The following is a 55,942-nucleotide window of genomic DNA, read 5'->3' as shown; positions in this document are numbered from 1 at the left end:
GTGCTTCAGCGCGGCGTAGGCGACCTGGTGGGCCCGCCGGCCCTCGCCGTAGCTGTCGATGGCCGAGTCGTGCGCCTTCACCCACGTGCGCTGCGCCTTCTTGGGGGAGCGGCGCAGCGTGTCCGGGAGGCTGTCCCAGCCAGGCATGGTCTCTCACCTCCATCTGGTCGGTCGGACCGTTCCCGGTCGTCGCCCGAGGACGACCGCTTCTCCGCCGGGCGTACCCGGGCGGCGAGCACCGAAACGTCCGAGATCACTCACCGGGAGGACAGACCGTCGACGACCCCGGCCGTGTCGACCGCGATCCCCAGCTCCTCGCGCGGTTCGACCACGAGGACCGGCACCGAGGCGTCCCCCGCCGAGACGAGCCCGTCCTCGGCGCGGTCGCCGACCACCGGCTCCTCCACACCCAGCACGTTCAGCCGCCGGCACACCGCCGCGCGCACCTCGGGCTGGTCCCAGCCGATCTCCCCGGTGAACACGAGGGCGTCCACCCGATCCAGGCTGGTGGCGGCGGCCGCCAGCTCCCGGCTCACCCCACGGGCGAACACGTCCAACGCCAGCGCCGCGGTGGCGTCACCCGCCCCCGCGGCGCGCACCAGGTCCCGGGTGTCCGCCGACAGCCCGTCCGAGAGGCCCAGCAGGCCCGAACGCCGGCGCAGCGCCTCGTCGAGGTCCTCCCATGACAACCCGGCGCCGTCCCGGCTGGTGAGCCAGAGCAGCAACCCCGGGTCGACGCTGCCGGACCGGGTGGTCATCGGCATTCCCTCCAGGGGTGTCATCCCCATCGAGGTGTCCACGCTCCGCCCGTCCCGGACCGCGCTCACCGAACACCCACCACCGAGGTGGGTGAGCAGCAGCTGGTCGGCGGGCCGGCCGAGGTCACCGAGCAGGGCGGTCGCCCGCCGCAGCGCCCAGCCGTAGGACAGCCCGTGGAACCCGTACCGCCGCAACCCGTACCGCCGGGTCCACTCGGCTGGCAGCGGGTAGGTGGTCGCGACCTCGGGCAGCTCGGCGTGGAACGCGGTGTCGGGGCACCACACGTGCGGGTGGTCGGGCAGCCTGCTCAGCAGGGTGTCCACCAGGCGCATCGCGGCCGGCACGTGGGACGGCGCCAGCCCGGCCGCGGCCCGCACCGACGCCACCGAGGAGCGGTCGACCAGCGTGGGCGCCCGCACCTCCCGACCACCGTGCACCAGGCGGTGTCCGACCCCGGCGACCCCCGACGGGTCGGTGCGGGAGAGGAAGTCGTCCAGCTCCCGCTCCGCCTCGGCGCTGCCCGGCGGGCGTTCCACCGCCGCCGAGTCCACCACGCGCGGTTCCGGGAGCTCCACGAGGTGCAGCTGGAGGCTGGACGAACCGGCGTTCACCGTCAGCACCCTCGTCACGCCGACCACCGCCACTCGGTGAACTCCGGCGCGTCGGCTCCCTCCCGATAGGCGTACCGGCGCAGCCGGTCCCGGTCACCGGCGAGGGACTCGGCGAGCTCCCCGCCCGCCGAGGACCAGCCGGTCGCCCTGGTCACCGCGTCGGCGGCCAGGTCGTAGCGGCTCATCCGGTTGCTGACGAGCAGGTCGAAGGGGGTCGTGGTCGTACCCTCCTCCAGGTAGCCGTGGACGTGCACCCTGTCGCTGACCCCGCGCCCGTGCAGCACGTCATGCACGGCGGAGGGGTAGCCGTGGAAGCCGAACACGACAGGCACGTCCGTGCCGAAGCAGCGCGTGAAGTCGGTGTCCGACATCCCGTGCGGATGCCGGTCACGCGGTGACAGCGAGAGCAGGTCGACGACGTTGACCACCCGAACCCGCAGGTCCGGGGCCTGGCGGCGCAGCAGCCACGCGGCCGCCAGGACCTCGGTCGTGGGGATGTTCCCGGCGCACGCCAGCACCACGTCCGGCTCGGCCGGGTTCGCCGCGCCGTTCCCGTCGTGGCAGGCCCACTCCCACACGCCGGCCCCCGCCCGGCAGTGCCGTTCGGCTGCCGGGAGGTCCAACCACTGCGGACCGGGCTGCTTGCCGGCCACGACCAGGTTGATCCGGTCACGCGTCTCCAGGCACCGCCGCATGGTGACCAGCAGGGTGTTGGCGTCGGGTGGGAGGTGGACCCGGCTGACCGAGGCCTTCTTGGTGAGCAGGTTGTTGATGAAGCCCGGCCCCTGGTGGCTGTAGCCGTTGTGCTCCTGGCGCCACCCCTCGCTGGTCAACAGGTAGTTCAGGCTCGCCACCGGTTCCCGCCACGGCACCTCCGCCGACATCTTGAGGAACTTGGCGTACTGGTTGACCATGCTGTCCACGATCGAGGCGAACGCCTCGTAGCAGGGGAAGAGCCCGTGCCGGCCGGTGAGCAGGTACCCCTCCAACCAGCCCTGGCACAGGTGTTCGGAGAGGACCTCCAGCACCCGCCCGCCCCGGCCCAGGTGTTCGGCGTACTCGTCGACCGGCCAGGTGTAGGCCCGGTCGGTGACGTCCAGGATCGCCCCGAGCTTGTTGGAGACCAGTTCGTCCGGGCAGACGACGCGGAAGTCCCTGCTCGCCTCGGTGCGGCGCACCAGGTCCGCCAGCCAGGAACCGAGCACCGGGGTGGCGCCGACGGTGGCCCCACCCGGCTCGGGGACGTCGACGGCGTGCTCCTCGACCGGGGGCAGCGGGAGCGGCCGGAGCAGCCGGCCCCCGTTGGCCTCGGGGACGCTGCCCAGGCGCAGCTCCCCGCTCGGCGGCACCGAGACGACGTCGGAGCGGGGGCGGCCGGCCTCGTCGAACAGCTCCTCCGGGCGGTAGGAACGCAGCCAACGTTCCAGCAGCCGCAGCTGCGCCGGATCGTCGTGGACGTCGTCCAACGGGACCTGGTGGGCGTGGAAGGTCCCCGCCAGCGGCGTGCCGTCCACGTCGTGCTCCGGCGCGCCCCAACCCTTGGGGCTGCGGAGGACGATCATCGGCCACACCGGTCGGGACGGGGTCGCCGAGCCCTGTCGGTAGCTCGTCTGGACGGCGGTGATCTCCTCGTGGGCGCGGTCGAGGGTGGCCGACAGCAGGGCGTCCGGGTCGTCGGTGCTCTCGACGTCCACCAACAACGGGGACCAGCCGGCGCCGGCGAGGTAGGCGATGACCTCCTCGTCGTCCATCGTCCCGAACACGGTGGGCGAGGAGATCTTGTAGCCGTTGCGGTGCAGGACGGGCAGCACGACGCCCCCGGTGACCGGGTCCAGGTACTTCGATCCGTGCCAGGAGGCCGCCGTCGGCCCTGTCTCGGCCTCACCGTCGCCGACCAGGCAGGCCACCAGCAGGTCCGGGTTGTCCATGGCGGCGCCGAACGCGGTGGACAACGCGTAGCCGAGTTCGCCGCCCTCGTGGATCACCCCGGGGACCTCGGGGGAGAGGTGGCTGGGGAAGCCACCCGGCCAGGAGAACCCGTCCACGAGCCTGGCCAGCCCGCGCCCGTCCCGGGACAGCGCCGGATCGTGGTCCTGGTGGGTGCCCTCCAACCAGAGGTTCGCGTGGACCGCCGGCGCGCCGTGGCCAGGGCCGGTCACGAGCAGGGTCCGTTGCCCGGTGCGCCGGACCAGCCGGTTCAGGCCGCTGTAGAGGTAGGTGATCCCGGGGCAGGTCCCCCAGTGGCCGAGCAGCCTCGGTTTCAGGTGTTCCCGCCGGAGCGGTTCCCGCAGCAGGTGGTTGCCCCGCAGGTAGATCATCGCGGCGGCGAGGTAGTCGGCGGTGCGGCGGTACCGCCGCAGGGTCGCGCTGTCGGGCAGCGCGGCGTCGTCGGGGGTGCGGGTCGTGGGCACCGCGTGGGTGGTGGCCGTCATCGTCGCGGTCTCCTCCCGGTCTGGCCAGGCCTGGTCGTCGTCGACACCCGTTCGGGTTTCCCCGCTCGGTCCCGGCTATGTGCCGGACCCCGCATCCGGGTGCGAACGGAGTAGTGGCGGCCCTCGTTCGGCGCGGCACCGCACGGGACGTGGCAAGGGGGGTCGGGGCCAGCGGAGCCCCACCCGCTCGGGTCGGCTTCGTGTCGAGCTGGGCGGTTTCCGCGCCGCCGGCCCGGGGTAGGTCGACACCATGAGCGACGCCGTGATGATCTTCGCGCCGTCGCCGCAGTTGACGGTGACCATCGAGGACCGGGGCGGCCGACCGGACATCCACCTCCACCCGGGTGGGCAGGGTGTCTGGCAGGCCAGAATGCTCCGCTCCCTCGACGTGCCGGTCCGGCTGGTGGCCGGGCTGGGCGGGGAGATCGGCCAGGTACTGGCCAGCCTGATCAGCGGCGAGGGAATCGAACTCACCGGGGAACGGATCTCCAGCCAGAACGGGGGATACGTGCACGACCGCCGGGGCGGTGGACGGGTGGAGATCGTGGAGTCACCCTGCGACGCCCTCGGACGGCACGAGGTCGACCGGTTGTACGAGTCGGCGTTCACCGAGGGGCTGCGCAGCCGGGTGGCGATCCTCTCCGGCCCGGCGGGTGAGCACGTCCTGCCCACCCACGTCTACCGCAGGCTGGCCGCGAACCTCTCGGCCACCGGCTGCCAGGTGCTGGTGGACCTGGCCGGCCCCCGGCTCGACGCCAGCCTGGAGGGCGGCGTCGACCTGCTCAAGATCAGCGATCAGGAACTCGTCGCCGACGGCCGCGCCACCAGCCTCGAACTCGGCGACATCCGACGCGGCATGGAAGGCCTCCGCCGGGCTGGCGCGGACACGGTGCTCGTGTCGCGGGTCGGCCATCCCTCGCTCGCGCGGGTCGGCCAGAGCTGGTACGAGGTCGCGGTGCCCGAGCTGGATGCCGCCGACCCCCGGGGCGCGGGCGACTCGATGACGGCGGGCCTGGCTGCCGGGATCGCCAGGGGAGGCTCGGTGATGGACGCCATCGCCCTCGGTGCCGCCGCCGGAGCGGTGAACGTGACCCGCAGGGGGCTGGGCACCGGGAGCGACGAGGCGATCCTGGCGGTGTCGGACCTGGTCAGGATTCGCCCTGTCGAGGAGGCCGTGACCTGAGACTCCCGGGTGCTGATGAGGTCGCCGCCCGCCGGACTGCGGAGCGGGCGGACAGCGGTACGAACCGGAGCGGAAAGGCCGGGTCCGGACGGTGCGCGCCGTCGGGCGTGGCGGACGGAAGCAGCCATAGGCGCGGAGCGGGACGGTGATGAGGGTGCGGGTACTGGTCACCAACGACGACGGAATTGACTCTCCGGGGTTGCACGCGTTGGCCGCGGTGGCGGTCCGGGAGGGCGCGGAGGTCACCGTCGCGGCCCCGGCCCACGACGCCAGCGGCAGCAGCGCCGCCCTGACCGCGCACGTGCGCGACGGGGCGGTCTCCTCGGAACGCGTCGACCTCCCCGACCTCCCCGGTGTGCCCGCGTACTCCGTCGGAGCCCAACCGGCGTTCATCGTCTTCAGCGCCCTCCAGGGGGCGTTCGGCGATCCGCCCGAGCTCGTGCTCTCCGGCATCAACCGGGGACCGAACGTCGGGCGGGCCGTCCTGCACTCGGGAACGGTCGGCGCCGCCCTGACCGCCGGTCTCGGTGGGGTCAGCGGTATCGCCGTCTCGCTCGACTCCAGCGTGGAGGACGAGTCGGCCGGTGTCGACGAGCCGCACTGGGAGACGGCCGCCGACGTGGTGCCCATCGCGCTCCGGCACCTCCTCGCCGAGTGCGCCGCCGGCACGGTGTTCAACCTGAACGTGCCCAACGACGTCGGTCCCTGCGACACACTGCACCGAGCCCGCCTCGGCCACTTCGGCGCCGTGCAGACACGGGTGGAACGCGCCGGCGACAGCGACCTGCGGATGACCACCATGGTCGGGGAACCCGACTTCGCGCCCGGGACGGACGCCGCGCACCTCGCCGCCGGCCGGGCCACCATCACCGCGCTGCGCGGCATCACGGAGTCCGGGGAGGTGGGCCTGCCGGCCAGCATCGCCCTGCCCGCGCGCTGAACCCCGTTCGTTCCATGCGTTCCCGCTGATCCTGGCCCGATTGCTGGCGTGGCGCTTCCGGCTCGGCCCCGTGTGTGCGTGCCGCCGGCTGGGGGACGGCATTACCGGCACCTCTCGTCCTGGCGGCCTGGTCACCACCGCGCTCGGTGCCACACCCTGAATCCGCTTCCACCGTTGTGATGTGGTGGTCACCGCCGGCACCGGGGAAGGGTGTGTTCAGGGCAGCGGGGAGCTGCGGTGGTCGGCTGGTGCGTGGCCGGGGAGCGCGCCGGCAGCCCCCGGGGTGGGTGAGCGGGTGCCGCCCTCGAGGAACCGCGGTGGCTGGCGCAGCCGGTCGGCGCCCCCGACCCCCACAACCTCGTCCACGGTGACCTGCACCTGTCCAACCTGCTGTGGTCAGAGGCGGATGAGGTCACGCTGCTCGACTTCTAGTGGGTCCGCTTCGGGCCACCGCTGTTGGACCTCCAACGGCTCTGCGAGAACGCTGACAGCGACGTGCTCAACGGGAGGACACGTACCCACCGTGCTGCGCCTGCTCGAGGCGGACTACCCGGAGCCTTTCCACATCCCGGCCGCGCCTGATCGGATGCGGCTCTACTCGCTGGCCTACGCGATCAGGCCACAGCTGGTGGACCTGCCACCAGGCCACTCGCTGCACCGGGTGCGGCGCCTGGTGACGGGAACCTGGCCCGCACCGAACGCGCTGCCCAGCTCGTTGACACCCTGACATGGCCCGGGCGACTTTCTCAACCCGCACAGCCGCACCATGATGTCCAGCACGTCCAAGAGTGCGCCGTCGGCCGTGACCCGCCCGGGCCGAGTGGGCAAGCTCCTGGATAGGAGGAACCACGGTCGCCTGGTGCGGTTGGGTCTGACGGGGGGTCGCCTGCGATTCAGTCCACGTGGAGGCGATACCCAAGTTGGTCACCCAGCCTCTTCAGAAGACACGATGGCCAGGCCACCGCAGCACTACCTGGGCAGCAACGGTTCCACCGCCGTCGCCACCCGCTCGGCCGTCGCGCATGCCTCCTCCGTTGACCCACCACGGTGAATCATGATCGAGACGTTCGCCTGCCCGTCCAGGTCCATAGCGAACTGGCAGAACTCGGCGTCGCGGGAATCCGTGATGCGCAGGGCGCGCAGCGATCCCACCTGCGTCTCCTCCGGCTGAAAGTTGGTGAGATCCAACGTGTCCACACCGTCGTAGGTATCAAGGTTGAGGATCAACCCAGCCTCGTTGCCAGGCTTCGAACGGTACTGGCAGAGGTTGTAAATACCCGCGCCGTCGAAGTTCGCGGTCGCGGGATCGAACCCGAGATCGTCCAACTGCTCGTCGGACAGCACGTCGCAGGGATGCATCGCCGTCAACTTCTCGCTGACCGTGTACTCAGGGGTATCACTGGCGTCTGGATGCGCTGAGGACGTGTCGACAGCTGTTGGGTCCTCCACCGGAAGTGACCTCCCGGCTTCCGCGGTCGTGCACCCGGCGATCGCTCCAACGAGAACCAACGCAGTAGGCATTGCCGCCCACCGCCGGCCGGACACGGACGTCATCACAACTGCTCTCCTGCCTGTTCGAGCTGGGCCGCAGTGGCGGAGTCGATCCCGGCCGTGGTTCTGGCGCTCGCCCGGACGGCCGCCGCGAGTTCTCGTAGGGCGTCGATGTAGAGGAGGAGGTTCTCCTTGGCCGAGGTCGGCGTGCCCGAGGCCGACAACCTGGTCTGCTCCGCCATCTCCAGGGCCACCGGGCTCGACCCCAGTCGGGCACCCTGCTCAAGAATCCCGAACTTGTCCAGACGATCAGTCGCGCGTTCGGCCATGGCTTCCAGCTTCGAGGCCATGCGTTCCGCGCTGTCGGCGTCCACCGTCACTGTGCCAGCAGCGGCCGCCGCCCGAAATCGGTGGATGCTTCCCGTCATCTTCGCCGTCGCGGCGGCGTACCCCGCCTGATCCTCACCGCTTGACTCAACGTGCACGTGGGCCTCCCACCACTGCGGCTCGCGTCGCCTCAATGAAAGATCAAACTAGCAGTGTGGCATTGTCCCTGGAGCCGTTTGGTCGCATTGCGTGATCAGCGCGAAGCCTGGGCTGGCCCGCCCGGTCCATGCCGGCGCACGTTGGCCCGGTGGACGTGCCGGCACCGGGGACGTCCACCCCCGAGCGCGCGAGGGACGAGCTGGGCGTCGCGGACGCTGTCTCAGCCGGCCGTACTGGCGGGGACGGGCCGCGCAGCCCAGCCGTGGACACTGAACGAGGTGCCGGCGCGGTAGGCGTGGATACCCGCCGCCGGGTAGGCGATGATCTTCTCGGGAAGAGCGTCGAGCGGGAACCAGGACACCGCGGAGCACTTGTCGGGTTCGCGGTTGGTGGGTTCACCAACCCACCGGCGGGTCTCGAAGAACAGCCCGAGGCGGGAGTCGGGGCCGGAGCCGTTGACGTGCAGGGTGTGCACGTGCCACAGATCGTTCGGATCGATGAGGACCCCCACCTCCTCGTGGGCTTCCCGGGCTGCGGCGTCCAGGACGGACTCACGCGCGTCGAGTTTCCCTGAGGGCAGGTGCCACAGCCCGTCGAAGCTCGGGTTGGTGTCGCGCCGCCGACTGAGCAGGAGCTGGTCGTCGCGCACGAGGAGCAGGTGGACGTCGATCAGGTGACGGTCGGCCATCATCAAGTCCCTTGCGGCGCGGTCAGTAGGGGGCAGCGCTCAAGTGCAGGGCTCCCCCGTGGTCTGGACCAAACGGAGCTTAGGGGGTGGCCGGATCGGCGTGCGGGAGGCCCGCCAGGTGGGCGATTCGCTTGGCGATCAGGCTTGTGACGTGAGCGATGGGGGTGCGGGTGGTGTCCACCGTCAGCAGCGGCCAGCGGCCTGCACCCAGGCGCCGGCTCGTGTCCTGGTAGAGCTCGGCTTCGGCGCGGCTGGTGGCCAGGCCGCTCTCGAAGCGGCTGTGCGAGCCTCGCCTCTCGATCCGGCCAGCGGTGACGGTCGCGTCGGCAATCAGGATGACCGCTAGGTCCGGGATGTCGGCGGCGGCATTGAGCGCTTCGACGAACTCGATGGGCACACGGTCCATGCGTTGCAACACGAAGGAGGAGGCGACGTAGCGGTCGCAGAGGACGATGCGTCCAGCCGCCAGATTGGGGCGGATCTCGGTGGCCAGGTGGTGGTAGCGGTCGGCGGCCACCAGACAGGCCAGGGCGTGCCGGCTGTAGGTGTCGGTGCCGTGACGAGCGATTGCGCCCAACTCGGCATGAGAGGGCTCGGTGGTGACATGCACCGTGTACCCCTGTGCGGCGAGGTGCTCATTCAGATGCCGGGTGGTGGTGGACTTGCCAGCGCCACCCATCCCGTCGAGGGTGACGAACACCCCGCGATGCCCGGTGACCGAGTCGGTGGCGGTCATGCGGCGGTGGCCTTGCGGGTGTACTGCTCGCGGGAGAGCGCGACCAGTCGCGTGCGGACGTAGTCGATCGGTGCCTCGGCCAAGGGCAGGTTGACGGAGAAGTTGAATTCGTCGCGCTCTCGCATGGATTCGTCCAGGCCGGCACCGGTGAGGTCGACGGCGCTGTAATCGAGCAGTTGGGCCGTGCTGTAGCGACCGGTCGCGAGGAGCCGGTGCCAATCCGGGGTCCCCGGATAGGGCCGATACTCGAAAGCTGAGGCCCGGAATCGTCCGGGTAGCGCTTCGGTGAGGTTCCAGAGTTCGTGGACCAGACGTACGGTGGAGTCGATCTCGGCCACCGTCTCAGTGGGGAATCCGAGGATGAAGTAGCCCTTGACACTGATCCCGCGTTCGGTCAGCCTCCGCACGACACGCTGGGTCATACCGGGATCGATGCGTTTGTCGATCAGCTCCAGGATCCGTTGACTTCCGGATTCGATCCCGAGTGCGACTTCGCGTAACCCGTTACGTGCCAACCTGTCCAGGGTGGTGTCACTGGCGCGGTCCAGTACGTTGATGCGGCCGGTAGCGTCCCACACCGCCCAGTCGCCGACCCTGTCGGCTGCGAAGGCGTTCATCGTCCGCTCGATGACCCGCCGAGCGCCGAGGAACAGGTCGTCGACGAAGCGGAACGCGGTGACGCCTTGCTCGCGGAGCTGGTGCATCTCGGCGAGGATGTTGTACGGGTCACGGGTGCGGATGGTGATGTCCGGGTTGGCTGAGACAGCGGCGCCGCAGAAGGAACAGTCGTAGGGGCAACCTCGTGCCCCGACCATGTTGGCTTCCCACCGCCCGTTCTCGTGGTGTGGGTCCTGGGCCAGGAAACGGCGGTCAATGAAGGGCAGAGCGTTGATATCTGGCGCCAGGTGGTGCGCCGTCCCGGGCTTCCCGCCGGTAACCGGAGACTTCAGAATCGGGTCCAGCCACATCACTCCGGGCAGGTCGGCGCGGGCTCCCTGATCAGCCAACAGGGCCGCCACGCGGGTCTCTCCCTCACCCAGCACCAGAGCTTCGCACCCAGCCATACGCGGGTCGTTCAGGATTTCGGTGGGCATCGCCTTGGCTTGGTGCCCGCCGAGCATGACCTTGATCGAGGGATCGAGTTGGGCGGCGATGCGAGCGCTGATCTCATAGGTCGGAGCGAGCAGATTGAACCCGACCCACCGAGGCCCCCGCCTGTTGATCAGGTCGACGGTTGCGGCGATGCCTTGGCCGTGCGCTTCGGCATCCAGGACACCGACGTTGAACCCCTGGGCCGTGGCGTAGGTCGCGAGGTAGCCCATGCCGAGGACCGGCAGGGTGAAGTCGTTGACCCGTGGCCGTTGGGTGTAGTCGCGTAGGGGCGCGTTGACGAAGATGGCATCGAGCGGGCGGGTGTGCTCGGCACCGGCGATCAGGTTAGAGAGCGACGACTCCGGTTGTGCGGGCATGGCGTACTCCCCAGGCGAGAGTGAGCAGGGTCCGCGCGGACAGCTGCCCCCCCGCCGCCTCCGCCCACACCCGCGCGAACTCCGGCTCGGTATCCGGCCAAAGTCGCTGCGGTGCGAGGCGTTTCGCCCAGGTGCGGACGGCGAGGTCGGCGAAGGGATACAGGGTGTAGTCGTTGGTGAGGTCGGCTACGGTCGCGCCGGCGGTCCAGGGACCGATTCGCGGTACGTTCTGCACCTCGCCGACCAGCGTGGACGGCTCGAGTTCGGCCCACTTGGCGCCGAACTCCAGGTACGCTTCCGCGGCGGCGCGCAAGGGACGTGCTTTGAACGCCATGCCCAGCCGCGTGAACTCGGCGTCGGACAGCTCGAGCACCGTCGCCGGATCAGGGAACAGCCACGTCTGGCCGTGCGAGGTGACTACCGGCTCGCCGTGGGCTTGGCCGAAGGCGCGGTAGAGCTTGCGGGCCTGACCCGCCCGGATAACCTGCCGCACGATCGAGGTGGCCAACGCGTCCCACAGATCCGGGTTGCGCCACCGCGCCACTTGTCCAGCGGCACGCAGGTTGTCGACGATGTCGCCTGCCCCGGTCAGAGTCGCGGGATCAACCACGTCGACCACTGGCGCCTCCCCATCACCGGACACGCGATCGACGGCGGTGCGCTGGCGACAACCGTCCTCGGCGGAGGCGACGGTCATCGCCCAGACGGCGTTTCCGCAGCGCACAGCTCGGAAGGCGCCAGTACCGCTAGCGAGCCAGGACGGGTGGTCGGTCATCACCGAGTCAACGATCACTCCGGCGTCGTCCTTCCGCTCGCGGGGTGCGCACTCATCATGCCGATCACGCTTCACTTCCAAGTGGACTGTGCCGGGCATGGCCGTCAGCGAGACCAGCACGGGATGACGCTCGGCCAGGTGCTTCAGCCGGTCCGGGTCCTGAACCAGGGCGGTGACTGGACGTAGCGGGGTCACCACTAAGGGCACCTTACTGTGAGATCCCAGGCTGGCAAGGCTGGCCCTCGATGCCTTGTGGCTGAGGTCAACCTGAAGTACGCCCATCACCACGAAGAGAGCGGGCTATGGCCGGCGTCAGGCCCTTTCGAGTTGCCGCCTGCCGACCCGGCGGAGTTGGCGGGGCTCCCCGCGTTCGTCACGCCCGGGATCGCGACATCGCGTGGCGGACCGGTGGGTGAGCTCGCCTCCCCCACGAGCACGTCTCGCGCGAGAAAGTGCCCATGCGTCGACACGTCCGACTGGCCGATGCGGAGGAGCTCGCCGATGACCTCCCACCGTCGGGTGCGCCACTCCAGTCGCCCCTCGCTCCCGCGATCCGCGACGTTCAGCCCGAGCCGACGTTCCTCCGCTCGTGCCACCGCAGCCCCGCGCCGGTGAGGGACGAGAGGAACCGCGCCGGCTCGACGAACTGGTCGAGGTGGAACACGCCGGGCGGGTGGGCACCGCTGGTCATCAGCTCCACGACCCGGGCGGCGACCAGGGCGGTCGCCCTGCTCTGCCCGTCCCCGGTCACCCCGAAGCGCGCCGACCCGCCCCCGGCCCCGACGGCTTCGGCGACGACGGCGAACCGGCTGCCCCCGAGGCGGACCCGGCCAGCGGTCGCCGCCACCCGCTCACCGGCTCCGAGACGCGCCACCAGCGGGCGCACCGCCCGGCGGGCCCGGAACACCGCCGCCGTCACCGCCGGGTTGTCGAAGCACAACCGCGTCGTCACCGGCACCCCGAGGGTGGCCCGTAGGTGTTCCTGGTCGGAGAAGGGGAAGGGGTACGCGCGGCGCGCACCGAACTCGGGGAACCGGGTGAGGCGGGGGTTGCCGCCGGCGCCGCGACCACGGGGGGCGGCGGCCAGCCCTTCGGCCGTCCAGCGCGCGCCGGCCGCTCCGTGCGCCTCGCCCGTCCCGAGCAGGACGCCGATCTCGACCCTGGCCGGTGCCTCCGCCAGCCGGGAGACCGCGTGCGTGGCCAGCAGGTTCGTCAGGCCCGGCGCGACACCCACGCTGAGCACCGCCGTCGTCCCGCTGCGGAGGAAGTCCGCTCGTCGTGCCTCGACGGCGCCCAGCACCTCGGCGTTGGCACTGATGTCGACGTAGCGGACTCCGCGTTCCGCGCAGCGGCCCGCCACCCACCCCTCGGGGTCCTCCACGCAGTTCACGACCGTCCCGACGTCCCGGAGGGCCTCGGAGAGGGCGGTCGGGTCGTGCGGGTCGAGTTGGACGGCGGTGCTCCCGCCCTGGACCGTGGCGGCGACGGCGGCCGCCCGGTGGCGACACCGGCTCGCGACCACCACCACACCCGGCACGACCTGCCCCAGCATCGGGGCGAGGTGGCGGCCCACCGCCCCGGCACCGCCGAGGACCAGGCAACTCCCACCGGGGTCGACTTCGCGGGGTGGGACGTCACGGGTGGTCATGGTCGGGTTCCGCTCCCAGGTGGACGTGGCTGTCCTTCCGAGGCTACGGCGGCTCGGGCCCGGACGTCCGGTGCGCGCCCGCCGAGCCGGTCCTCAACCGTCCACCGCTCGTTGCCGTAGTGCCAGCACCGCCCCGGCGGGGTCGGCGATGACGGCGTAGGCGCCCGGCCCGGTGCCCCGGGGTTCGGTCAGCACCCGGCCGCCGAGGGCGCGCACCCGCTCCAGGCTGGTGTCGAGGTCGGCGACGGTGACGTGACTCAGCCAGTGCGCGGGTCGGTCGGCGTTGGCGCCGCGCCGAGGGGACACCCCGGCCCTGGGAGTGTCGTCGGCGGCCAGCATCTGGTAGTCGTCGCGGTCCCCCAACCCGAGGGGCCGTGCCTCCCCGCCCACCACCGCCGCGTAGAAGTCCCGGATGCCCGGGGTGTCCGACACGGTGAGGTCGAACCCCGTGACGGTGCCGATGGTGCCCTGCGCGTGGTCCCGCATGTCCGTTCTCCTCTCCGGTGATCACTGTCGTCCCCAGCCTGGGGGAGGAGACCGACAACTCGGGCGGAGCGGTGGGGGCCGCCACCCGGTGGGCGGCCCACGACTGGGGTGGATCAGCCGCGAGGCTCAGGCGGGGTCCGGCTCGGACACGCCGCCTGGCGTCAGCCGCCGGACGACGAGGTCCTCGGTCCACTCCACGTACTCGACCTCGATGCCGTCGGCATGGCGGGCGTAGAGGAAGTGGCCGGTGGGACCGGCGGCGCGGGGAGTGGTGATGGTGCCGCCGGCCCGGGCGAGGACCACCTCCAGCTCGTCGAGGTCGGTGACCACCACCGTGGCCGAGGCGTGCTGGTACCGGGCGCGTTCCTCGGGAGGCCCGCCGATCACGAGGAAGTCGCCGACGGTGGCCAGCTCGACCCGCTCGAAGCTCAGCCGGAGGTCCGGCTCGGTGCCGGTCAACTCGCGCAGCAGCGGCAGCGCGTCGTCGAGGTTCTCCGTCCACAGCCGCGCGTAGGTCCGCAGGATCGTCATGGAACTCCCCTTCCACCCGGGTGGTCGGTTACCACCGGATACCGGGGAACCGTAGGGAAGTAGGCTGTGAGCTGGAAGAACGCACTCCGCGGTGAGAAGGGAACCTCGCGGTGACCGAACAGGTCAGGCCCGCACCGGACGACGCCGACGTGACGAGGGCCCATTCCCTGGCTCGGGAGATCTTCGCGGGGATCGCGAACAAGTGGGCCCTGCTGGTCATCACCGTGCTGGGCACGCGGACGCTCCGCTTCACCGAGCTCCGGTCGTCGATCGAGGGCATCAGCCACAAGATGCTCACCCAGACGCTGCGGGGGCTGGAGCGCGACGGCGTCGTGCACCGCACCGTGTACCCGACGATCCCGCCGAAGGTGGAGTACCGGCTCACCGCGGCGGGCGAGGCGCTGCGGGACACGGTCAACGGCATGTGCGCCTGGACCCGGCGGTACCTGGACGAGATCGATGGCGCTCGCCGTGCCTTCGACGAGCGGAGGGCGGAGCCCCCCGGGAGCTGAGGCGGCCCCGAATTCCCTCCCGCCGCGACTCGCCGTGCCGTCCGACCGCCCCGTGCCCACCGGGGCCGGGGCGGGTGGTGCCGTCGCGTCCACCCGCGCATGACGTCCTGACCAGCGGCTCATGACGGTCGTGTGAACACCAACCGTGATTACCGAAGGTAATTGTGGAGTCTCTTCGGGTTACCTCTATTGGGCCTGTCGTTGGCGTGTGGACCGTCTGTTTGATGTTCCTGATGCCGGACGGCCACTCCCTGCCGCAGGTTCGTCCACACGGCGTCGCGAACGAAGGAGACCAACGTGGCTAACACGAAGTCCCGACGGTGGGCCGCCCTCGGCGCCATGCTCGCCGCCGCGCTCCTCCCGCTCACGGGCATCCAGGCCGCGGCCGAGACGGAGCCCATCGCCGGGGCCCCCGCCCCCACCGTGCCCGGCACCGAGGCGGGAGACGTCGGCACCCGCATCGTCGGCGGAACCCGGGCCAGCATCTCCGACTACCCGTGGGCCGTCTACCTGACCAACACCGCCGGCTCCCAGTTCTGCGGCGGAGCGCTCGTCGCGCCGAACAAGGTCGTGTCGGCGGCGCACTGCACGATCAACCGCTCCGCCTCGGCCGTCCGGGTCGTCGCGGGCCGCGAGGACAAGAACGGCACGGCGGGCGTGGTCGCCTCCGTCACCAGCATCTGGAACCACCCCGACTACCGGAGTTACCTGATCGGCGAGGACGTCTCGGTGCTCACCCTGGACCGCGACCTCCCCTACGAGACGCTGCCGCTCGCCACACCCGCCGACACGGCGCTGTACGAGGCCGGCACCACCAGCAAGGTCCTCGGCTGGGGGGCGACCTCCTCCGGCGGCGCCGCCTCCCGCTACCTGCTGGAGGTGGACGTCCCGGTGACCAGCGACGCCACCTGCGCGGGGGCCTACTCCCAGTACAACAGCACCGCCATGGTGTGCGCCGGGTTCCCGGAGGGCGGCTACGACGCCTGCCAGGGTGACTCCGGCGGCCCGCTGGTGGTCGACGGGAAGCTGATCGGCATCGTCTCCTGGGGCAACGGCTGCGCCTGGGCCGGCTACCCCGGCGTCTACGCCCGCGTCTCGACCTACGCCGCCGACATCCAGGCCCAACTCGGCTGACCGAGGCGTCACCGCACCACGGTCGGGGAGCGTCGGGGAACCCACACCCGGCGCTCCCACCCGGCCCGCTCCGCGTCCTGGGGAACGCCGAGCACCGGCGCCGCACGCCACGGCCGGGCGCCCGAGGAGCGGTGCGCGGCGTCGCGCCCGGCACCGGCATGATGGTCGGCATGGACGACGTGCCGATCCGGGACGGCAGCATCAGACTCGGTCAGTTCCTCAAGCTCGCCGACCTCGCCTCCGACGGCGGTGACGCCAGGGACATGCTGGAGTCGGGGCAGGTCACCGTCAACGACCAGCCGGAGACCAGGCGGGGCCGCCAGCTCGCCCCGGGGGACGTGGTGGCAGCCAGAGGGCGCACCACCCGCGTCGTCGGCCCCGGGGCCTGACCGGACGCGACGGCCCGGCCAGGCCCGTGGCTCAGCCCCGTCCCCGTCCCCGCCGACGGCCGGGACGGCGGCGCCGGCCCGGCCGCTCCGGACCGCCCCGCGCGGTCCGCACCACCGCCCCCAGTTCGTCGTAGCGGGTCCGCTTCGCCAGCGGGACACCGGTCAGGTAGCCGGCCCTGGCGATCGCGTAACCGCCGACCGCCGCCGTCGTCAGCTGCACCACGACCGCCAACACCACCTTCACGGTGTTCCCGAGGCTGGGGTGGTGCAGCAGCACACCCACCAGCACCAGCCCCACCCCGAGACCCGAGGCCGTGGTCACCGCGCTGGCCCTCGTGTACAGGTCGGGCAGGCGCAGCAGCCCGACCCCGGCCAGCGCCAGCACGAGGGCACCCACCACGACCAGCGCGGTTCCCACGTGACCGAGCAGCACGCTCATCGTTTCCCCCCTGTCACGAGCCGGGCGATCGAGAGACTGGCCAGGAACCCGACCAGGGTGGCCACCAGGACCACGTCGAAGACGACCTCGCTGTCCGCGCGGAGGCCGACCAGGGCGACGAGCGCGACGAAACCGAAGAAGACCAGGTCCCCGGCGAGACCCCGGTCCGCGTCGGAGGGGCCGCGCACCAACCGGACCACGGCTGCGAGCAGGCTCAGGGCGACCAGCACGATCGCCAGATCGATGAGGATCACGTCTCGTCTCCGTCCTCGCCGCGGTCGGCGGACCGACGCGCCACGCCACCCGCCTCGGACGCGGGGCCATCCGCCGGCCCCGGACCGGGCAGCGCGCCGGCGGCGGCGGACAACCGCATCGCCACCAGCATCCGACCCTCCATCTCGTACAACTCGGCACGGAACGCCTCGCGGTCCTCCGCGAACATCCCGTGCACCCACAGGGTCGGCGGCTCCGCCCTGACCGCCACCGTCAGCGTCCCCGGGGTCAACGAGATCAGGTTCGCGATCATCGTGATCTCCAGGTCCGTCCGGCAGCGCAGCGGCAGTTCGGCGATGCCGGGCCGCAACCGGTCACTCGGGACCAGGGTCTCCCTGATCACCGAGACGTTCGCCTTCACGAGTTCCAGCAGGTAGTACCCCAGGAACCCGACCAGCCGGAGGATCCGTGCCAGGTGCCGTGTCATCGGCCGATCACCGCCTCGATGTAGCCGGACGTGTCCAGCAGTCCCGCCGCCGCCTGTTCCGCCAGCACCAGCAGGCCCTGCGCCCCGATACCCACCCCGAGGGTCACCCCGGTGAGGACCAGGGCTGGCAGCACGAGTGCCGGCCGGACCCTGGTGAGCAGTGCTCCTCTCGGGTGCCGTTCGAGGTGGTGCCCCGCGACGTCCTCCGGGGACCGGCCCCAGAACACCCCGCCCCAGATCTTCAGCATCGACATCAGCGTGAGCAGGCTGACCGCCACGGCGACCACCGCCACCGCGACCTGCCCCTCGTCGAAGGCGGCCCGCACCAGCGTCAACTTCGCCACGAACCCGGAGAAGGGCGGCATCCCGGCCAGCGACAGGGCGGCACCGAGGAAGGCCGCCGCGAGCAGCGGTTCCGTCCTGGCCACCCCACCCAGCCGGTCCAGCCGGTTCGTCCCGTAGGTGACCTCCACCGCTCCGGTGGACAGGAACAGCGACGCCTTCACGACCATGTGGTGCAACAGGTAGAAGATGCCGGCGGTCAGGCCGAGCGGGCCGAACAGCGCCACCCCCAGCAGGATGTAGCCGATCTGGGAGATCATGTGGAACGCGAGGATCGACCGCGTCGTGTTCTCCCCGACCGCGCCGAGCACCCCCACCACCATGGTCACGCCCATCGCGACCACACCGATCCACAGGTAGGTGCTGTCCCCCTCGAAGACCACCGCGTACACCCGGTAGATCGCGTAGATCGCCACCTTGGTGTGCAGCCCGGAGAACAACGCGGTCACCGCGGGGGAGGCGTAGGGGTAGGTCCTGGCCAACCAGCCGTGCACCGGGACGACGGCGGCCTTGACCGACAGGGCGATCAACACGACCGCCACCGCCGTGGCCACCAGTTCGGATTCGGCGGCCAGCCCGGCCAGCTCCCCGAGGTTGACGGTGCCCGTCACCCCGTAGACGAGGCCGACGCCGGCGAGGAACACCGTCGAGGTCAGCAGGTTCATCGCCACGTACAGCCGGCCGGCCCGCACCCCCCGGATGCCGGTGAGCATCGCCAGCAGCCCGTACGAGGGCAGCAACATCACCTCGATGAAGACGAACAGGTTGAACAGGTCCGCCGTGAGCAGCGCCCCGTTCACACCCGCCGCCAGGACGAGGACCAGCGGCGCGAAGAACCTGCGTTCCTCGTCACCCGCGGCGATCGCGAACGCCGAACACACCAGTGTCAGCAGCGAGGTCACCACGATCATCAGGGCGCCGAACATGTCCCCGACGAACGGGATGCTGATCCCGTTCGGCCAGAGACCGACGTTGTGCGAGACGATGCCGCCGTCCCAGCTGGCGACGACGAGCAGGACACCGAACCCGAGGCTCAGCGCGCTCGTTCCGAGCAGGATCACCCGGCGCGGTAGGGCGGGTTCCCGGAGCACGGTCAACACCGCGGCGGCGAGCAGCGGCACCGCCACGGCCAACGGCAGGAGAGCGCCGGTCATGCCTTCTCCTCGTCCTTCTCGCCGGACACGGCCGGGCCGCCCCGCGTGTCATCGTCCCGCTTGCCGACCCCGGCGAGGGTGAGCATGTAGACGGTGATCGCGAACGCGATCACGATCGCGGTGAGGACGAACGCCTGCGGCAGCGGATCGGCCGCCACCGAGGCGTCCGTCTCCGACATCAGCGGGGCCTCCCTGCGGAACGCGCCCCCACCCGACACCAGCAGCAGGTTCACCGCGTGGCCGAGCAGGACGAAGCCGAAGGTGATGCGCACCATGCCGCGCTGCACCACCAGGTACACGCCGCCGGCCACCAGCAGGCCGACGGAGATCGCGAGAGTCATCGGGTCTCCTTCCCCGCGCTCCGACCGGACCTGGACGCGCCCCGCGAACGAGGCATCCCGCCCGGCGGGCCGGAATCCCCTCCCAGCCGGTTCAACGCCGTGACCACGACACCGATCACCGCCAGGTAGACACCGACGTCGAAGACCAGGGCCGAGGTGAAGTGGTACTCACCCCCCCAGGGGAGCGGGATGTCCAGGTGGACTGGCCGGAGGAAGCTCCCCTCCAGGTAGCCCGCCACCCCCGTCAACACCGCGACCCCGACACCGGAGGCGATCAGGGCGATGTAGGGCCAGCGGATCGGGGCGCGGTCCGAACTCGGCGCGCTGAGGTAGGCCAGGGCGAACCCGGCGCCGCCCACCAGCGCCGAGATGAACCCGCCGCCCGGCTCGTAGTGGCCCCGCAGGAGCAGGTAGGCCGACAACAGGATCACCAGCGGCGCCAACCACCGCCCCACGGTGCGGAACAGGATGGTGGCATCGGTCGGCGAATCAATGGGACTGCCGGCGAACCGGTGGATGGCCGTCGGCTGCCGGTTCGGCAGCAGGCCGTTGGCGTTGAGCACGGCCACGATCACCAGCCCGGCGATGCCGAGCACGGTCAGCTCCCCCAGCGTGTCCAACGCGCGGAAGTCCACCAGGATGGTGTTCACGACGTTGGTGCCGCCGGTCTCGTTCTCGGCTTCGGTCAGGAAGTAGTCCGCCGCGGGGGACAGCTCCCGGCGACCGGTCATCGTGTAGGTGGCGAGCGCGGCGACCCCACCGGCGACGATCGCGAGGACCGCGGCGGCGGCCCTCCGCACCCTCCCCGTCGGGTGGAAGGACCGTGGCAGCCGCCGGAGGACCAGGACCGCGACGACGACGGTGAGCACCTCGACCAGCAGCTGGGTCAGACCGACGTCGGGGGCGCCGAGCGTGAAGAACCACAGGGCGACGGTGAAACCCCCCACCCCGATCGACCCCAGCGCGGCGAGGCGGGAGCGCGCCACCACCGCTCCGAGCACCGAGGCGGCGATCAGGGCGACGAGCACCCAGTCCATCGGCCGGCTCACCGGAGCGGGGAAGTCGCCGACGGCGAGACCGGCCGACAACGCGACCGAGGCCAGCACCGCCAGCAGCACGAAGGGCATCGCGAGGTGCTGGGCGGGGGAGTCGCTCCGGGTGAGATCACCCACCCGCGCACCCAGGGCGATCGTCCCCCGGTACAGGCGTTCGAACACCTCCGTCCCCCGGACGGGGAACAACGAGCGGTCCAACACCCGGTCGAGCCACGCCCGTCGGAGGAAGAGCACCGTCCCGGCGCCGAGGACGACCACCGACATCCCCAGCGCGGTGGAGAAACCGTGCCAGAGCGCGAGGTCGCTGTCGTGGACCAGCCCCCAGGTATCGGTGACGACCCGGTCCACCAGGGGGTTGAGCAGCGGGACCACCAGCCCGAGCACCAGACCCGCCACCGACGCCACGGCGGCGGGGAACAGGAACGCCGCCTTCGGCTCCCGGAGGTGGCTCTGCTCGGTGGGCCCGCCGAAAGCCCCGTAGACCAGCCGGAAGGAGTAGGCGAAGGTGAGGATCGCCCCCACCACGGCGACCCCGCCCACGACCGGCCCCACCCATCCGGGGCCCGGGGCGTCGAGGAAGGCGCCGAACATGCTCTCCTTGCTGACGAAGCCCAGCAGCGGCGGAACACCGGCCATCGACAGGGCCGCCAGCCCCGTCAGCGTCGCGGTGACCGGCATGACCCGTCGGAGACCGGTGAGCTTCCGGATGTCCCGGCTGCCCGCCTCGCGGTCCACCACGCCGACCAGCATGAACAGGGTGGCCTTGAACAGCGCGTGCGCGAGGGTGTGGGCCGTGGCGGCCGCCATCGCCGCCGGGGTGCCCACCCCGATGATCGCGACGAGGAACCCGAGCTGGCTCACCGTCGAGTAGGCCAGCAGCTCCTTCAGGTCGTGGCGTTGCAGGGCGAACAGCGCGCCGAGGACGGCGGTCACCAGGCCGAAGCCGATCAGCGCGGTCTGCCAGACCGCGTGGTCGGCCAGCGCGGGGGAGAACCGCATCAGCAGGTAGATCCCCGCCTTCACCATCGCCGCGGCGTGCAGGTATGCGCTCACCGGTGTGCTGGCGGCCATGGCGTCGGGCAACCAGTAGTGGAACGGGAACTGCGCGGACTTGGTGAAGGCGGCGAGGATCACCAGGACCGCGACGGCGGTGGCGAAGGCCGGGTCGTCGGTCCAGGCGGAGTGCTCCAGGATCACGCTGAGCCGGGTCGTCCCGGTGGTCACCCACATCAGGACCACGGCGGTGAGCAGCGCGAGGCCACCCGCGGCCGTGAGGATCAGCGTCCGCACCGCCGGGCGGCTCGCGGACAACCCCGATCTCCCGATGAGGAAGAACGAGCAGATCGTGGTGATCTCCCAGAAGACGAACAACAGCACCACGTCGTCGGCGAGGACGAGACCGAACATCGCCGCGGCGAACAGCGTCATCAGCAGGTAGAAGTCGCCGTGCCGCCCGTGGGAGAAGTAGCTGGCCGAGTAGGCCATCACCAGTGCGCCCACGACCAGGACGAGCGAGACGAACAGCAGGGCGAGACCGTCCAGCCGCAGGTGGAAGCCCACACCGACGGCGGGCATCCACGGTGCGTCGAAGGACGGGGCCCCGGCCCCGGACAGCACTTCGGGTGCCCGGGTGGCGACGAGCGCGGCGAGGCCCAGGAACGCGGCGGCCAACGGCCAACCCGTCGACCGGCCCAGGAACCGGTCGAGCAGGGGAGCCGCCAGCGCCAGCGCGGTGAGCGCCGCGAGAACCAGTGGCAGGACCAAACGAGTGACCTCTCAGCTCGGCTTCGGGGCAGCCGTCACTCGGTGGTCCCGCGACGCGGGTCACGGGACGAGGAAGGCGGTGACAGCCGGAGCCCGAGGAGGGCGAAATCCGGGTAGGGCGAACGACCGTGGCGTCCCGACCGGGGCCACGGAGCGGGTCAGCGCGGAGAGGAGGCGCTGACCAGGGCGTGGGAACGGGGCGGCGGGCACCCGCTGAGTTCGCCGTGCGCGTTGGTTCCCCAGGAGTTCGTGTAGCCGTTGGTGCCGGTCGCCCGTTTCGTGTCCGAGGGGGGCAGCACCGGGTGCGGCGTGGAAAGGGCTCGACGGGTCGACTCGAGCGCGGGCGACGGGATGGGGGCCACCGCTGGGACCGCCTGGGGCCAGCGCGCCGGTCGTGGCTGCGGAGCGCGGCTGGTCCGCGCCCTGGGGGCAGGACCGGCCACCCTCGTGGTGGGCTCCCGTGGCGGTGGGAGGGCCGAGCTGGCGACGCGCACCGGCACCTCACTCTCCCCGCGCGAGCGACATCGCGACGGACCCTACCAGCCCGGGAACGGTGGGCACCGCTCCAAACCGCTCGGCCACCACGGGGGGAGGGGAGTCGAGGCGCGACGTGCCGGCCTCGTCCTCAAGGCGCCGTCGCTCCGACCGCGACGCGGGGAGCCCGCCCGTGGCGGTGGGGACTGAGAGCGACGAGCATATCACCGGTAGGCGATATGCCGAGGGAATATAAGTCCTTGCGGGGGAAGGCTTGGCATGGCCGAAAACTACCCTGAGTAGTCGAACTGGGGGTGGCTGACGTGGACGATCGGGTGGTGGGGAGGTCCGAGTCGCGGGCGGCGCATGGGGCCGTGCCGAGGGCGCCACGAGTGTTCCAGCCTCGAGTGAACTGCGTCTACCAGCCGATATTAGTTCTGCTGACCGCCTTGGCTCTCGTCTTGGGCCGTTCGTGGAAGATTTCTGCCCGCTGAGCGAGTGGTGGCAGCCAGTAGTCGCGATATCGACCCACCGGTGTAGGTTGCTTTGCACGAATTGGTGCCGGTGGTGGGCGGCTTCCTCGGAAGGAAGCCGCCCCGGTCGGTCGCCACCAGCCGCGCTCGCGGACGCCCGCTCCTGGCAGAGATCAGCGTCCGCCTGGCGCTCCGAGGGAGGACCAACCTGATGACAGTAGGCCGTGACCCCTGGCTCGACGCAACCGAGGTCGGGGGCAAGACCGGTGAACGGTGGGGTTCGCGCGGTGGGGTGTTGGAAGCGATTCGCCTCGCGGTGTCGCTCCTGTCGGCGGTGGTGGGCGACTCGCCGACCACCAGGCGGGTCATCCTCCTGCTGTGCGCGATCTGCCTCGTCCTCACCTTCCCCCTGCTGGTCCTGCCGATAGAGATCGACCTGGGCTGGTTCCGCCTGCTCCGTTAGGCGGTGCTGGCTCGCCCCGACCCCGCCGGCCCCTCCGCGACGCCGAAGGGGTTGTCGATGGCGTAGCGCCAGTACCCGTCGGCCCCCCGGCGCGCCACGTCCGTCGCCGTTCCCTCGATGCGGACGGAGCCGCCGTGCCGCGCGGTTCCGGCGATCACGAAGTCGACGATCAAGAGTGCGACGTCGTCCAGGGCGTAGACGTGGCGGGGGGAGACGGTGATGGGCAGCCCGAGTTCCAGGAACTCCGCGTTGGCCAGTCGCCGTGCCTCCCCCGTCACGGCCGTGCCGGGTTGGGGAACGAACAGCGCCCCGGGCTCGTACACCTGTTCCAGGATGTCGACGTCGCCGGTGTTGAACGCCGAGGCGAAGACCTCGGGGTGCCGTGCGGGGTCCGTCGTGAGTTGGATGTGGGTCGGAGTCTCGCTCATGGAGCGGAGCCAACAGGAGGCGCACGTGGGTAACCAAACGGAAACCGTGGTCAGGGCCGACGGCGGCTGGGACCGAGAGCTGGTCCCGGACGTGGCGGGGCGCACCCAGCGGCCGGACCCGGACTGCCCGGTCGAGGTCGCGCTGGCGGCCGTCTCCGGTCGCTGGACCACGCTGGTGCTACGGGAACTCCTGCACGGGCCCTGCTCCTTCACGGAACTCCGGCGCCGACTTCCCACCCTGAGCGCGAAGGTGCTGACCGAGCGGTTGGGTGAGCTCCAGGCGCGCGGCCTGGTCGGCAGGACGCGCGCCCCCGGCTTCCCGGCGCGGACCGAGTACGCGGTGACCGAGCGCGGGACAGCGCTGCGCCCACTGCTGATCAGCCTCTACCGCACCGGCCAGGCCCTCGGGGGCCTGCCCCCGCGCCGCTGAACCAGGTCGGTGGGACCTGTCGGCCGCGACCGAGGTGTGACGGCCCGGCCGGGTGCTCCGCTCCAGCCCGTCCCCGGAGTCACGAGGAGAGGTCAGCGCGCGCACCACGGCCGCGGTCGGGTGGATGACGTCGGCCTTCGGGCGCGGCCCGCGGATCGGTCACCCTTCCGGACGGACCTCGCGCCGATCGGGGCGGGGCGAAACCGCCCCGCCCCGGAGGTGCGGCGTCAGTTGCCCAGGCCGCCGTCGTGCGGGGGCTTGCCCGCTCCGCTCAGGCCGAACAGCAGCCGCTGCATGACCTGGGGGTCGAAGTCGTCCGGCTCCCCCGCCATCGCCTCGGCGGCGGGGGAGGGGCGTCGCTCCCGTTGGGGCAGGGGGACCGCCGTGCCGTTCAACCCCGTCGGCAGGGGGAGCTCACACCAGGCGAGTCGGATTCCGCCGTCGAGCGGAACGAGCCCGGTGCGCAGTTCCGACAACTGGGCCAGCACCGGGGCGTGCTCGTTGAACCGTTCGGTCTCGACCTCCACGACGAGGCAGTCACCGCGCAGGCGCAGGCGCACCGTGATGAAGCCCGCCGACTGCTGGTCGGTGTCCTCGACGGTGGCCGTGACCAGCGCGCTCATCACGCGGGACGCGTCGTCCTGCAAGGGGCGTAAGGACCACTCGGACAGGGTGAACCGGAGAAAGAGATCGGCGAGATTCACGGCATTGGGCACTGCGAGCAGGCGGAGGTCGTCGACCTGGATGGTTTGCGAGTTCACCAGGATCCTTTCTGCTTCCGCGTTCCGCGCGAGACGTCACGAGGCACCGGCGAGTCCGTATCTTGCCAACTCGAGCCGACGTCGGGTCTGGGCGGGTTCCCCTGACGCGGCTTTCCGTCGCTTCGACGTCATCCCAGGTGCCGAGCGTGGCAGCACGGGAAACGCGTGCACCGGAGCTTCCACTGTGGAAACTACCTGGTGGCACCAGAGTCGCCCAGTGGTGGGGCACCCGGTCGCCGCCGGCAGCGTTCTGACGCTCCGTAACCGCCGAACGGGTGCCGCCCCGTCGGACGATCGCCGCACTCCCGTCGGCGGGGGCGCGACGCGTCCATCCTGCCCGCGATGGTCACCGGCCGATTCCGCCGTTCTCCGGGCCGAACCGCCGGGAATCGCGCAAACTCCGGGTACGGCGCCCGCCGGGGTGCTAATTTGGTCGAGTGACCAAAACAGTCGATCGACCAGGTCCCGGGCGAGGTGAACGACGCCGTGAGCAGCTGGTGGCGGTCGGCGTCGACCTGCTGGCGGAGGGCGGATGGCCCGCCGTGACCACCCGTGCGGTCGCCGAGCGGGCGACCGCGAACGTCGGGCTGATCCACTACCACTTCGGAGGTGTCGGCAACCTGCACCGCGCGATAGCCGAACGCGCGGGTGACCTCGTGATCAACCCGGTCATCGACGAGCTGTTGGAGGCCTCCGACGAACAGGCCGCCCTGGACACGCTGCGTGGTCTGCTGCCGAGTTCCGGGAGCACGCGGGCGAGCCGGCTCGCGGTCGAACTCGTTGTCGGAGCGATGCGGGACAGCAACCTCGGTGCCGTGATGCGGGACCAGATGCGCCAGTCGAGGGCGCAGGCCGCCGACCGGCTGGCCACGCTCCGACCGCACTGGTCGGCGAGCCGCTGCGCCGGTGTCGCCACCCTGGTGGTGGCGCTGCTCGACGGGCTGATGCTGCACCTGGTGCTCGACGAGGACCTGCCCACCGAGGAGGCCCTCGCCGCCATCGAGGAACTCGTGGGCGACCGCGACGACACGCCGGTCCCCTCCTGAGCCTGGCGACCCGCCTCCTCCGTGAGCGGATGGTCCCGGGCTCGGCCCTCCCCGCCGGTGGGGACGCGGGCTGGGCCGGTGGTGGGTGTCGGGACGCCGACGAGGACCTCGTCCCCCAGGGCCGCCGCTCCTGGGCGCTCGTGCGGTCCCGACTGGCGTACCCGGGCGGGCGAGAGCGGGCTGGGGAGCGCCCTCGGGTCTCCGTGCCGGGGGTCAGCTGCCGAGCCGGGCGGGGCGGCGGTGGTTGGCCGTCGGCGCGGGAACGTCTCGTCGTTCTCCTGCCGGGGGAACGCCTCGCTCCCGCCCGTGCACCGGCTCGCTCGCGCAGCGTCCGCCGGCCTCCCTCGGCCCGGGAGGAGGCAAGCCGCCACCGTCACGTCAGCTTCGGTGGGGCGCCGCGCGCCCCCGTGGGTCCCGGGGACAGCTCGATGGCGGAATCGGACCGCTCTCCTGGCGCGACCCCATCCCTGGGTGAGGTGAGCCGCCGGCCGCGGTCCGCCAGCGTGGAGTTGGTCGAGGAGACGTGCCGTCTCGCGGGTCTGGGGTCTCCCGAAAACCGCGAGGGGGAACTAGGACGTGTCGCCCGCACACGACGAAGCGCGGTGGGGGATGCCCGCCACCGCGCTCGTTGGTCTCGTTGCGCCCTCGACAGGATTCGAACCTGTGACACCTGCCTCCGGAGGGCAGTGCTCTATCCACTGAGCTACGAGGGCTCACCATCGTCGGTTTCGGGATTCCCCTCGCCGGCGACGGGGAAAGCTTAGCGCATCCCGATCGGGGGTTCGCGCACCCCCCCTTGGTTGACGCCTGAACGAGTTCACCTCCTCGTTCTCCTAGGCCGGGGGAGCGCGCGATTGCGGACTTGTACTCATGCGCATATCGCTATATGTTCGCTCCGGGAGGCGACGAGATGACAGCGGACAACGGCGGTCGTTCCGACGAGGGGCACCGGGGGCACGGGCACGGGCACGGCATCACCGCGGCCGACGCGGTGAGCGCGTCCGGGAGGCATGTGCGGCGGATGGTGGCCGCGTTGTGCGTGCTCGTCACCTTCCTCGTCGTGGAGGTCGTGGTCGCCCTCGCCACCGGCTCCCTCGCGTTGCTCTCGGACGCCGGCCACATGCTGACCGACGTCCTCGGCATCGGGATGGCCCTCGCCGCGATCACCGCCGCCCGCCGAGCCGCGCGCCGCGCCTCCGGGACGCGCCGCACCTTCGGCCTCTACCGGCTGGAGGTGCTCGCGGCCCTGGCCAACGCCCTGCTGCTCTTCGCGGTCGCCGGCTTCATCCTGTACGAGGCCGCCCACCGCTTCACGGATCCGCCGGAGGTCGAGGGCGGCCCGGTCATGATCGCCGCCGCCGCCGGACTGGTCGCCAACCTCGTCGCCTTCGCCCTGCTGCGACAGGGCGCGGCCGAGAGCATCAACGTGCGGGGCGCCTACCTGGAGGTGCTGGCCGACACGCTGGCCTCGGTCGGGGTGCTCATCGGCGCCGCCGTCACGCTGCTCTTCGGCTGGCGGTACGCCGACCCGCTCGTGGCCGTCGCCATCGCGGCCTTCGTCATCCCCCGGACCGCACGGCTCGCGGGCCAGGCCCTGCGCATCCTCGTGCAGGAAGCGCCCGCCGAGGTCGACGTGCGCCAGCTCAGGCGGGACCTCGTCGGTCTCCCGGCCGTGGTCGGCGTGCACGACCTCCACGTCTGGACCCTCACCTCCGGCATGGAGGTCCTCCAGGCGCACCTGACGATCGAGACCGACGGCGACACCGGGACCGTGCTGGGCGAGGCCCAACGGATGCTCGCGGAGAAGTACGGCATCCACCACGCCACCCTCCAGGTGGAACCCGCCCACCTCCCGATGAGTTGCCGCGAGTTGAGCTGGTGAACCGTTCGGCCCGAGACGGGGCACCGGGCGGACCACCACTGGTCTGACCAGCCGTCGCGCACCGTCCGGAGGTGGGGGCGCCGACAAACCCGGGCGTGCCCCGACCTCCCGGGGGCCAGCCGGCGGTGGTGGCGGGACGATCAGCGCGCCGGCGGTCGCACCGGCACGGGTGGAGGGCGGCGGCCGAGCCCCCGGGAGGTCGGAACGGGAGAGGGCCACGAACCCCCCGCCGGGGCGGCCCGGGACGGCGGGGACGACCTGGCGCACCGCCGCCGAGGAGCGCGCGGGCGCGTCGCCGGTCAGTCGCCCGCCTCGGCGGGCGCGTCGCCGGGGGTGGTGGCGGTCGGTACGCCAGCACGAGCGCACCGACGGCCCGAGCGCGGTGGGGGTACGAACACACCCCGGCACCCGGCAGGGGCGGGCTCCCGACCAGTACCGCCCTCGCGGCGCCGGTGGGGTCGGTCAGTTGTCGAAGGGCAGCGGCTCGGCCCCGCGCTCCCGCAGCATGCCCACCATCTTCGCGCTCTCCGCGGTCTGGTGCTGCAACATGTTCGACGCGAGGTTGCGCACCTGCACCCGACCGGCGCGCTCCGCCGCGTAGGTGGCCATCTCGACACCGCCCTCGTGGTGGCGGAGCATCAGCTGGAGGAACAGGACGTCGAGTTCCTCGCCCCGAGCCGCCCGCAGCTCGGCCAGCTCCTCCTCGCTGGCCATGCCCGGCATGATCGCCGGAGCACCGTTCTCGTCCTGGGGCACGGCGCCGTGGTGCTGGTGGCCCTCCGGGCCGGTCATCCAGTTCATGTAGCCGTCCACGGGTGTCAGCGAACGGTCCCAGATGTTCAGCCAGCCCTGCATCCAGCCGATCTGCTCGCGCTGGTTGGTGTCGATGTCGAAGGCCAGCTGGGAGATCGACGGGTCCTCCCCGTTCACCCGGTACAGGGTCGCCATCGTCGTCGCCTGGCGGTGGTGGATCGTCATGTCCTGCGCGAAGCCGACGTCCACGGACTCCGCCGACGGGGCCGCCGAACCGCCGGCCCCCGGCAGCCCGACCAGCATGCCGCCGGCGGCGCCGAGGAGCAGCAGCGCCAGCACCGCGCCCACGAGGGTCACCGCCCGCATCCACGGCGGCCCACCGGAGCCGGCCCCCGGGGGCGGCGAACCGTCGCTCTTCTCGGCGCTCCCGCTCCGCGCCCTCGGGTGCCTCGTCACCACGTGGCCCTCAGCCCTCAGTCGTTGGTGTCGCCCTCGTCGGACGCGTCAGAGCCCTCGTCGGATCCGGGGGCCTCCGACTCGTCCCCGGTCGGGTCCTCCTCGCCCTCCGGCTGCTCGCTCGCCTCCGGGGCGCCCGAGGGGTCGAGCATCTCGTCACCGGGACCGGTGTAGCCGCCGAAGTCCTCCGGGTTCGCCGACATCGGCATGGCGTCAGGGCCGGGCTCGCTCGGGTCGAAGGGCGGCGGGTTGTCCACGTCGAAGCGCGCCGGGTTCGGCATGCAGGTGGCGCCGACCTCGGGGTAGACGTAGGCGTTGAGCTGGAGGGCCGTGATGAACTGGTCGATCCGCTCGTCGTCGGCGCTGTCGACCTTCAACCGGTGGCCCCAGGCCTGGAGCGAGATCGCGCTGTCGAGGTCGGGGTAGGGCGACATCATCATCGCCGGCTCGCCGATCACCTTGTTCCGCAGCGTCTCCAGGTCCTCGCCCTGGATCTGGTCCTCGTTGTAGGCGATCCAGACCGCGCCGTGCTCCAGTGAGTGGACCATGTTCTCGTTGCGGACCGGGGTGTCGTAGACCACGCCGTTGCAGCCGGCCCAGACCTCGTCGTGCGGCCCGCCGTTGGGCGGGAACTCCTGGTAGGCGACCCGTTGCGGAGCGACCACGTGCAGCTGGCCCGCGTACTCCTCGCTGGTGACGCCCTCGATGTCCAGGGCCGGGTTCTGGTTCTCCTCCGAGGGGGTGAAGGCGCGGATGTCGGCGGTGGCCTCGTACTGCGTGTAGACGTAGGTGAAGATGCCGCCGGCGAAGAGCACCAGCACCGCCACGGCGGCCAGGGTGCCCCAGGGCTTCGACTTCTTCACGGCCGTCGCCGCGCGGGCGTTGCGTACCGCTTTGGAGCTCTTTCCGCTCGCCATGCCTGTCGGACCTCGTCTCCGTGACTACCGCACTCCGCACCTGACGGCGGACAGTCTATGAGCCGCGAGCGGAATTCGGTACGTGTGGTCGGCCTCTCGTTCACCCAGGGTCAGACCGGGATGGCGGACGGTGCCGACCCCTCGCGGGGGTCGCCGACCCCGCCCCGGCCGGGCGTGTGCGCGGTGTCCGCACCCGGCGGTGAAGCGGGTGCGGGTACCGGGTGGGGGCACTCGACGTGAGCGAACACGCGCGGTGGGCCACCCACGGGGCGGCCAAGCCGCACCGCGTCCCAGCAGGCGGGACGCGGTGCGCCCACCGGACAACCCGCTCGTTTGTCGTGGTGGCGGCTGCCTAGACTTTCCCGGGTGAACCCCGCCGTGCTCAGCGACCTGATCCGTTCCACCGCAGCGGAAGCGCTCACCACCCGTGGGCTGGACACCACCGTGCTGCCAGCCACCGTGACCGTGGAGCGACCCAGAAACCCCGAGCACGGCGACTACGCCACGAACCTCGCCCTCCAGGTCGCCAAGAAGGTCGGAGTGGCGCCCCGCGAGTTCGCCGGGTGGCTCGCCGAGGCGCTGGCGCACCAGGACGGCGTGCGGTCGGTGGACATCGCCGGTCCCGGCTTCCTCAACCTGCGCCTCGACCCGGAGGCGCAGGGACTGGTCATCCGCGAGGTGCTGCGCCGGGGCGAACACTTCGGTGAGGGCGACGAGCTCTCCGGCACCCGGATCAACCTGGAGTTCGTCTCCGCCAACCCCACCGGGCCCATCCACCTGGGCGGTACCCGCTGGGCGGCGGTCGGGGACACCCTGGGACGGCTGTTCGCCGCGCGCGGCGCCGACGTCACCCGCGAGTACTACTTCAACGACGCGGGCGCCCAGATCGACCGCTTCGTGCGCTCGCTGGTGGCCGCCGCCAAGGGCGAGCCGGTGCCCGAGGACGGGTACGGGGGCGACTACATCGCCGAGATCGCCGCCAGCGTGCTCCAGGCGGAGCCCGACGTGCTCGGCCTGCCGGAGGACGAGGTCGCCGAGACCTTCCGCCGGGTCGGCGTCGGCATGATGTTCGAGCAGATCAAAGGGAGCCTGCACGACTTCGGCACCGACTTCGACGTCTACTTCCACGAGGACTCCCTGCACTCCTCGGGAGCGGTGGACCGGGCGGTCGAGCGGCTGAAGGAGGCGGGGAGCCTCTACCACTCCGAGGGTGCCTGGTGGCTCCGCTCCACCGAGTTCGGCGACGACAAGGACCGGCCGGTCATCAAGAGCGACGGGCAGCCCGCCTACATCGCCGGTGACCTCGCCTACTACCTGGACAAGCGGTCCCGGGGCTTCGACCTCTGCGTCTACATGCTCGGGGCCGACCACCACGGCTACATCAACCGCCTGAAGGCCGCCGCGGCCGCGTTCGGGGACGACCCTGGCACGGTCGAGGTCCTGATCGGCCAGATGGTCAACCTCGTCCGGGGCGGGGAGACCGTCCGGATGAGCAAGCGCGCGGGCACCGTGGTCACCCTGGAGGACCTGGTGGACGCCGTCGGGGTCGACGCGGCCCGGTACTCGCTGATCCGGGCATCCGTGGACTCCCCGCTGGACATCGACCAGGAGTTGTGGAGTTCGCGCAGCAACGAGAACCCGGTCTTCTACGTGCAGTACGCGCACTCCCGGCTCGCCTCGATCCAGCGCAACGCCCTGGAGCTCGGGGTGGACGCCGGCGACCCGGAGCGGACCGACTACGGCCTGCTCTCCCACGAGCGGGAGGGTGACCTCCTGCGGGAGCTCGCCGCCTTCCCGGAAAAAGTGGAGATGGCCACCCGGCTGCGGGAGCCGCACCGGATCGCCAGGTACCTGGAGGAGCTCTCCAGCGCCTACCACAAGTTCTACGACGCCTGCCGGGTCCTGCCGATGGGCGACGAGAAGCCGACCGAGTTGACCTCGGCCCGCCTCCAGCTCTGCGCCGCCACGCGGCAGGTGCTGGCCAACGGCCTCGCCCTGCTCGGCGTCAGCGCACCCGAACGGATGTGATCATGCGCGCCCATCCCGCCGGTCCCCGCCACGCGGAGGTCCTGCTCCCGGTCAACACCGCCGGCCCCCGGCCGGCGTCCTCCGCCGAGCTCGACGCGTTGCCGCCCACGGTGTGGCCGGCGAACACGTCCCGCCACGCCGACGGAGCGGTGCGGATCGGTGGCGTGGACGTCCGTGAGCTGGCCAGGGACTTCGGCACCCCGCTGTTCGTCCTCGACGAGGACGACTTCCGGTCCCGGTGCCGCGAGTACCAGCGCGCCTTCGGGGAACGGGCCCGCGTCCACTACGCCTCCAAGGCGTTCCTGTGCACGGAGGCGGCCCGGTGGGTCGCCCAGGAAGGGCTCAGCCTCGACGTGTGCAGCGGCGGGGAACTCGCCGTCGCGCTGCGAGCGGACTTCCCCCCGGAGCGGATCGCCTTCCACGGCAACAACAAGTCGGTCCCGGAGCTCGCGGCCGCCCTGGACGCCGGCGTCGGCGTCATCGTGGTGGACTCCTTCGAGGAGATCGACCGCCTGGACCGCCTCACCGCCGAGAACCCGCCGGCCGGCGGCCGGCAGGACGTCATGATCCGGGTCACGGTGGGAGTCGAGGCCCACACCCACGAGTTCATCGCGACCGCCCACGAGGACCAGAAGTTCGGTTTCTCGCTGGCGGGGGGAGCCGCGGCCGAGGCGGCCAGGCGCGTGCTGCGGGCTGGGGGGCTCCGGCTCGTGGGCCTGCACAGCCACATCGGTTCGCAGATCTTCGACCTCGCCGGTTTCGAACTGGCCGCCAAGCGGATCGTCGGCCTGCTCTCCGACCTCCACGACGAGCACGGCGCCCAGACGATGGCGGACCTGGACACCCTCGACCTCGGCGGGGGGCTCGGCATCGCCTACACCGAGCAGGACCGGGTCCCCGAGGTCGGTGAGATCGCCGCCACCCTCTGGGAGATCGTCCGCCGGGAGTGCGGCTTCGCCGGGCTGGACACGCCGCTGCTGGCCGTGGAACCGGGACGTTCGATCGTCGGGCCGGTGATGGTGACGCTCTACGAGGTGGGCACCACCAAGGACGTCGTCGTCCAGGACGGGGCCAGCCGGCGCTACGTCAGCGTCGACGGCGGGATGAGCGACAACATCCGCACCGCCCTCTACGACGCGGTGTACGACTGCCGCCTGGTCTCCCGCCGGGCCGAGGAACCGCCGGTGCTCAGCCGGGTCGTCGGCAAGCACTGCGAGTCCGGTGACATCGTCGTGCGGGACTGCTGGCTCCCCGCCGACCTGCGACCGGGTGACCTGGTCGCCGTCGCCGCGACCGGCGCCTACTGCTACGCGATGGCGAGCGACTACAACCGGTTGCCCCGGCCCGCCGTCGTCGCGGTCCGGGACGGCCAGGCGCGGTTGCTGCTGCGCCGGGAGACCATGGACGACCTGTTGCGCCTGGAGGTGTCATGACATCGGCTACCGGTTCGACCCCACCGGTCAGGGTCGCGATGCTCGGTTGCGGCACGGTCGGTACGCAGGTCGAACGCCTGATCCGGGAGCAGTCCGCCGACCTGACCGCGCGGGTCGGGGCTCCGGTGGAGCTGACCGGCATCGCGGTGCGCCGACCGCACCGCCACCGTGAGGTGCCGGAGGAACTGCTGACCACGGACGCCGAGGCGCTCGTGGCCTCCGACGTCGATGTCGTCGTGGAGGTCATCGGTGGGATCGAGCCGGCCAGGAGCCTGCTGCTGGCGGCCCTGCGCGCCGGTAAGTCGGTGGTGACCGCCAACAAGGCCCTGCTCGCCGAGCACGGCCCCGAGCTGTACGAGGCGGCCGACGAGTCGGGCGCCGACCTCTACTTCGAGGCGTCGGTGGCCGGCGCGATCCCCCTGCTGCGGCCCCTGCGGGAGTCACTGGCCGGTGACCGGGTCAACCGGGTGATGGGGATCGTCAACGGCACGACCAACTACGTCCTGTCGGCGATGGACTCGACCGGGGCCGCCTACGGCGAGACCCTGGAGGAGGCGGGGCGGCTCGGGTACGCCGAGGCCGACCCGACGGCGGACGTGGACGGTTTCGACGCCGCCGCGAAGGCCGCGATCCTGGCCTCGCTGGCCTTCCACACCCGGGTCCCGGCCGAGGCCGTGCACCGGGAGGGCATCTCGCGCGTGACCGCCGCCGACATCACGGCGGCCAGGGGCATGGGGCGTGTCGTGAAGCTCCTGGCCATCTGCGACCGGGTGGTGGACGAGGACGGCGGCGAGTCCGTCTCGGTCCGGGTGCACCCGGCGATGATCCCGCGCGGCCACCCGCTGGCGACGGTGGGCGGGGCGTTCAACGCCGTGTTCGTGGAGGCGGAGGCAGCCGGGCAGCTGATGTTCTACGGGCAGGGCGCGGGTGGCCCGCAGACGGCGAGCGCCGTCCTCGGGGACCTCGTCGCGGTGGCCCGCAACCGGGTCGCCGGCGGGCGCAGCCCCCGGGAGTCCGCCTACGCCGAGCTGCCAGTGCGCCCGATGGGGCAGGTGGCGACCCGCTACCACATCAGCCTGGACGTCGCGGACCGCACGGGAGTGTTGGCGCAGGTCGCCGCCGTGTTCGCGGAGAACGACGTGAGCATCGCGACCGTGACCCAGCGGGGCCACCGCGACGAGGCGAGCCTGGTCATCGCCACGCACCTCGCCTCCGAGGACGCGTTGCGGGGCACCGTCGAGAAGATCGCGGCCCTCTCCGCCGTGCGGGAAGTGGTGAGCGTGATGCGCGTGGAGGGCGAGGAGCCGTGACCGAACAGACCGCGTTGTCCCCCATCCCACCGGCGGTGTCCGGCGGGGCCGGCCCCTCGGCGGTGTCCGGCACCGGCGGTCCGGCGGCGGGGTGGCCCGGTGTCATCGCCGCCTACCCCGCTCGGGTGGCGGTACCCGCCGGCGCCGGGATCGTCACCCTCCACGAGGGCGGCACCCCATTGCTCCCGGCCCCCCACCTGAGCGAGCTGACCGGTACCTCCGTCTACCTCAAGGTGGAGGGTGTCAACCCCACCGGGTCCTTCAAGGACCGGGGCATGACGGTGGCGATCACGCACGCGCTGGCCTCCGGCAGCAAGGCCGTGATCTGCGCGTCCACCGGCAACACCTCGGCCTCCGCCGCCGCCTACGCGGCCAGGGCCGGCCTGACCTGCGCGGTGCTGGTGCCCAGCGGGAAGATCGCCCTGGGCAAGATGGCCCAGGCAGTGGCCCACGGGGCCCGCATCCTCCAGGTGGCCGGCAACTTCGACGACTGCCTGGAACTGGCCCGCAAGACCGAGGCGGAGCACCCGGTGACCCTGGTCAACTCGGTCAACCCGGTGCGGATCGAGGGGCAGAAGACCGCGGCCTTCGAGATCTGCGACGTCCTCGGCCGCGCCCCCGACATCCACTGCCTGCCGGTGGGCAACGCCGGGAACATCACCGCCTACTGGAAGGGCTACCAGGAGTACGCGGACGACGGCCTGGTGCGGGGTACGCCCAGGATGTTCGGTTTCCAGGCGGCTGGGGCGGCTCCGATGGTGCACGGCCAGCCGGTCGCCAACCCGGAGACGATCGCCACCGCGATCCGGGTGGGCAGCCCCGCGTCCTGGCAGGGGGCCGAGCGCGCCAGGGCGGAGTCCGGTGGTCGGTTCGACGCGGTGACCGACGAGCGGATCCTGAGCGCCTACCGGCTGCTGGCCGCCCGGGAGGGTGTCTTCGTCGAGCCCGCCTCCGCGGCCAGCGTGGCCGGTCTGCTGCTGTCCTCGGAGGAGGGGCGGTTGGACCCCGGGTCCGTGGTGGTGTGCACCGTCACCGGGCACGGTCTGAAGGACCCGGGCACCGCACTGGAGGGCGCGGTGGACGTGGAGCCGCTGCCCGTCGACGCGAACGCCGTCGCCGCCGCCCTGGAGCTCCGGTGAGCCTCCGGAGACGAGCGGCGTTCCCCGGGTGGAGGCGACCGTGATCGGCCGGGAGCTGTCGGTGCGGGTTCCCGCGTCGACGGCGAACCTGGGGTCGGGGTTCGACACCCTCGGGCTGGCCCTGGCGCTGTACGACGAGGTGTGGCTCCGGGTGGTGGACCGGGGCGTCCGGGTGGAGGTCTCGGGCGAGGGAGCCGACGCGGTGCCCCGGGACGCCAGCCACCTGCTGTTGCGGGCGTTGCGGGCCGCCACCGACGCGCTCGGCGTGGAGCTGCCCGGGGTGGAGCTGCGGTGCGTCAACCGCATCCCGCACGCCCGGGGTCTGGGCTCCTCCGCCGCGACGATCGTGTCCGGGATCGCCGCCGGTTACGCGTTGGCCGGGCGGGAGCCGGACGAGTCGGCGCTCGACCTCGCCGCCCGGTTCGAGGGACACGCCGACAACGTGGCGGCGAGCATGGTCGGCGGGGTGGTCGTGGCCTGGTCGTCGGCCGGTGCGTCCCCGACGTTCCGCGCGCTCCGGCTCGAACCGCACCGCGCGCTCGCGCCGGTGCTGCTGGTGCCCGAGGTGGAGTCGGCCACCCACACCACGCGGGGTCTGCTGCCGGAGCGGGTCCCCCACGAGGACGCGGCGTTCGCGGCCAGCCGGGCCGCCCTCGCCGTCGCGGCGCTGACCTCGCGGCCCGACCTGCTGCTGGACGCGACCGGGGACCGGCTGCACCAGGAGTACCGGCGACCCGCCTGGCCCCGGTCGTTGGCGCTGGTGGAGGAGCTGCGGGCCGCCGGTGTCCCGGCGGCCATCTCCGGGGCGGGCCCCACCGTGGTCGCCTTCCCCGTCGGCGCGCCGTCCTGGGCGGGATTCGACACGAGCGGGTTCGAGGTGTGCCCGTTGGCCGTGGACACCCGAGGGGTGACGGTCCGTGAGGAGCCGGCCGATCCGTGACCGGTGCCGCGGGCGTGCCTGGGCTGTTCGGGGTCCCCGGTAGGAGGGGACTCCCGGGCAGCCGGTAACATGGAGTCATCGGAGGGGGATGGCCGCGGCGAAGCACCGCGCTGGCCAGAACCGCTGGACCTCCAGCCTTTCGCCAGTACCCCCGCTACCTGGTCGCCTTCTCCGTCAGCCATACCCGATCGACGGCACAACACCCTCCATCGGTGGTGATCTTGGCCGTTGGTTCGGCCGCCGGGAGACACGCAGGTGACGCGGGTTGTTGCGAGCTGTTGACGAGCGGTCTACCCTCGAAGGCGATCAGTCACCGCGCGCACGGGCGCCGGTACCGTCCCGGGTAGTCAACTCGGGAGGCATTCTCTCGCTATGAGGTTGGTTCACGCTATCCAGCGGGGACCAGCGGTGGAGAGTACCCGGACAGCCTGGGGTGGCCGAGGAGTCCGTACGGGTGGTTCTTCGTGAGTGTCGTCAGGTGTGGCAGCGTCGAGAATCGCCATAAGCGGGCAGGTTAGGGTGCGTGCGGGCAGAACGTCGTGACCGCCAGTTCTGCCCCCGAGCCCGCAGTGCCGCACTGCGTCCCGCAGCGTGGCAGGTCCGCTGGTCCGCGTAGGAGGCGCGGACCGGTCAGGAAGGACATTTGTGAGCAACACCGAACTGTTGAGCGGCGAGGCGGGCACGGCGGCCTCGGCTGCTGACCAGCCAGAAGCGGATAAGCCCAAGTCACGCAAGGGCTCTGCGGCGAAGGGGGAGGTACCGCACCAGGCGGACAACGGAGCCGCTCCCCGTCGGCGCGGAGGGCTGTCCGGCATGGTGATGGCGGAGCTTCGCCAGCTCGCCGGGGAACTCGGCATCACCAGCACCACTGGAATGCGTAAGGGTGATCTCATCGCCGCGATCAAGGAGCGGCAGGGCGGTGGTTCCGCCAAGACCGACACCGCTGCGCAGCTGCCGTTCGGGTCCGGGGACCAGGGCAAGACCGAGCAGACCTCCGCGGACGCGCCGGCGCAGCCGGCTCCCAGCCGCCGCTCCAGGGGCGCCAGTGCGTCCGAGAGCGCGTCGTCCGGTGAGGGTGAGGAGGACGGTGGCCGTCGCGGCCGTCGTCGCCGCACCTCGAGCCGGGCCGCCAGCGCCACCGACGGTGGCGGCGGCGATGACCGGGGCGGCGAGCGCCAGGAGCGTGGTGAGCGTCAGGACCGTGGCGAGCGTCAGGACCGTGGCGAGCGTCAGGACCGCGGCGAGCGCCAGGACCGCGCGTCGCGCAACGACCGCCAGAACGACGGTCGGGACGATGACGACGAGGACGGCGGCGGCCGGCGGCGGGGACGCAGGTTCCGGGATCGTCGCCGGGGCCGTGGCCGCGCCGAGGGTGGCGGGAACGAGCCGGAGGTGCGGGAGGACGACGTCCTCCTGCCCGTGGCCGGCATCCTGGACGTGCTGGAGAACTACGCGTTCGTCCGCACTTCGGGGTACCTCGCCGGCCCGAACGACGTCTACGTGTCCCTGTCGTTGGTCCGCAAGTACGGGCTCCGGCGGGGCGACGCGATCACCGGTGTGGTCCGCCAGCCGCGTGAGGGCGAGCAGCAGCGCCAGAAGTTCAACCCGATGGTGCGGGTCGACTCCATCAACGGCCTCGCGCCGGACGCCGCTCGGGGACGCCCGGAGTTCACCAAGATGACTCCGCTGTACCCGAACGAGCGGCTGCGGTTGGAGACCGAGTCGCACGCCCTGACCGGCCGGGTCATCGACCTGGTCATGCCGGTGGGCAAGGGCCAGCGGGCCCTGATCGTCTCGCCGCCCAAGGCCGGCAAGACGATGGTGCTCCAGGCCATCGCCAACGCCATCACGACCAACAACCCCGAGTGCTACCTGATGGTCGTGCTGGTCGACGAGCGGCCCGAGGAAGTCACCGACATGCAGCGCTCGGTGAAGGGCGAGGTCATCGCCTCGACCTTCGACCGGCCGCCGTCCGACCACACGACGGTGTCGGAGCTCGCCATCGAGCGGGCGAAGCGGCTGGTGGAGCTGGGTTACGACGTGGTCGTGCTCCTCGACTCCATCACCCGGCTCGGCCGGGCCTACAACCTGGCGGCGCCGGCCTCGGGTCGGATCCTCTCCGGTGGTGTGGACTCGACGGCGCTGTACCCGCCGAAGCGGTTCCTGGGCGCGGCCCGCAACATCGAGAACGGTGGTTCACTGACCATCTTCGCGACGGCGCTGGTCGAGACGGGATCCGCTGGCGACACGGTGATCTTCGAGGAGTTCAAGGGCACCGGCAACGCGGAGCTGAAGCTCGACCGCAAGATCGCGGACAAGCGGACGTTCCCGGCGGTCGACGTCGACGCCTCGAGCACCCGCAAGGAGGAGCTCCTGCTCTCCCCGGACGAGCTCGCCGTCACGCACAAGCTGCGGCGTGTTCTCTCCGCGCTGGATGATCAGCAGGCGCTCGACCTGCTGCTCGAGCGGCTGCGGAAGACCCGGACGAACATCGAGTTCCTGATGCAGGTGGCGAAGAACACGCCTGGCGGGAACGGGGACTGAGGACGCACCGGAGGCGTTGCCGTCGTCGCACGGCGGCAGGGCCTCCGGTCACCCGGCGCCGCTCACCACCTCGGGCCGCGAACAACGGTCCGCCTCGCCGCCATCGGTCGGGCAGGGGCGCCGGCCGGCGAGCAGCAGCACCCAGGACACCACGGCCGCGGCGGCGCACCCCAGCGCCGCCGACGTGGGGACCGGCAGGTCGCCCACGGTCAACGCGCAGGTGATCAGGACCAGGCCGTAGGGCCAGCTCAACCACCGTGGTGACCACGGGCGGGTCCACGCGACCGAACCGGCGAACACCGCGTTCAACCCGGCCGCCGCGCCGAAGAGGACCGACCAGTCCGGGTGAACGGCATCCCCGGCGGCGGGCAGCACCAGGCCCAGGCCACCCAGCCCGAGCACGGTGCACAGGAACGTCGGGGGCACCAGCAGCCAGGCCCACACCCGCAGCGGTCCCAGGTTCGCGCACAACACGGAGCCAGGATGGAACAGCCCCGCCTGGCGCGGCGGCAGCCAGCCGCTCCGATCGCCCGGCGGACCGGAGACGGCGGCGGGTGGCCCCTGCGTCACGGTGAGTGGCATGGGGCGTTCGGAAACAGACGGCGACCCCCACGCGTTGTGGAGGGTGGCGGCGACGCGGTGGCCATCTGGCACACTGGTTCGCCGAACCCGGCTCCGGTTCACCCCCTCACCCGGCCCCTGGCGAGTGCCAGGCGACCAGGCAGGGCGGACCCGGCGGCCCAAGAAGGAAGGGACACACCTGTGAAGACCGGTATCCACCCCGAGTACGTGACCACGCAGGTCACCTGCGGTTGCGGCAACACCTTCACCACCCGGAGCACCCGTTCCACCGGTGCGGTGACTGTCGAGGTCTGCTCCAACTGCCACCCGTTCTACACGGGCAAGCAGCGGATCCTGGACACCGGTGGCCGGGTGGCCCGCTTCGAGGCCCGCTACGGCCGCCGCAAGAAGTAGCTCTTTCGACGGCGCCCACCCCACCGAGCTGGCGGGGTGGGCGCCGTCGGCGTGTGTCCGGGGTCCGGTCGGCAGTGACCAGGGCCCGGCGGTGTCGTCAGGACGGAGGGTGCGGCGTGGAGAACTCGGCGCTACGGAGCTTGCTCACCGAGTACGGGGAGCTGGAGGAGCGGTTGGGTGACCCCGCCGTGCTGGCGGACCGCGCCGCGGCACGCCGGTACGGCCGGCGGCACGCCGAGCTGACGGCCATCGTGCAGGCCGCCCGCGAGCTGGAGCGGGTGCGCACCGACCTGGAGGCCGCCCGGGAGCTCGCCTCCGAGGACCAGGCCTTCGCCGAGGAGGCAGAGGAACTGGCCGCCCAGCTCCCCGAGCTGGAGGCGAGGGTGGCCGAGCTGCTCGTCCCCCGCGACCCGCACGACGCCTCCGACGCCGTGCTGGAGATCAAGTCGGGGGAGGGCGGCGCGGAGTCCGCGCTGTTCGCCGCCGAGCTGCTGCGGATGTACGAGCGGTACGCCGAGCGCCGGGGGTGGCGCACCGAGGTGCTGGGCGTCACCGAGTCCGAACTCGGGGGCATCAAGGACGCCACGATGGTCGTGAAGGGCCCGGTGCGAGCCGACGGCGTGTGGTCGAGGCTGAAGTTCGAGGGCGGGGTGCACCGCGTCCAACGGGTCCCGGTGACGGAGTCCCAGGGCCGCATCCACACCTCGGCCGCCGGGGTCCTCGTGTACCCGGAACAGGAGGACGTCGCCGTCGAGATCGACGAGAACGACCTCCGGGTGGACGTGTTCCGCTCCTCCGGGCACGGCGGGCAGAGCGTGAACACGACGGACTCCGCGGTCCGGATCACCCACCTGCCGACGGGCATCGTCGTGTCCTGCCAGAACGAGCGCAGCCAGTTGCAGAACAAGACCAGGGCCATGCAGGTGCTCCGCGCGCGGCTGCTGGCGGCGGCGGAGGAACAGGCCGCGCGGGAGGCGTCCGCCGCCCGCCGCAGCCAGGTGCGCACGGTCGACCGCTCCGAGCGGGTGCGGACGTACAACTTCCCGGAGAACCGGATCTCCGATCACCGGGTCGGGTACAAGGCGCACAACCTGGACCAGGTCCTCGAGGGCGACCTCGACGCGGTGTTGGACGCGCTGAGCGCCGCCGACCGCCAGGAGCGGATGGAACGCAGCGCGGCACCGACGGCCTGAGGTTCGAGGACCGATCGGCGGCCCACCTCCCCGGCGGGGCGCTCACTCCGGCGGGGGACCACCCCGGTAGCCCGGTCGGCGGGTTGGTCGGGTCGGGCGCCCGCTGACCGGGCGCACCGCGCTGGCCGTGGTTGGCTGGTGCGGGGGAGACGGGTTCCGGACCGGGAGGGGGAGGAATTGTCCAAGCAGCCGTTGCGACTCGCCGTCGCCGAGGCCGAACGAATCCTGCGGGAGGCCGGGGTCGCGAGCCCCCGCGCGGACGCCGAACTGCTCGCCGCCCACGTCGTCGGGGTGGAACGCACCAAGCTCACGATGGTTCCGTTGGTGTCCGTCTCCGTGGTCGAGGAACTGCACCGACTGGTCAGGGAACGGTCGAAGGGCATCCCCCTCCAACACATCACCGGCTGGGCGGCCATGGGGGCGATCACGGTGAGCGTGGGGCCGGGCGTCTTCGTACCGAGGCCGGAGACGGAGCTGCTGCTGGCCTGGGGGCTGGCGCACCTGCGCCGCACCAGGCAGCCGACGATCGTGGACCTGTGCACCGGCTCCGGTGTCCTGGCGCTCGCCTTCGCCAACGCCCGCCCCGACGCCTCCGTCCACGCGGTCGAGCGGGACCCGAGCGCGCTCGCCTGGGCGAGGCGCAACGCCAACGCGCTGGTGGGTGCGGGGGACCGCCCGGTCGATCTCCGGTTCGGTGACGTCGGCGATCCGGAGCTGCTGGCGGAGCTGGACGGCACGGTCGACCTCGTCGTGTGCAACCCGCCCTACGTGCCGGAGGGAACGCCCGTGCCGGTCGAAGTCGCGGAGCACGATCCGCACGCGGCGGTCTTCAGCGGCCTCGACGGCATGGACACCATCCGCCACGTCGTGCACTGCGCGGTGCGGCTGCTCCGCCCAGGTGGGGCGCTGGCGCTCGAACATGACGACACCCACGGCGAGGCGGTGCCCGAACTGCTCCGGGCGCGCCAGGTGCTCACCGAGGTCGCCGACCACCCCGACCTGGCGGGACGGCCGAGGTTCGCCACGGCCCTGCGGCGTTCGTTGTCCTGATCCGACCAGGGGAGGGCGTCCGATCGGCCGCCCTCCCCGACTCGGTGAACCGTCACCAGTACGGGTACCACTTCTGGTCGACCGCGCCCGTGCAGTGCCAGATCAGGGTCGGAGTGCCGTCGTCCCAGCGGCCGTGCTCCGTGCCCAGGCACCGGTTGGCCAGCACGGAGACGATGTCCCCCGACTCGACGCGCCACCGTTGGGCGTCCGACCCGTCACAGTGCGCGATCCGCACCGGGGTGCCGGCGGAGGGGTCGCCGCCGGCGACGGCGAGGCAGTAGCCGAGGGCGCGGATGGTGTCGCCTTCCCGGGTCCACTGCTGGGCGTCCGAGCCGTTGCAGTGGGCGATCTGCACCGGGGTGCCGTCGCTGGCGTTGCCGCCGGCCACGTCCAGGCACAGCTCGCCGATGCCCCTGATCGTCCCGGTCCCGTCTCCGGGCGGCGGGGTGCCCGAGCCCTCGTAGACCCGTACGTAGTCGATGAGCATCCGCTGGGGGAACTGGGTGGAGTCGTCGGGCGGGCCGGGCCAGTTGCCGCCCACCGCCGAGTTCAGGATCATGAAGAAGTCCTGGTCGAACACCCAGGGGTTGTTGCCCACGTCGGAGCGCGTGACCTGGTGGTACACGTGCCCGTCCACCGACCACACCATGCCATCGGGTGACCAGTCGACCGCGAAGACGTGGAACCCGTCGGCGAACTGCTGGCCGCCGGGCAGCGTGTACGAGCCGGTGATGCCCTCGCCGGCCGAGTAGCCGGGGCCGTGGATGGTGCCGTGCGCGGTGCCACCCTCCCGGCCGACGACCTCCATGATGTCGATCTCGCCGCTGTGCGGCCAGGGTGTCTCGGGGAAGTTGTCGCCCAACATCCAGAACGCTGGCCACACCCCGTTGCCCCGGGGCACCTGGATTCGGGCCTCGAAACGGCCGTAGCGCTGGGAGAACTTGTCCTGCGTCGTGAGGCGGGCGGAGGTGAACTGGCAGGGGCCGTAGTGGCAGCTCAGCCCGTCGGTGCCCTCCCGGGTCGAGGTGATGACCAGGTTGCCCTGCCCGTCGAGCGCGGAGTTGCGGCGGTCGGCCGTGTAGTACTGGAGTTCGTTGTTGCCCCAGCCGTGGCCACCGATCTCGTGGTTCCACCTGGCGGGGTCGGGGGCGGCGCCGGAGGGACCCTCGAAGTCGTCCTCCCAGGTGAGGGCGAGCGGGGTCGCCCCGACCGCCGAGGAGGGGGCGCTCGTCGTCGACGCCAGCGCCGTCGACGCGTCGACATCGGGTGCCGGGTCGACGTCCGCGTGGGCGGCCGGTACGGCGAGACTCGCGCCGACGGCCAGGACAGCGGCCAGGACGCCGGCATTCCTTCTCCGGCCACGTCGACCGGACGTCGGCACAGGGGAAAGGGCCATGAAGATGACCTCCACTCACGGGCGGAAGAATTGTGGTCGGAAACAAAACACCGCCAGTTCCCGATGTCAAGGGCGCGGATGTCCCGTGGGGTTGGGGCGAGGCTGGCGGGAGTACTGGAACCGCTTCCGTCCGGACCTCCGGATACCGCCGTGCGGTGCATCAGAGGTGGTCAGAATCGGCCCAAAACGGGCCAGGTGGCCGCCGTTGCGCTGCGGGTTCGCCGTATCGCGGGTACACCCGCCCGGTGCGGGGCGAATGACAAGGAGTCGCCGCCAGTCATTCGACGTTCGTTCCACTCGCGGACGCGGGAAAGGCGATCGGGTGAACGAAGGGAATCGTCGGAGCGGGGCCGGGAAAACGCGGGAGTGCCGAGGGCATCGCGTGCCGGTCCGTTTCGCGGAGGACGGCTGTTCCCTCGCCGGACCCCCAGGGGAAGGCCGTCGTCGCCCCGCTCGGCCAGGGGGGCGGGACGGGGCACGCTGGCACCGGCCCCGGCGGTCGGGAGCGGGTGGGCCGTTCCCCTGTCCGCCACCGGCGGGCAGGTCCCGCTGCCCTCCCCGTCACCGGGGGTGCCAGGATCGTCCGTGTGAGCACGAGCTATGACTGCAACATTCCCGAGACCCGGCAGGCGGGGCTCGCCGCCGCCGCGGAGACGGTGCGCGCCGGCCAGCTCGTCGTGCTGCCCACCGACACCGTCTACGGGCTGGGGTGCGACGCCTTCGACTCCGCCGCCGTCCGAAGCCTGTTGAGCGTCAAGGGGCGTGGCCCGGACATGCCCGTCCCGGTGCTGGTCGGGTCCTGGACGACGATCGATGGCCTGGTGCTGTCGGTGCCCAGGCCGGCCAGGGCCCTGATCGAGGCGTTCTGGCCGGGTGGCCTGTCCCTGGTGCTCAACCACGCCCCCTCCCTGGCCTGGGACCTCGGGCGCACCCGGGGAACCGTGATGCTGCGGATGCCGTTGCACCCGGTGGCCCTCGAACTGCTGCGCGAGGTCGGCCCGATGGCCGTCTCCAGCGCCAACCGGTCCGGTCAGCCGCCGGCCACCACGGCGGAGGAGGCCAGGGAGCAGCTGGCGGAGGACGTCCCCGTCTACCTCGACGGTGGCGCCGCCGAGCGGGCCACCCCGTCCACGATGGTGGACCTGACCGGCCCCACGCCCCAGATCCTGCGGGTGGGTGCGGTGTCGGCTGAGGAGATCTCCGAGGTCCTCGGCGTCGAGGTGGCCGTCGCGGACTGAGGGGTCCGGCGGCCGAGCTCCTCGACGCCGAAGCCGGTGCCCGCACGACAGGGCGCCGAGGCATCGCGTCGGCCATCCCGGTCAGGCGGGTGGGGCCGGTCGACCTCGGCTTCGGCGGCGGCGCCCTGCTGGCCCCTCCACGGCGCGACAGGCGGGACCCCTCGGTGCTCGGGGACGGCGCGCCGACCGGACGAAGATCGGGCCGCCGACCTGACAGCAAGATCACGCAGTAGCGTGAGAGCGCGCGTTCGGCCCCGGCGTCCCCGCCGGTTCCGGGCGCGCCGACGCCCCCGCGCGGGGGCCTCCCCGTCCCGAGGCTGGTGTGCCCGGCGCCACCAACCAGGGCTAAGGTCTGGGGCACCGCGACGCGCGAGGGCGCCGGTTGGTGGAGACCTGACGACGGGCGGACACCGCGGGGCCCGGTCGGGCCAACGCTCGTGGCGAGGCGACGCGGTCACTCGTTCCCATCCGAGGCGAGGAGCATCCAGCAGTGAGCACGCCGTTCTGGGGGCCGGACTTCGACTCCCTGCGTGACACCGACCCCGAGATCGCGGACGTGGTCCTGGGGGAACTGGACCGGTTGCGGGGTGGGCTGCAACTGATCGCCAGCGAGAACCTGACCAGTCCGGCGGTGTTGGCCGCGCTGGGGTCCACGCTGTCCAACAAGTACGCCGAGGGCTACCCGGGACGCCGCTACTACGGGGGCTGCGCCCAGGTCGACCGCGCCGAGGAGATCGGGACGGCGCGGGCGCGGGAACTGTTCGGAGCCGAGCACGCCAACCTCCAGCCGCACTCGGGCGCCAGCGCCAACCTCGCGGTCTACGCCGCGTTCGCGAGGCCAGGGGACACCGTGCTGGCCATGGACCTCAAGCAGGGCGGCCACCTCACCCACGGATCGCGGGTCAACTTCTCGGGGAGCTGGTTCAACGCGGTCTCCTACGGGGTGCGCGCGGACAGCGAACTGATCGACTACGACCAGGTGCGCGACCTCGCGCGGGAGCACCGGCCCCGGCTGCTGATCGCCGGCGCCACCGCCTACCCGCGCCTGATCGACTTCGCGGCGTTCCGCGAGATCGCCGACGAGGTGGGAGCCGTGCTGGTGGTCGACGCGGCCCATTTCGTCGGGCTGGTCGCCGGCGGGGCCGTCCCGTCCCCCGTTCCCTACGCGGACGTGGTCACCTGCACCACCCACAAGGTGTTGCGCGGTCCGCGTGGCGGCATGATCCTCTGCCGTGCCGAGCACGCCAGGGCGATCGACAGGGCCGTCTTCCCCTTCACCCAGGGCGGTCCGCTGATGCACGCGGTCGCGGCGAAGGCGGTCGCGCTCCGCGAGGCGGCCAGCCCCGCCTACCAGGAGTACGCCCGGCAGGTGGTGGTGAACGCCAGGGCACTCGCGAGCGGCCTGGAGGCGGCGGGGATGCGTGCCGTCTCCGGCGGGACGGACACCCACCTGGCGTTGCTCGACCTGCGTCCGCTCGGGCTGACCGGTGCCGAGGCCGAGAGCAGGGCCGAGGCTGCCCGCATCACCCTGAACAAGAACGCCATCCCCTTCGACCCGGCCCGACCCGCGGTCGCCTCCGGCATCCGGATCGGGTCGCCGGCCGTCACCACGCAGGGCATGCGGGAGCCCGAGATGGCGGAGATCGCCCAGCTGCTCGCCAGAGCGGTCCGCGCGGTACCCGGTTCCCCCACCGGCGACGACGTCCTCGCGGAGGTCGGTGCCGAGGTGGCCGAGCTCGTGGCCGCCCTCCCCGCCTACCCCCGTCCGGCCTGACGACAGAAGCGGTACGACAAGCGTGATGCCAGGTTTCGCTCCGGCCGGCTTACCGGTCCGCGAGTACCTCCTCGTGGGACTGACGGCAGCCGCCGTGACCTTCCTGGTCACCGGCGTGATCCGGCTGCTCGCCATCCGCATCGGCGCCGTGGCGCATCCCCGGCAGCGGGATGTCCACGTCAAGCCCATGCCCAGGATGGGTGGGGTGGCGATCTTCATCGGCGTGGTGGCCGGCATGCTGCTCGCCTGGCGGCTCCCGGTCCTCAGCCGCGCCTTCGACTACTCCTACGAGATCCTCGGAGTGGCCGTCGCGGGCGGGGTGATCGTCCTGATCGGGATGCTCGACGACCGTTTCGAGCTGGACTCCATCACCAAACTCGCCGGCCAGATCATGACCGCCGGCATCCTCGTGCTCTTCGGCGTGCAGTGGTTCTTCTTCTGGGTGCCGTGGGGGGAGCAGGGGGACAGCGTCGGTTCGCTGCTGGTGCTCTCCGGCAACCAGGGCGCGGTGCTCACCGTGCTGCTCGCCGTCACGATGATCAACGCGATGAACTTCGTCGACGGCCTCGACGGGCTGGCGGCGGGCATCGGGTTCATCGCGGCCTCGGCGATCTGCGTGTTCTCCCTGGGCCTGCTCTCGGACGTGGGGGGTGACGTCGGCGCCTACCCGCCGGCGTTGATCGCGGCCACCCTGGCGGGCGGTTGCCTGGGCTTCCTGCCGTACAACTTCCAGCCGGCTCGGCTGTTCATGGGTGACTCGGGGTCGATGCTGATCGGCCTGATGCTCGCGGCCGCGAGCACCACGGCCTCCGGCGACATCGACTACTCCCGCTACAGCGCGAGCGACGCGATCGCGTTGCTCTCCCCGCTGCTGGTGGTGGCGGCGGTGCTCTTCGTGCCGCTGCTCGACCTGATCATGGCGATCATCCGCCGTACCCGGCGCGGGCAGAGCCCGTTCAGCGCGGACAAGATGCACCTGCACCACCGCCTGCTGGAGATCGGGCACTCCCAGCGTCGCGCGGTCATGCTGATCTACCTGTGGGCGGCGTTGTTGGCGTTCGGGGCGGTCGCGGTGACCATCTTCGACCCGTCAGTGGTCGTCTGGGGCGTGCTGGGCGGGCTGCTCCTCGCGGTGATCGTGTCCGCCGTGCCCCGGCTGCGCCAGCTCGCGAACCGCCGGCGCCCCTGACCGCCGCTGGCCACATCCGGCCGCCGCGCCCCGCGCCCCTCCCTGCTCATCACGCACGGTGACCAGCGTTGCCGGAGCGCGCCGGCCCGGCACCCGGTCGCCGGGTGAGGTCCGGGTATGGGCGACAATGGTGCCGCGCGAGGACGTGAGTCCCGCGCAGTCGACGAGTGAGGGGTCGTGCGGTGAAGGCAGCCACCGTGGCGGGGACACTGCGTTCCGCCCTGCGTCAGGCGCTGCTGGCACTCGGGGTGGGCACCCCGGTGCTGCTGGGCGCCGGTTGGCTGGTCGACGGGGTTCCCGGGGTGTGGGGCGCGGCGATCGGGATCGCGCTGGCCGCCGGGTTCATGCTGGTCACGACCGTGGTCAGCGTCATGACCGCGTCGGCGTCCCCCACCGTGATGGCGGCGGCCGTGCTCGGCTCGTGGCTGGGCAAGATGATCGTGCTGTTCGTCGTGCTGGCCCTGTTGCGCAACGAGGACTTCTACTCGCGGATAGTCCTGTTCGGCGTCGTCGTACTGACGGTGATCGGCGTGATGGCCGTCCAGACCCGGGTGATCCTCACCAGTCGGGTGCCCTACGTCGACACCACTACGCCGAGTAGTGAACCGGACACCGGGGACGAACCGGCTCGACCCGGGGTGGCCCCGGAGGGGAGCGACGCGGTCGACACCGCTCCCGCTACGAGCCGATCAGGCTCTGACCAGTGACGACGGCTAACGCCCCTGGGGTTCGTCCTGGCGAAAACCGATTGGTAAAGTGCGTTTCAAGATGAGTGATCAGTCGGACAAACCACCCCAGAAGGGTGAGTCCACCCGAGGGTTGCTCATCAGGACCCTGATCGCCGGCCCCATCGCCTGGGGTGGCATCGGGTTCGCCGTTGACCTGATCAGTGACAGCTGGCTGTGGACCTTCGTCGGTCTGGGGCTGGGGCTGCTTACTGCGCTCTACATCGTGTACGTCCGTTTCGGCCGGGCCTGATCCGCGCCGGCTACGACCAGGGAGACCACACTGAACGCGCAAGTGTTGGCCGCCGTGCTGGCCGCGGGTGACGGAGAGGGTTTCCACGCGCCCGGTATCGAGGAGTTCTACCCCGGTGCCCTGCTCTTCGAGGGCACGATCTTCGAGATCAACCGGATCATGCTGGTCCGGTTCGTCATGGTGGCGCTGTTGGCGTTGTTCTTCATCCTCGCGCTGCGCCGGGCCAAGCTCGTGCCCCGGGGGCTCCAGAACGTCGCCGAGTACTTCCTGGACTTCGTCCGCCTGCACATCGCCGAGGAGATCCTCGGCAAGGGGGCGGCGCGACGATTCCTGCCGATCCTCACCACGTTCTTCTTCATGATCACGGCGTTGAACCTCGCCGGCGTGATCCCGTTGCTCAACATCGCGGGGACGAGCCTCATCGGCACCCCGCTGGTGTTGGCCATCGTGGCGTGGATCGTCTTCAACTACGCGGGGATCAAGGCGCAGGGTTTCGGCCCCTACATGAAGAGCAACCTGCTCCCGTCAGGTGTTCCGCTCTACATGGCGCCGATCATCGTGCCCGTCGAGTTCGTCTCGACGTTCATCCTGCGCCCCTTCGCGCTGACGGTCCGGTTGCTGGCCAACATGATGGCCGGCCACCTGATCCTGGTGCTGTTCTTCTCCGCCACCAACTTCATGTTCGTCGAGGCGGGATCGGCGCTGCTCGCGCCGGTCGGCGTCCTGACCCTCGGGGCCGGGTTCGCCTTCACGCTCTTCGAGATCCTGGTGGCGGTGCTGCAGGCGTACATCTTCACTCTGCTCGCCGCCGTCTACATCGACCTGGCGTCCCACGCCGAACACTGACGGCACGACCTGCGAGCACCAGAGACGACCTTCCGGTGAACGCCGGGAGGCCAACATGAAAGGGAAGACACGGAAGTGGAAATCCTCGCTGCGATCGAAGGCAACATCGCGACCGTCGGCTACGGTCTGGCCACTCTCGGCCCGGGTATCGGTCTGGGCATCCTGATCGGCAAGACGGTCGAGGGCATGGCGCGTCAGCCGGAGATCGCCGGTCAGCTGCGGACCACCATGATCCTGGGTATCGCCTTCGTCGAGGTCCTGGGTCTGCTGGGCCTCATCGCCGGCATCCTCTTCGGCGGCATGGGCTGATCCGAACCGACCGTTAGGCGACCATCGTGAGTACATTCGCAGTGCTGGCGGCGGGCGACAACCCGAATCCGCTGCTGCCGCCTGGGTACGACATCTTCTGGTCCGCGGTCTGCTTCGTTCTCGTCGGTCTGCTGTTCTGGAAGTTCGTCCTCCCGATCTTCCAGCGCGTGCTCGACGAGCGAACCGACAAGATCGAGGGCGGTATCGCCCGGGCCGAGAAGGCCCAGCAGGAGGCCAAGGAGACGCTGGAGCAGTACCAGGCCCAGCTCGCCGAGGCCAGGGCCGAGGCGGCCCGCATCCGGGACGACGCTCGTGCCGAGGGCGACCAGATCATCGAGGAGATGCGGGCCAGGGCTCAGGAGGAGTCCGCGCGCATCGTCGCCCAGGGCCAGGCCCAGCTGGACGCCCAGCGCGCCCAGATCGTGGCCGAGCTCCGGGCCGACCTGGGCCGCATGTCGATCGACCTGGCCAGCCGGGTGATCGGCGAGTCCCTGGAGGACGAGGCCCGTCGTCGGGGAACCGTGGACCGGTTCCTGGACGAGCTGGACTCGGTGTCGGCTCCGGCGAGCAAGTGACCAGGTGACCATCGTGCCGAACAGGGGAGTGGAGACGTCGTGACCACCGTGACCACACTGCACGCGGCGAGTCGGGACGCCTTCGCCGCCGCCGCCGAGCGGCTGCGCGCCGAACTCGACGGCGTCACCGGCGAGGAACTGGCTGGTGTCGGCGAGGACCTCGGAGCGGTCAGCCGGCTGCTCGGTCGGGAGTCCTCGCTGCGCCGGTCCCTCGCCGACGCCGCCAGTGAGCCGGCACACCGCGAGTCGCTGGTGCGGGAGGTGCTCGGGCGCAAGATCGGCGCCCGGGCGCTGAACGTCCTCGCGACCGTGGTGACCGCCCGCTGGTCGAGCCCTCGCGAACTCGTGGAGGGCGTCAGCCGGCTGAGCTGGGAGGCCATGCTGATCAGCGCCGAGCGCGCCGGTCGGCTGGACACCGTCGAGGACGAGCTGTTCCGCCTCGGCCGGATCGTCGCCAGCCAGCCCGACCTCGACCAGCTGCTGTCCGACCCGGCCGGGTCGGCGGCGGGCAAGGTGACCCTGGTCCGGCAGTTGCTCACCGACCGGAGTGACCCGGTGACCCTGGCTCTGGTGGAGCAGCTCGTCAGCCAGCCGGGCGGCCGGACGGCCGTCGCGGGCCTGGAGGAGTTGGCGGCAGCCGCCGCCAAGCGCCGGGAGCGTTCCGTGGCGCACGTTCGCTCCGCGACCGTGCTGTCGGACGCTCAGGAGGAACGGCTGGCCGCGCTGCTCAGCCGGATCTACTCCCGACCAGTCGCCGTGCACACCGAGGTGGACCCGACGCTGGTCGGCGGCCTGGTCATCCAGGTCGGCGACGAGATCATCGACGGCAGCGCCGCGGGCCGGTTGGCCGCACTACGGCGGCAGCTCGCGGGGTAGGCGCGCCGGCGCCCCGCGCGAGTAGCCGCGCAACCAAGACCAACACCGCTTGAGAACGACCGAGAGCAGGAACGACATGGCGGAGCTGACGATCTCGTCGGACGAGATCCGCAGTGCGATCGAGAAGTACGTCTCCAGCTACTCTCCCGAAGTCAGCCGAGAAGAGGTAGGCGTCGTCACGGACACCGGTGACGGCATCGCCCATGTCGAGGGCCTGCCTTCGGTGATGACGGAGGAGCTGCTGGAGTTCCCCGGCGGCATCAACGGCGTCGCGATGAACCTCAACGAGAGGTCGATCGGCGCCGTCGTCCTGGGTGACTCGGAGAAGATCGAGGAGGGCCAGCAGGTCCGCCGCACCGGCCAGGTGCTGTCGGTGCCGGTGGGCGATGGCTTCCTCGGCCGCGTGGTGAACGCCCTGGGCGAGCCCATCGACGGCCTCGGCGAGATCGTCGCCGAGGAGCGGCGGGCGCTGGAGCTCCAGGCCGCCACCGTGGTGCAGCGGCAGGAGGTCCGCGAGCCGCTCCAGACCGGTATCAAGGCCATCGACGCGATGACCCCGATCGGTCGGGGCCAGCGCCAGCTGGTCATCGGTGACCGCAAGACCGGCAAGACCGCCGTCTGCGTGGACACCATCATCAACCAGAAGGGCAACTGGGAGACCGGCGACCCGAAGCAGCAGGTCCGCTGCATCTACGTCGCCATCGGCCAGAAGGGCTCCACGATCGCCTCGGTGAAGCGGTCGCTGGAGGACGCCGGCGCGATGGAGTACACGACCATCGTGGCCGCCACCGCGTCCGACTCGCCCGGCCTGAAGTGGCTGGCCCCCTACGCGGGTTCCGCCATCGGCCAGCACTGGATGTACCAGGGCAAGCACGTCCTGATCATCTTCGACGACCTGTCCAAGCAGGCGGAGGCCTACCGGGCCATCTCGCTGCTGCTGCGCCGCCCGCCGGGCCGCGAGGCCTACCCGGGTGACGTCTTCTACCTGCACTCGCGTCTGCTGGAGCGTTGCGCGAAGCTGTCGGACGAGCTCGGCGGCGGCTCGATGACCGGTCTGCCGATCATCGAGACCAAGGCCAACGACGTCTCGGCCTACATCCCCACCAACGTCATCTCCATCACCGACGGGCAGTGCTTCCTCCAGTCCGACCTGTTCAACTCCGGCCAGCGGCCGGCGGTGGACGTCGGTATCTCCGTCTCCCGTGTTGGTGGCGCCGCCCAGATCAAGGCGATGAAGGCGGTCTCCGGAACGCTGCGGCTCGACCTCGCCCAGTACCGGGAGCTGGAGGCGTTCTCCGCCTTCGCCTCGGACCTGGACGCGGCCTCCAAGGCGCAGCTGGAGCGGGGCGCGCGGCTCTACGAGATCCTCAAGCAGGGCCAGGGCCAGCCGGTGCCGGTGCAGGAGGAGGTCGTCTCGATCTACCTCGGCACCAGGGGCCACTTCGACGCCGTGCCGGTCGCCGACCTGCGCCGCTTCGAGTCCGAGCTGCTGGACCACCTGCGGCACGCCCACGAGGGCATCCTCACCGAGATCCGGGACAGCAAGGTGCTCAGCGACGACAACGCGGAGCGGCTCGTCTCGGTGACCGACGAGTTCAAGAAGCAGTTCGTCACCTCCGACGGCTCCTCGCTGATCCCGAACGAGGCCCCCGCCGAGGCGATGGACGCCGAGAAGGTCGGGCAGGAGACGGTCAAGGTGAACCGTCCCGCTCCGAAGAAGTGAGCCGATGACATGGCCCAACTTCGAGAACTACGCGAACGGGTCCGCTCGGTCAAGTCCACCCGCAAGATCACCAAGGCGATGGAGCTGATCGCGACCTCGCGGATCAACCGGGCGCAGGCGCGGGTGGAGGCCTCCCGGCCCTACGCCGAGGAGATCACGAACGTGCTCAGCGCGCTCGCCGGGTCCTCCTCGCTCGACCACCCCATGCTGGTCGAGCGTGAGGAGCCCAAGCGGGTCGGTGTGCTGGTCGTGACCAGTGACCAGGGGCTCTGCGGCGGCTACAACGCCAACGTGATCAAGGCGGCGGAGGAGCTCCAGACGCTGCTGCGCGAGCAGGGCAAGACCCCGGTGCTGTACGTGGTCGGCCGCAAGGGCGTGAGCTACTACCGCTTCCGCCAGCGGCACATCGAGCGGAGCTGGACGGGTTTCAGCCAGCGGCCCGGGTACACCGACGCCGCTGATGTCGCCGAGACCCTGGTGCGGGCCTTCCTGGCCGGTGCCGACGACGAGGGTGACGAGCCCGGCGCCGACGGCGTGCTCGGCATCGACGAGCTGCACATGGTGCACACCGAGTTCGTCTCGATGCTCACGCAGCGGCCGGTGGCCCGCCGGGTCGCTCCGCTGGAGGTCGAGTACACCGACGAGCCGACCGAGGCCGCGCCCACGCCGAACTACGAGTTCGAGCCGGACGCGGAGGCGCTGCTGGCGGCGTTGTTGCCGAAGTACATCAACTCCCGGTTGTACGCCGGTCTGCTCGACGCCTCGGCGGCCGAGCTGGCGGCCCGCCGGAACGCGATGAAGTCCGCGACGGACAACGCCGACGAGATCATCCAGAACCTCAGTCGCCAGGCCAACCAGGCCCGCCAGGCGCAGATCACCCAGGAAATCAGCGAGATCGTCGGCGGTGTCGAGGCGCTCTCGTCCGCAGGAAGTGAGTGACATGACTGCAACTGCCACCAGCACCGCGGTTGGGGCCGGCCGCGTTGTCCAGGTTCTCGGCCCGGTCGTGGACGTCGAGTTCCCGCGTGGCGAGGTGCCCGACCTCTACAACGCCCTCAAGGTGGAGATCACGGCCGAGGGCATGGAGAAGACGCTGACCCTGGAGGTCGCGCAGCACCTGGGTGACAACTCGGTGCGGACCATCTCCATGCAGCCCACCCAGGGCCTGGTCCGGGGCGCCAAGGTCACCGACTCGGGCGCCGGCATCTCGGTGCCGGTCGGCGACTCGGTCAAGGGCCACGTGTTCAACGCCCTGGGCGACTGCCTGGACAAGCCGGGGCACGCCTCGGACGCGGAGCGCTGGGAGATCCACCGCAAGGCCCCGGCCTTCGACCAGCTGGAGGGTCGGACCGAGGTCCTGGAGACGGGCATCAAGGTCATCGACCTGCTGACCCCGTACGTCAAGGGCGGCAAGATCGGCCTGTTCGGTGGCGCCGGTGTGGGCAAGACGGTGCTCATCCAGGAGATGATCACCCGTATCGCCCGGGAGTTCTCCGGGACCTCGGTGTTCGCCGGCGTCGGCGAGCGGACCCGTGAGGGCAACGACCTCTGGGTCGAGATGGAGGAGATGGGCGTCCTCCCCGACACCGCGCTGGTGTTCGGTCAGATGGACGAGCCGCCCGGCACCCGTATGCGGGTGGCGCTGTCGGCGCTGACGATGGCGGAGTACTTCCGGGACGTCCAGAACCAGGACGTGCTGCTGTTCATCGACAACATCTTCCGGTTCACGCAGGCCGGTCAGGAGGTGTCGACCCTGCTGGGCCGGATGCCCTCCGCCGTCGGTTACCAGCCGACGCTGGCCGACGAGATGGGTGAGCTCCAGGAGCGGATCACCTCCACCAAGGGCCGGTCCATCACCTCGCTCCAGGCGATCTACGTGCCGGCGGACGACTACACCGACCCCGCGCCGGCGACCACCTTCGCGCACCTGGACGCCACCACCGAGCTCTCCCGGGCGATCTCCCAGAAGGGCATCTACCCGGCGGTGGACCCGCTGACCTCCAGCTCCACGATCCTGGACGCCTCGGTCGTGGGGCAGGAGCACTACCGGGTGGCCCAGGAGGTCAAGCGGATCCTCCAGAAGTACAAGGAGCTCCAGGACATCATCGCCATCCTCGGCATGGACGAGCTGTCCGAGGAGGACAAGCTCACGGTGAGCCGGGCCCGGCGGATCGAGCGGTACCTGTCGCAGAACTTCTTCGTCGCGCAGAAGTTCACCGGCGAGGAGGGCTCGTTCGTCCCGGTCAAGGAGACCATCGAGGCCTTCGACCGGCTGACC

General features: G+C 71.3%; 56 protein-coding genes and 1 tRNA gene (2 of these 57 running past the window's edge). 32 read left to right on the top strand and 25 right to left on the bottom strand.

Features of this window, described 5'->3' with window-relative positions:
- The 3 genes from ACOJVX_RS20630 to ACOJVX_RS20620 all read right to left on the bottom strand — a co-directional run.
- Positions 1–147 carry the beginning of a ChaB family protein gene (locus ACOJVX_RS20630; RefSeq protein ID WP_026420780.1) on the bottom strand. The gene continues 252 nt to the left of window position 1, outside the view, so 147 of the gene's 399 nt are visible here — the first part of the coding sequence; the start codon lies at positions 145–147; its stop codon lies beyond the left edge, outside the window.
- 110 nt (positions 148–257) lie between these two features.
- On the bottom strand, positions 258–1,388 hold the full coding sequence (locus ACOJVX_RS20625) for an acetate kinase (protein WP_035274140.1): 1,131 nt from the start codon (positions 1,386–1,388) through the stop codon (positions 258–260).
- Positions 1,385–3,802 carry a phosphoketolase family protein gene (locus tag ACOJVX_RS20620; RefSeq protein ID WP_155886287.1) on the bottom strand — a complete coding sequence of 806 codons (2,418 nt, stop codon included), beginning with the start codon at positions 3,800–3,802 and terminating at the stop codon, positions 1,385–1,387. Before ACOJVX_RS20620 ends, ACOJVX_RS20625 begins: the two co-directional genes overlap by 4 nt.
- A 250-nt stretch (positions 3,803–4,052) precedes the next feature.
- On the opposite strand from ACOJVX_RS20620, the gene ACOJVX_RS20615 reads away from it, so the two are divergent.
- The 4 genes from ACOJVX_RS20615 to ACOJVX_RS20600 all read left to right on the top strand — a co-directional run bounded on the left by ACOJVX_RS20615 (position 4,053) and on the right by ACOJVX_RS20600 (position 6,652).
- Positions 4,053–4,985, top strand: a complete 933-nt coding sequence (locus ACOJVX_RS20615; RefSeq protein WP_422647024.1) for a PfkB family carbohydrate kinase — start codon at positions 4,053–4,055, stop codon at positions 4,983–4,985.
- 148 nt (positions 4,986–5,133) lie between these two features.
- The gene (gene surE / locus ACOJVX_RS20610) at positions 5,134–5,925 is read left to right on the top strand and encodes a 5'/3'-nucleotidase SurE (RefSeq protein WP_035293308.1); all 792 of its coding nucleotides are present in this window, start codon (positions 5,134–5,136) and stop codon (positions 5,923–5,925) included.
- Between the two features lie 321 nt (positions 5,926–6,246).
- Entirely contained in the window at positions 6,247–6,357 is a 111-nt protein-coding gene (locus ACOJVX_RS20605) for a phosphotransferase (protein ID WP_418155318.1), read from the top strand.
- Positions 6,358–6,448: 91 nt separating this feature from the next.
- On the top strand, positions 6,449–6,652 hold the full coding sequence (locus ACOJVX_RS20600) for a hypothetical protein (protein ID WP_418155308.1): 204 nt from the start codon (positions 6,449–6,451) through the stop codon (positions 6,650–6,652).
- A 242-nt stretch (positions 6,653–6,894) separates the two neighbouring features.
- Here the strand turns inward: ACOJVX_RS20600 and ACOJVX_RS20595 are convergent, their stop codons facing one another.
- From ACOJVX_RS20595 to ACOJVX_RS20555, 9 genes are all read right to left on the bottom strand, one after another.
- Positions 6,895–7,446: a DUF3558 domain-containing protein gene (locus ACOJVX_RS20595; RefSeq protein WP_422647023.1), complete on the bottom strand. Its 552-nt coding sequence runs from the start codon at positions 7,444–7,446 to the stop codon at positions 6,895–6,897.
- Positions 7,447–7,478: 32 nt separating this feature from the next.
- Positions 7,479–7,901, bottom strand: coding sequence for a hypothetical protein (locus ACOJVX_RS20590; RefSeq protein WP_418155309.1), 423 nt, complete (start codon positions 7,899–7,901; stop codon positions 7,479–7,481).
- 221 nt (positions 7,902–8,122) lie between these two features.
- Entirely contained in the window at positions 8,123–8,590 is a 468-nt protein-coding gene (locus ACOJVX_RS20585) for an NUDIX hydrolase (RefSeq protein WP_016697085.1), read from the bottom strand.
- Positions 8,591–8,669: 79 nt separating this feature from the next.
- The gene (tmk, locus tag ACOJVX_RS20580) at positions 8,670–9,326 is read right to left on the bottom strand and encodes a dTMP kinase (protein ID WP_016697086.1); all 657 of its coding nucleotides are present in this window, start codon (positions 9,324–9,326) and stop codon (positions 8,670–8,672) included.
- Positions 9,323–10,795, bottom strand: coding sequence for a B12-binding domain-containing radical SAM protein (locus ACOJVX_RS20575; RefSeq protein ID WP_016697087.1), 1,473 nt, complete (start codon positions 10,793–10,795; stop codon positions 9,323–9,325). The genes tmk and ACOJVX_RS20575 overlap by 4 nt, the downstream gene beginning before the upstream one ends.
- A complete protein-coding gene (locus ACOJVX_RS20570; RefSeq protein WP_422647022.1) occupies positions 10,764–11,858 on the bottom strand; it encodes a hypothetical protein in 1,095 nt (364 codons plus the stop codon). Before ACOJVX_RS20570 ends, ACOJVX_RS20575 begins: the two co-directional genes overlap by 32 nt.
- Positions 11,859–12,132: 274 nt before the next feature.
- The gene (locus tag ACOJVX_RS20565) at positions 12,133–13,218 is read right to left on the bottom strand and encodes a saccharopine dehydrogenase NADP-binding domain-containing protein (protein WP_418155313.1); all 1,086 of its coding nucleotides are present in this window, start codon (positions 13,216–13,218) and stop codon (positions 12,133–12,135) included.
- Between the two features lie 93 nt (positions 13,219–13,311).
- Positions 13,312–13,704: a VOC family protein gene (locus tag ACOJVX_RS20560; protein ID WP_418155314.1), complete on the bottom strand. Its 393-nt coding sequence runs from the start codon at positions 13,702–13,704 to the stop codon at positions 13,312–13,314.
- Positions 13,705–13,830: 126 nt separating this feature from the next.
- A complete protein-coding gene (locus tag ACOJVX_RS20555; RefSeq protein ID WP_418155316.1) occupies positions 13,831–14,235 on the bottom strand; it encodes a hypothetical protein in 405 nt (134 codons plus the stop codon).
- 110 nt (positions 14,236–14,345) lie between these two features.
- On the opposite strand from ACOJVX_RS20555, the gene ACOJVX_RS20550 reads away from it, so the two are divergent.
- From ACOJVX_RS20550 to ACOJVX_RS20540, 3 genes are all read left to right on the top strand, one after another.
- Entirely contained in the window at positions 14,346–14,747 is a 402-nt protein-coding gene (locus ACOJVX_RS20550) for a winged helix-turn-helix transcriptional regulator (RefSeq protein ID WP_422647021.1), read from the top strand.
- Positions 14,748–15,086: 339 nt separating this feature from the next.
- Positions 15,087–15,881 carry a S1 family peptidase gene (locus ACOJVX_RS20545; protein ID WP_016697453.1) on the top strand — a complete coding sequence of 265 codons (795 nt, stop codon included), beginning with the start codon at positions 15,087–15,089 and terminating at the stop codon, positions 15,879–15,881.
- A gap of 170 nt (positions 15,882–16,051) precedes the next feature.
- Entirely contained in the window at positions 16,052–16,270 is a 219-nt protein-coding gene (locus ACOJVX_RS20540; protein WP_051313905.1) for an RNA-binding S4 domain-containing protein, read from the top strand.
- Positions 16,271–16,301: 31 nt separating this feature from the next.
- Here the strand turns inward: ACOJVX_RS20540 and mnhG are convergent, their stop codons facing one another.
- From mnhG to ACOJVX_RS20510, 6 genes are read right to left on the bottom strand one after another with little or no spacing between them, the layout of a single operon-like run.
- Positions 16,302–16,709 carry a monovalent cation/H(+) antiporter subunit G gene (mnhG, locus tag ACOJVX_RS20535; RefSeq protein ID WP_051313888.1) on the bottom strand — a complete coding sequence of 136 codons (408 nt, stop codon included), beginning with the start codon at positions 16,707–16,709 and terminating at the stop codon, positions 16,302–16,304.
- Positions 16,706–16,963, bottom strand: coding sequence for a monovalent cation/H+ antiporter complex subunit F (locus tag ACOJVX_RS20530; protein ID WP_016697456.1), 258 nt, complete (start codon positions 16,961–16,963; stop codon positions 16,706–16,708). The genes mnhG and ACOJVX_RS20530 overlap by 4 nt, the downstream gene beginning before the upstream one ends.
- Positions 16,960–17,409: a Na+/H+ antiporter subunit E gene (locus tag ACOJVX_RS20525; protein ID WP_016697457.1), complete on the bottom strand. Its 450-nt coding sequence runs from the start codon at positions 17,407–17,409 to the stop codon at positions 16,960–16,962. The genes ACOJVX_RS20530 and ACOJVX_RS20525 overlap by 4 nt, the downstream gene beginning before the upstream one ends.
- Positions 17,406–18,905 carry a monovalent cation/H+ antiporter subunit D family protein gene (locus ACOJVX_RS20520; protein WP_016697458.1) on the bottom strand — a complete coding sequence of 500 codons (1,500 nt, stop codon included), beginning with the start codon at positions 18,903–18,905 and terminating at the stop codon, positions 17,406–17,408. Before ACOJVX_RS20520 ends, ACOJVX_RS20525 begins: the two co-directional genes overlap by 4 nt.
- Complete coding sequence (locus ACOJVX_RS20515) at positions 18,902–19,246, bottom strand: sodium:proton antiporter (RefSeq protein WP_016697459.1); 345 nt, start codon at positions 19,244–19,246, stop codon at positions 18,902–18,904. The genes ACOJVX_RS20520 and ACOJVX_RS20515 overlap by 4 nt, the downstream gene beginning before the upstream one ends.
- Positions 19,243–22,065, bottom strand: a complete 2,823-nt coding sequence (locus tag ACOJVX_RS20510; protein WP_026418650.1) for a DUF4040 family protein — start codon at positions 22,063–22,065, stop codon at positions 19,243–19,245. The genes ACOJVX_RS20515 and ACOJVX_RS20510 overlap by 4 nt, the downstream gene beginning before the upstream one ends.
- A 1,158-nt stretch (positions 22,066–23,223) precedes the next feature.
- Between ACOJVX_RS20510 and ACOJVX_RS20505 the strand changes: the two genes are divergently transcribed.
- Positions 23,224–23,475 carry a hypothetical protein gene (locus ACOJVX_RS20505; RefSeq protein WP_337661796.1) on the top strand — a complete coding sequence of 84 codons (252 nt, stop codon included), beginning with the start codon at positions 23,224–23,226 and terminating at the stop codon, positions 23,473–23,475.
- On the opposite strand, the gene ACOJVX_RS20500 is transcribed toward ACOJVX_RS20505, so the two are convergent.
- Complete coding sequence (locus ACOJVX_RS20500) at positions 23,472–23,903, bottom strand: YybH family protein (RefSeq protein ID WP_016697463.1); 432 nt, start codon at positions 23,901–23,903, stop codon at positions 23,472–23,474. The genes ACOJVX_RS20505 and ACOJVX_RS20500 overlap by 4 nt on opposite strands.
- 25 nt (positions 23,904–23,928) lie before the next feature.
- Between ACOJVX_RS20500 and ACOJVX_RS20495 the strand changes: the two genes are divergently transcribed.
- Positions 23,929–24,333, top strand: coding sequence for a winged helix-turn-helix transcriptional regulator (locus tag ACOJVX_RS20495; RefSeq protein WP_245588772.1), 405 nt, complete (start codon positions 23,929–23,931; stop codon positions 24,331–24,333).
- Between the two features lie 227 nt (positions 24,334–24,560).
- On the opposite strand, the gene ACOJVX_RS20490 is transcribed toward ACOJVX_RS20495, so the two are convergent.
- Positions 24,561–25,094 (bottom strand): hypothetical protein, encoded by a 534-nt coding sequence (locus ACOJVX_RS20490; protein ID WP_030105526.1) that lies wholly within the window; start codon positions 25,092–25,094, stop codon positions 24,561–24,563.
- A 437-nt stretch (positions 25,095–25,531) separates the two neighbouring features.
- Between ACOJVX_RS20490 and ACOJVX_RS20485 the strand changes: the two genes are divergently transcribed.
- A complete protein-coding gene (locus ACOJVX_RS20485; protein ID WP_026418644.1) occupies positions 25,532–26,140 on the top strand; it encodes a TetR/AcrR family transcriptional regulator in 609 nt (202 codons plus the stop codon).
- A 640-nt stretch (positions 26,141–26,780) separates the two neighbouring features.
- On the opposite strand, the gene ACOJVX_RS20480 is transcribed toward ACOJVX_RS20485, so the two are convergent.
- Positions 26,781–26,853 (bottom strand) — tRNA-Arg (locus ACOJVX_RS20480).
- Positions 26,854–27,050: 197 nt separating this feature from the next.
- Between ACOJVX_RS20480 and ACOJVX_RS20475 the strand changes: the two genes are divergently transcribed.
- Positions 27,051–28,022, top strand: coding sequence for a cation diffusion facilitator family transporter (locus tag ACOJVX_RS20475; protein WP_051712959.1), 972 nt, complete (start codon positions 27,051–27,053; stop codon positions 28,020–28,022).
- 462 nt (positions 28,023–28,484) lie between these two features.
- On the opposite strand, the gene ACOJVX_RS20470 is transcribed toward ACOJVX_RS20475, so the two are convergent.
- Together ACOJVX_RS20470 and ACOJVX_RS20465 are read right to left on the bottom strand one after the other, a co-directional pair.
- Entirely contained in the window at positions 28,485–29,231 is a 747-nt protein-coding gene (locus ACOJVX_RS20470; RefSeq protein ID WP_422647020.1) for a DUF305 domain-containing protein, read from the bottom strand.
- A gap of 17 nt (positions 29,232–29,248) precedes the next feature.
- Positions 29,249–30,148, bottom strand: a complete 900-nt coding sequence (locus ACOJVX_RS20465) for a DUF3105 domain-containing protein (protein ID WP_418154455.1) — start codon at positions 30,146–30,148, stop codon at positions 29,249–29,251.
- 366 nt (positions 30,149–30,514) lie between these two features.
- On the opposite strand from ACOJVX_RS20465, the gene argS reads away from it, so the two are divergent.
- From argS to rho, 6 genes are all read left to right on the top strand, one after another.
- Positions 30,515–32,176, top strand: a complete 1,662-nt coding sequence (gene argS / locus ACOJVX_RS20460) for an arginine--tRNA ligase (RefSeq protein ID WP_026418640.1) — start codon at positions 30,515–30,517, stop codon at positions 32,174–32,176.
- 2 nt (positions 32,177–32,178) lie between these two features.
- Complete coding sequence (gene lysA / locus ACOJVX_RS20455; RefSeq protein ID WP_026418639.1) at positions 32,179–33,609, top strand: diaminopimelate decarboxylase; 1,431 nt, start codon at positions 32,179–32,181, stop codon at positions 33,607–33,609.
- Positions 33,606–34,919 (top strand): homoserine dehydrogenase, encoded by a 1,314-nt coding sequence (locus ACOJVX_RS20450; RefSeq protein WP_026418638.1) that lies wholly within the window; start codon positions 33,606–33,608, stop codon positions 34,917–34,919. The genes lysA and ACOJVX_RS20450 overlap by 4 nt, the downstream gene beginning before the upstream one ends.
- Before the next feature lie 62 nt (positions 34,920–34,981).
- Positions 34,982–36,058: a threonine synthase gene (thrC, locus tag ACOJVX_RS20445; protein WP_103057084.1), complete on the top strand. Its 1,077-nt coding sequence runs from the start codon at positions 34,982–34,984 to the stop codon at positions 36,056–36,058.
- 40 nt (positions 36,059–36,098) lie between these two features.
- Positions 36,099–36,998, top strand: a complete 900-nt coding sequence (gene thrB / locus ACOJVX_RS20440; protein ID WP_026418636.1) for a homoserine kinase — start codon at positions 36,099–36,101, stop codon at positions 36,996–36,998.
- Between the two features lie 813 nt (positions 36,999–37,811).
- Complete coding sequence (gene rho, locus ACOJVX_RS20435; RefSeq protein ID WP_422647019.1) at positions 37,812–39,542, top strand: transcription termination factor Rho; 1,731 nt, start codon at positions 37,812–37,814, stop codon at positions 39,540–39,542.
- 48 nt (positions 39,543–39,590) lie between these two features.
- Here the strand turns inward: rho and ACOJVX_RS20430 are convergent, their stop codons facing one another.
- Positions 39,591–40,124, bottom strand: a complete 534-nt coding sequence (locus tag ACOJVX_RS20430) for a hypothetical protein (protein WP_103056283.1) — start codon at positions 40,122–40,124, stop codon at positions 39,591–39,593.
- 180 nt (positions 40,125–40,304) lie between these two features.
- On the opposite strand from ACOJVX_RS20430, the gene rpmE reads away from it, so the two are divergent.
- From rpmE to prmC, 3 genes are all read left to right on the top strand, one after another.
- Positions 40,305–40,517 (top strand): 50S ribosomal protein L31, encoded by a 213-nt coding sequence (rpmE, locus tag ACOJVX_RS20425; protein ID WP_016696860.1) that lies wholly within the window; start codon positions 40,305–40,307, stop codon positions 40,515–40,517.
- A 116-nt stretch (positions 40,518–40,633) separates the two neighbouring features.
- Positions 40,634–41,710 (top strand): peptide chain release factor 1, encoded by a 1,077-nt coding sequence (gene prfA / locus ACOJVX_RS20420; protein WP_026418634.1) that lies wholly within the window; start codon positions 40,634–40,636, stop codon positions 41,708–41,710.
- A 177-nt stretch (positions 41,711–41,887) separates the two neighbouring features.
- The gene (gene prmC, locus ACOJVX_RS20415) at positions 41,888–42,760 is read left to right on the top strand and encodes a peptide chain release factor N(5)-glutamine methyltransferase (RefSeq protein ID WP_026418633.1); all 873 of its coding nucleotides are present in this window, start codon (positions 41,888–41,890) and stop codon (positions 42,758–42,760) included.
- A 52-nt stretch (positions 42,761–42,812) separates the two neighbouring features.
- Here prmC and ACOJVX_RS20410 read toward each other — a convergent pair whose 3' ends face one another.
- A complete protein-coding gene (locus ACOJVX_RS20410) occupies positions 42,813–44,156 on the bottom strand; it encodes a family 16 glycosylhydrolase (RefSeq protein ID WP_030105512.1) in 1,344 nt (447 codons plus the stop codon).
- A 587-nt stretch (positions 44,157–44,743) separates the two neighbouring features.
- Between ACOJVX_RS20410 and ACOJVX_RS20405 the strand changes: the two genes are divergently transcribed.
- The 12 genes from ACOJVX_RS20405 to atpD all read left to right on the top strand — a co-directional run.
- Complete coding sequence (locus ACOJVX_RS20405) at positions 44,744–45,394, top strand: L-threonylcarbamoyladenylate synthase (RefSeq protein ID WP_026418631.1); 651 nt, start codon at positions 44,744–44,746, stop codon at positions 45,392–45,394.
- A 490-nt stretch (positions 45,395–45,884) separates the two neighbouring features.
- Positions 45,885–47,168 (top strand): serine hydroxymethyltransferase, encoded by a 1,284-nt coding sequence (gene glyA / locus ACOJVX_RS20400; protein ID WP_422647018.1) that lies wholly within the window; start codon positions 45,885–45,887, stop codon positions 47,166–47,168.
- A gap of 25 nt (positions 47,169–47,193) precedes the next feature.
- Entirely contained in the window at positions 47,194–48,357 is a 1,164-nt protein-coding gene (locus tag ACOJVX_RS20395) for a glycosyltransferase family 4 protein (RefSeq protein WP_030105509.1), read from the top strand.
- 182 nt (positions 48,358–48,539) lie between these two features.
- The gene (locus ACOJVX_RS20390) at positions 48,540–49,064 is read left to right on the top strand and encodes a hypothetical protein (protein WP_211237509.1); all 525 of its coding nucleotides are present in this window, start codon (positions 48,540–48,542) and stop codon (positions 49,062–49,064) included.
- Positions 49,065–49,125: 61 nt separating this feature from the next.
- On the top strand, positions 49,126–49,335 hold the full coding sequence (locus ACOJVX_RS20385) for a hypothetical protein (RefSeq protein WP_103057086.1): 210 nt from the start codon (positions 49,126–49,128) through the stop codon (positions 49,333–49,335).
- Positions 49,336–49,377: 42 nt separating this feature from the next.
- Complete coding sequence (atpB, locus tag ACOJVX_RS20380) at positions 49,378–50,181, top strand: F0F1 ATP synthase subunit A (RefSeq protein ID WP_016696853.1); 804 nt, start codon at positions 49,378–49,380, stop codon at positions 50,179–50,181.
- Positions 50,182–50,256: 75 nt separating this feature from the next.
- On the top strand, positions 50,257–50,490 hold the full coding sequence (gene atpE, locus ACOJVX_RS20375; RefSeq protein ID WP_016696854.1) for an ATP synthase F0 subunit C: 234 nt from the start codon (positions 50,257–50,259) through the stop codon (positions 50,488–50,490).
- Positions 50,491–50,516: 26 nt separating this feature from the next.
- Positions 50,517–51,065 carry a F0F1 ATP synthase subunit B gene (locus ACOJVX_RS20370; protein ID WP_245588770.1) on the top strand — a complete coding sequence of 183 codons (549 nt, stop codon included), beginning with the start codon at positions 50,517–50,519 and terminating at the stop codon, positions 51,063–51,065.
- A gap of 39 nt (positions 51,066–51,104) precedes the next feature.
- Complete coding sequence (locus tag ACOJVX_RS20365) at positions 51,105–51,941, top strand: F0F1 ATP synthase subunit delta (protein ID WP_026418627.1); 837 nt, start codon at positions 51,105–51,107, stop codon at positions 51,939–51,941.
- Positions 51,942–52,017: 76 nt separating this feature from the next.
- A complete protein-coding gene (atpA, locus tag ACOJVX_RS20360; protein WP_026418626.1) occupies positions 52,018–53,664 on the top strand; it encodes a F0F1 ATP synthase subunit alpha in 1,647 nt (548 codons plus the stop codon).
- A gap of 9 nt (positions 53,665–53,673) precedes the next feature.
- Entirely contained in the window at positions 53,674–54,603 is a 930-nt protein-coding gene (locus tag ACOJVX_RS20355; RefSeq protein WP_026418625.1) for a F0F1 ATP synthase subunit gamma, read from the top strand.
- A 1-nt stretch (position 54,604) separates the two neighbouring features.
- Positions 54,605–55,942: the 5' portion of a F0F1 ATP synthase subunit beta gene (gene atpD / locus ACOJVX_RS20350; protein WP_026418624.1), read on the top strand. It continues 96 nt past the right edge of the window; 1,338 of the gene's 1,434 nt are visible here — the first part of the coding sequence; it begins with the start codon at positions 54,605–54,607; its stop codon lies beyond the right edge, outside the window.

The sequence above is a fragment of the Actinoalloteichus caeruleus genome, assembly GCF_049311605.1.
In the GTDB taxonomy this organism is placed as follows: Bacteria; Actinomycetota; Actinomycetes; order Mycobacteriales; family Pseudonocardiaceae; genus Actinoalloteichus_B; species Actinoalloteichus_B caeruleus.
This window is presented reverse-complemented; position numbering and strand designations above follow the sequence as displayed.

What these genes read in the sequence shown, in the direction of transcription:
- ACOJVX_RS20595 (WP_422647023.1), bottom strand. Translation starts at nt 7,446, where the DNA reads ATGCCTACTGCGTTGGTTCTCGTTGGAGCGATCGCCGGGTGCACGACC.
- rho (WP_422647019.1), top strand. Translation starts at nt 37,812, where the DNA reads ATGGTGATGGCGGAGCTTCGCCAGCTCGCCGGGGAACTCGGCATCACC.
- tmk (WP_016697086.1), bottom strand. Translation starts at nt 9,326, where the DNA reads ATGACCGCCACCGACTCGGTCACCGGGCATCGCGGGGTGTTCGTCACC.
- ACOJVX_RS20615 (WP_422647024.1), top strand. Translation starts at nt 4,053, where the DNA reads ATGAGCGACGCCGTGATGATCTTCGCGCCGTCGCCGCAGTTGACGGTG.
- ACOJVX_RS20565 (WP_418155313.1), bottom strand. Translation starts at nt 13,218, where the DNA reads ATGACCACCCGTGACGTCCCACCCCGCGAAGTCGACCCCGGTGGGAGT.
- ACOJVX_RS20500 (WP_016697463.1), bottom strand. Translation starts at nt 23,903, where the DNA reads ATGAGCGAGACTCCGACCCACATCCAACTCACGACGGACCCCGCACGG.
- ACOJVX_RS20575 (WP_016697087.1), bottom strand. Translation starts at nt 10,795, where the DNA reads ATGCCCGCACAACCGGAGTCGTCGCTCTCTAACCTGATCGCCGGTGCC.
- ACOJVX_RS20450 (WP_026418638.1), top strand. Translation starts at nt 33,606, where the DNA reads ATGACATCGGCTACCGGTTCGACCCCACCGGTCAGGGTCGCGATGCTC.
- ACOJVX_RS20525 (WP_016697457.1), bottom strand. Translation starts at nt 17,409, where the DNA reads ATGACACGGCACCTGGCACGGATCCTCCGGCTGGTCGGGTTCCTGGGG.
- ACOJVX_RS20555 (WP_418155316.1), bottom strand. Translation starts at nt 14,235, where the DNA reads ATGACGATCCTGCGGACCTACGCGCGGCTGTGGACGGAGAACCTCGAC.
- surE (WP_035293308.1), top strand. Translation starts at nt 5,134, where the DNA reads ATGAGGGTGCGGGTACTGGTCACCAACGACGACGGAATTGACTCTCCG.
- ACOJVX_RS20355 (WP_026418625.1), top strand. Translation starts at nt 53,674, where the DNA reads ATGGCCCAACTTCGAGAACTACGCGAACGGGTCCGCTCGGTCAAGTCC.
- ACOJVX_RS20395 (WP_030105509.1), top strand. Translation starts at nt 47,194, where the DNA reads ATGCCAGGTTTCGCTCCGGCCGGCTTACCGGTCCGCGAGTACCTCCTC.
- ACOJVX_RS20465 (WP_418154455.1), bottom strand. Translation starts at nt 30,148, where the DNA reads ATGGCGAGCGGAAAGAGCTCCAAAGCGGTACGCAACGCCCGCGCGGCG.
- ACOJVX_RS20545 (WP_016697453.1), top strand. Translation starts at nt 15,087, where the DNA reads ATGCTCGCCGCCGCGCTCCTCCCGCTCACGGGCATCCAGGCCGCGGCC.
- ACOJVX_RS20560 (WP_418155314.1), bottom strand. Translation starts at nt 13,704, where the DNA reads ATGCGGGACCACGCGCAGGGCACCATCGGCACCGTCACGGGGTTCGAC.
- ACOJVX_RS20410 (WP_030105512.1), bottom strand. Translation starts at nt 44,156, where the DNA reads ATGGCCCTTTCCCCTGTGCCGACGTCCGGTCGACGTGGCCGGAGAAGG.
- ACOJVX_RS20620 (WP_155886287.1), bottom strand. Translation starts at nt 3,802, where the DNA reads ATGACGGCCACCACCCACGCGGTGCCCACGACCCGCACCCCCGACGAC.
- ACOJVX_RS20505 (WP_337661796.1), top strand. Translation starts at nt 23,224, where the DNA reads ATGACAGTAGGCCGTGACCCCTGGCTCGACGCAACCGAGGTCGGGGGC.
- ACOJVX_RS20515 (WP_016697459.1), bottom strand. Translation starts at nt 19,246, where the DNA reads ATGACTCTCGCGATCTCCGTCGGCCTGCTGGTGGCCGGCGGCGTGTAC.
- ACOJVX_RS20585 (WP_016697085.1), bottom strand. Translation starts at nt 8,590, where the DNA reads ATGGCCGACCGTCACCTGATCGACGTCCACCTGCTCCTCGTGCGCGAC.
- ACOJVX_RS20475 (WP_051712959.1), top strand. Translation starts at nt 27,051, where the DNA reads ATGACAGCGGACAACGGCGGTCGTTCCGACGAGGGGCACCGGGGGCAC.
- lysA (WP_026418639.1), top strand. Translation starts at nt 32,179, where the DNA reads ATGCGCGCCCATCCCGCCGGTCCCCGCCACGCGGAGGTCCTGCTCCCG.
- mnhG (WP_051313888.1), bottom strand. Translation starts at nt 16,709, where the DNA reads ATGAGCGTGCTGCTCGGTCACGTGGGAACCGCGCTGGTCGTGGTGGGT.
- ACOJVX_RS20430 (WP_103056283.1), bottom strand. Translation starts at nt 40,124, where the DNA reads ATGCCACTCACCGTGACGCAGGGGCCACCCGCCGCCGTCTCCGGTCCG.
- ACOJVX_RS20520 (WP_016697458.1), bottom strand. Translation starts at nt 18,905, where the DNA reads ATGACCGGCGCTCTCCTGCCGTTGGCCGTGGCGGTGCCGCTGCTCGCC.
- atpA (WP_026418626.1), top strand. Translation starts at nt 52,018, where the DNA reads ATGGCGGAGCTGACGATCTCGTCGGACGAGATCCGCAGTGCGATCGAG.
- ACOJVX_RS20540 (WP_051313905.1), top strand. Translation starts at nt 16,052, where the DNA reads ATGGACGACGTGCCGATCCGGGACGGCAGCATCAGACTCGGTCAGTTC.
- ACOJVX_RS20385 (WP_103057086.1), top strand. Translation starts at nt 49,126, where the DNA reads ATGAGTGATCAGTCGGACAAACCACCCCAGAAGGGTGAGTCCACCCGA.